Below are 57671 nucleotides of genomic sequence, written 5' to 3'. Positions count from 1 at the left end.
TGAAAGTTGACGGTTGGGACAACGCTGAAGCAGCTAAAGCTGAAATCGTTGCTTCCTTCGAGCGCGCGAAGAAATAATTTCGCCTGCGCTGAAAACCCTGAACACCAGCCTCTGGTTAGTAAGGGTTTTTTTATACCTGTACTTTCCTTCCCTTCATTTTCCCGGTAGCCCACTGGTTTCTTTTTGACCTACCAGATTGGGTAGTCACATTTCATTTATCTTATTTGCGAATGAGATTAGATCTCATTATCATTCGCAGCACGTAAATAAATGTGAATAAAAGTCAATGAACCTCCACACTGTGAAGTCCCTGAAACACTATTCCGGCGTAGCACTCGTCACGGCGCTGTTATTTACCAGCCTGCCCAGTACGGCAGAGACGCTGCCTGAAAAAGATTTTCTGACCCACGATGTCGGTAACGGCGTATATGAACTGGCGGTTGATAGTCAGCAGAACACGCTTTTTGCCGCCTCGTCTCCGTCATTTGATAAAGACAAAACCAGCGGACTTATCTACAAGCTCGATCTGGAAAAGCTCACCACCACCGAAGTCATCGAAACCAGCCGCCGTGCCTTTGCAACGGCGATGGATGAAGAAAATCAGGTGCTGTATGTCGGTAATACGCTGGAAGGTTCAGTCACCTTAATCGATACCCGCAGCGGTAAAGAGTTGGCGATACTGCAACTGAGCGAAACCAGCAACCCGAAAGACATTGTCCATACCCGTGAAATGGTGCTCGATACACAGCATCACCGCCTGTATGTTTCCGGCGTGGCTGAAAAAGGCATTGTATGGGTCGTGGATACGCAAAAACGTGAAAAAATTGCCACTCTTGAAAACATGGGTCAGTACCCGACCGGTATGGCCGTTGATGCTGATAAAGATCGCTTGTATGTCGTGAATGGCCGAAATGAACTGATTACGCTGGATACTACCAGCCTTAAAATTATTAACCGTTTTACCATTGAATCTGACAAAAAACATTTCTTCCTGAATATCGCGCTTGATAGCAAAAATAATCGAGCGTTCCTCACCGATCCGGATTTAGCGGATGTCCTGGTCGTCGACATTAATACCGGTAAGGTCATTGCACCGATCAAGGTCATTAATTCACTGGCCGTAATTTATAATGAAAAACGCCAGGAAGTGTATATCACCCACCGCAATGCAAAACGTATCAGCATCGTGGACAGCAAGACCTATCAGGTGAAACAAAGTATCGAAACCCAGGCCTTACCTAACAGCCTGGCGCTTTCTGCAGATGCTAACACCTTGTATGTCAGTGTAAAGCAGTCGGAAAAGATGATTGGCATAAAACCCGACTATGTGCTGAAAGTCGATCTGTCTAAATTCTAACAATCAATATTATTTTTCACCTTGCCGCTATTCTAAGCAGCAAGGTGATGCCTTATTTTTTCTTTTCAGGTGTCTTATATTATGAAAACGCGTCAACTTATTACGCTGACGGGGATCGTTGCATTCTCAGGCGGCGTTATCTTTCCCTCACAGGCCGAGGAATTAAGCGAGGCCTCCCGCAATACCGAAGATGAAATGGTGATCACCGCATCAGGTTTCTCACAGCAGAAACGAGAAGCCCCTGCCACCATTTCGGTAATCGACCGTAAAACACTGGATATTCAGCCGGACCGTAACATCGGTGAAGCCATTAAAAATCTTCCTGGTGTCTCAGTCACGAACAGCAGCGGCATGAACGCGGGCAGCATTATGATCCGCGGTATGGACCCGTCTTACACGGCCTTCATGGTTAACAGCGTCAAACAGAATACCGGTGAGTCGCGCCCCTACGGCCATGATATTGGTACCGAAGCCAACTTCTTACCGCCTATGGAAGCCATTGAGCGTATCGAGGTTATTCGCGGGCCGATGTCATCGCTGTACGGTTCAGACGCTATCGGTGGCGTCGTCAACGTCATCACCAAAAAGCCTTACGGCGCGAAAGACTGGACGACGGCGATTGCGGCGAATACCTGGCTTCAGGAACACCAGTATCTTGGCAATACCAGTCAGATGAACCTGTTTACTATGGGTCCCCTTGTCCCTGATGTGCTGGGTTTAAGCGTGGCGGCGGACTGGCTCGACCGCCGCGATGACGATCGCAATAATTATTTTGGCAAACATAACCGAAAATCCATTGATATGACGCTGGGCCTGGCTGCCAGCGAAAATAACCTGTTTGATCTCAACGTGGTCACCGGTGAGCAGGAGAAAAATCGCACGCAGAAACGCGGTGCGCCGTGGTCATGGCTGTTCGATCGCAACGCTGCCACCCTGACCCATACCGGCTGGTATGCAGACGACACGATCGCGACGACCAACTACATCAACTACGAAAAGGGCCGTTCGAAGTACGTTTATGACAGCCAGTCGCCGCAGTATGTGCAGATGGAAAACTACGTCGCCAACTCGCAAACTACCTTCACGCTCGACAACCATAAACTGACCGTCGGGGCGAATTTTACCCGCGAAGAGTTAAATGACCGCTTTGATGTGGCTAACAAAACGCTGCCCGGTTCAGAGCCGGTAACCAAAATCAGCCGCAACGGCTGGGCGCTGTTTGCTGAAGATGGCTGGAGTATTGACGATTTCATCCTGACCACCTCGGCGCGTATGGATCAGGACGATAACTTTGGTACGCATATTACGCCAAAAATGTACGGCAACTGGGCCTTCAGCGATGCATGGGCGCTGAAAGGCGGTGTCTCCGCCGGGTATAAAAAACCGGAGCTGCGGGCAACATCCAGCGACTTCGTCACCCCTTACGGTTCCACCGTTCCCTATCCCTTCCTGACGGTGGGCAATGACAATCTCAAACCGGAGAAAAGCGTTAACTCTGAATTAGGTCTGTACTGGACGGGCGATGTCCTGTCGCTGGATAGCACCGTTTTCTATACGCAATTCAAAGACAAGATTGCGGAACAAACCATTTGTGAAACCACGGCGACCAACCAGTGCTCGGTGAATGGTTACAACGCCGACTCCGTCAGTAAATACTTTAACGTCAGCGAAGCCGATGTGTACGGCGTTGAGCTGAATGCTGACTGGCAGATAAGTGCTGACCTCAAAGCCAACGCCAACTACACCTGGAACCACAGCGAGCAGAAAAGTGGCGTCAACAAAGGTTACGCGCTGAACGATTATCCACGTCATATGGCGAATCTGTCGCTGACCTGGGCGGCGACACAGAGTCTTGACGTGTGGAGTACGGTGAACTATCGCAGCAGCAACCGCAACAGCGGCAATAACTATAAGTACGATGACTACACAATGGTTGATGTGGGCGTACGTTATCAGCTCAACAAGCACACGCAGCTGATGGCTGGGGTCTACAACGTGTTGGATGAAGATCCGAAACTGACTACCGCGTGGAATGAATCCGCTCAGGTAGAAGGCCGTCGCTATAATCTCGGCGCGCGCGTAGAGTTTTAAGCCTTAAATAAACAACGCCACCCGAAGGCGGCGTTGTTTATTCTCGTAGTCGATATATCAGTACTGGTCTCGGTCTAACCAGTTACCGCTTTCAATCAGCGTTAATCCCTCGACTGAACGTTGGTACACGTACATCCATGCACTTCCGTACGGCGTCTGAATTAACTGGCGTGCATATTCGCCACCTCGCGTACGCAGAGCGTCAAGCTCTGCCAGCGTGGCGTTGTCAATACGATAAACTTCCCCGTGTACCGTCCCGTTCCCCGGAACTGCGCCTGGATAGTGGCCCAGGCTATACAACTGGTAGTTGTCGATACTGAAATTTCCCAGCAACAGGGCATTGGTCATCCAGTGGCTGTTGCCTTGTTTGGTTCGTAAACTGCCGTAGACAAATATTCGCATTGCTAAAACTCGAACTGATAGAGCAAATCAAGTGCCTGATCTACGCCAGACACGGCTTCCAGATATAGCTTAGGCATCAGACGATAACGTAGCGTGAGTGTCGCTAAAGAGTCAAATATACCCACACCATATTTCACCTGCAGACCTGGCAGTACATATCCGCTGACAACCACCTGAGAGGAGTCACCCACCCCTTGCGTGTCCAGTGCCAGATTGCTTACGCCAAATGTCTCCCCGATTTTACCCACAACCTGACCACTTTGTGCAACCCCCAGGCCAATAAGCATTGATGTCATCGCCGCACTATCGCTCTGCTCGCTGTCCAGCCCTTGCCCACGTAACAGATAAGAGAGGGCCATTTGCTGTGACATTGCCGGATCGGAGAAGATTTCCGCTTTCGGTTCATCTGCCGTACCCGTCACGCGAACACCGGCGATAACGTCATCTTCAGTCGCATCCGGGTTACGAATCGCCTCGATATTAAGCAACGGCTGGTCCGGAGGACCAGAGAATAACAGCTCACCTTTGCGAACTATCAGGTCCTGACCATAAGCATGGAAGCGGCCGCTCGGAATATTAATTTGTCCGTTCAGTCCCAGCCCCTGCTTATCCTGCGCCACTTTGAGATCGCCCGTCAGACGCGCTTTCAGACCAAAGGCATCGATGCGAACGTTGTTGCCAACGTGGATGTTCAGGTTGCTGTTGATCGGAATACCGGCGCTCTGCGGCTTCTCTGGCTGCAGGTTATCGTTGAGCATCACCATGTCGCTGGAGACCCCTACCGCGCTTTCCGGCAGGTCATGCACCACAATACGCGCCCACGGCACATCCACGTTACCATCAAGGGTAAACAGGCTCGGCGTGGCTTCGAAGACCACATCCGGCGAGACGTCCAGACGAACCATCGGCGGCACGGTAATACGCACGCGGCTGCCTTTGGCAGCAACACGCGCCCGCCAGTTATCTATCTGGCTCCAGTCGGCATCGCCGCTGAGGTTAATCTGCCCCTGCTGCGTACGCACCACGCCCGCCAACGTCGAACGCGTTCCGTTGAAGTTCACAGCCAGCTGGCTGGGCTGCATATCAAACGGCATAAAGTTGCCGTCAACGTCCAGGCCGCTAAGCTGCAGCTGTCCAAGCAGCTGCGGGCTTTGCACGTCACCGCCGAGGCGCAGGTTGGCGTTGAGCATCCCTGCGGCTTTTTCGCCACGCGAGAAGATGGGATTCACCATCGCCAGATTGAAATTACGGATGTTGACGTTGCCACCCAGATTACGTCGTCCTTGTGGATCGCTTATCTGCACCTGGCCGTCAAACTGGCCGTTATTGGTCAGGCGAATCAGCCAGCCCAGCTCGGCACGGTTGTTGTGCAGATCAGCGGTCAGGTTCAGCGTCTCAAACGCGACCGGTAACGCGGCATCGTTTACGCTCTGGGTGACCTTCACGTTACGCCCACTTAGCGTCACTTGTCCCTGCGGCAGCCCCTCTTTAGTGGTGTCCCAGCTCACGTCAGCCTTACCGGTGAACACACCGCTGGCCTGCGTGGTATCCGGCATAAACGGTTTCAACATCGCCAGGTCGAAGCGGTTCAGGTTCACCACCGCGCGACCTTCCGCCCCGGCATCGATCGTCTGCGGTACGCACAGTTCCGCATTTGGGTTATTCCAGCAGTGGGGCCCAATACTGATTTTCTGCTCCTGGTTACGGTAATCCAGCGCAATCGCACGGTTAAGCGACCACGGACCGACCGGCGTCTGGAAGCGGGTATTGCTCAACGTCCCTTTCCAACGCTGTTCTTTGCGATCGAAGCTGCCGGCCAGATCCAGTTGCCCGGAAACCGGCTCCCCCTGAATGCGTAGCTGTAATTCATGCTGCTTTTCACTGCCTTTCGCGTTCAGAGTGACCAGCCCGATATTGACGTCAGGTTGCACAATCCGCTCTACGCGCACATTGAGGCTACCGGCGATTTGCTCAGCGGATCTCACGTCGCCCTCGACGCGCACCTGAGCCACGGAAAGCTCCTGCCAGCGCAGACCACGGGCTGTGATATCCGCCAGCAGTTGCGGTGCCTCGACCGTACCGCGAACTTTAATCAGTCCTTTTGCCGTACCACCTAACCCCGGCAGTGCGTTATCCAGATTCGGGGCATCAATCGTCGCATCCAGATTGAGATCTTTAACCCCCAGCTCCCCTTTTACCTCAGCGCTGTTGCGCCCCAGTTCCAGGTGCAGGCCCGGAATGGTCCACTGCAGGTAGCTATTCCCCTTCAGTGAGCCGTTCACATTAACCTTATTCTGTTTCACATTCCCGGTCAGCTTCAGTTCCGGAACATCCATTTGCCAGCTTCCGCCATACAGACTGCCGCGCGTTTTCACCAGACCATTCAGTTTTGACGGCCAGTCCGGGATCTCTTTTGCCGTATTGATGCCATCCAGCGTCAGCTCTCCGCGCCAGCTAATGGCCTGCTGCCAGTCCACCAGTGCCTTCAGCTCTGTTTTTCCTTCCAGCGCCGCAATACTGAGTTTGTCGAGATTGATCTGTTGTTCGTTACCTTTGGCATCCAGCGCAATGGTGGCCGGAGGGATATCCTGCCCTTTCACGGCGGTGCGCATCGATAACGTGTAGTCGGTCATTTTGCCGGTCAGCTTGAGCTTGATATCATCGGCCTGGAACTGCTTATCGCCGGTAAACGGCCAGTAAATCTGCTTGCTGACCACTTCCAGATTGAGCGGTAATCCCGCTTCCGCCAGACGCGTTTGCGCACGCAGATCCATATCCACCGGACCAGACAGATTCACACCGACTTCCAGCTGCTCACGCAGCGCGCCACCGACCTTCAGCTTCACCTTTTCGCCTTTTAACGGCTCGATGTTCAGCGTACTGTTCAGCGTAATATCAACCGGCCAGTTGTTGGTCAACTGCGCCGTACCGCTGGCGTTCACCTGGCCCTGGCTGGAGTCGATATCCAGCGCATCGAGCCTCATATTGCCGTCAATGCTGCTCACCTTCAGCAGCATGCTATGCACTGTCAGGTCAGTATCCCCGGTCACTCGCAGCTGTTCACCGCGGAATTCTTCAATATTGAGATTCAGCGGCAGATGGACATCGGTCATTTCCGGCAAAACAGGCTTTGAGAACAGGTCTTTCAGCGTTTCGCCCAGCGGTTTCTCATCCGGCTGCGGGTTCTGGATCTTCGGTTCCACCACCTCTTCCTGCGCCACGTCCGCCACTTTAGGCAGCGCGATCAGCAGGCCCTGTAATGACGTAGGCTTCAGGGTCAGCGTTTTTTCCTGCCAGTTGAGGCCGGAGGTGAAATCCAGGACGGACACCGTGGTGTCATCGATTTTGATATTGATGTTATTAAGCGCCACGCGAGAAAGCGTGATCGGATAAGGTGTGGAGAGGTTCAGCGGGCCACTGTCTTCTTCCTCAACCGGCGCGGCAGGCGGCATCTTTTTACTGTCGATAGCCACGTTGATGTCTTTCAGCGACAGATCGTTGACGCACAGGCTGCTGTTCCACAGACAGTTGAGTCCCACGGCCAGATGCACTTCACCGGCATTCACCGCCACACCAGGCTGGTCGTAGCGGATATTTTTTAGCGACAGATCCCGCCAGCCACCAGTGACCTGACCAATCTCCAGCCCAGGCACCCAGCGAGTAGCTGCTTTGAAGATCACATGCAGGCCCGAGGTTGTCCCTACCAGGAACGCCACAGTGCCTAATAACAGCAGGATAAAAACCAGTACGCCGAGGCTTATCTTCTTCCATAAACTCATAATTCAGGCCCCAGACCGATGTAAAACTGTAAACCATGCTCATCTTTGTCACCGACAGGGACGGCAAAATCGAGCTTGATAGGCCCCACCGGAGACTGCCAGCGTACACCGACCCCGGCACCGGTTTTGAAATCGCTTCTGCGGATATCGCTGACCGCTTCGCCGCTATCGACAAACATCGCGCCCCACCATTTCCCGGTCACGTTATACTGATATTCCAGAGAGCCCGTCGCCAGCTTCGAGGCCCCTTTCAGCTTACCGTCACTGCCTTCAGGCGAAATAGATTTGTATTTGTAGCCGCGGATACTGCGGTCGCCCCCGGCGAAGAAACGCAGATCCGGCGGTACTTTGTCGAAGTCACCGGTTTCAATCCAGCCGAGATTACCGCGCATCACAAAACGGTGCTTGTCGTACAGTGTACGGATCCAGACGTTCTGCGCCTGGAAGACGGAGAAATCAACATCTGAACCCCAGGCAGTATTCGAATAGTCAATGGAATAGCGCTGGGAATCCCCCCAGACAGGCATCAGGCCGCCGCGCGAGCGCGTCCGGCTAATCATCACACCCGGATAGAGCAACATCGTCGTGTTGGTGACGTCACCCTGGGTAAAGTGGTCGAGGCTCCAGCGCAGGTTGATTGCACGCTGCCAGCCACTCGACAGATCCCAGTAGCGGGAGACCGCGAGCGTGGTGGAATCCTGCTCGGTGTCGTTTAAATCGGTACGCTTAAAGCCCCCCTGCACCAGGTAATACTGCTCCAACGGGTTCTTTAACAGCGGCATTTTATAGCTGAAATCAAGGACCTGCTCTGGCGCAGAAATACTGGCACTGGTGGTCAGGCTATGGCCCCAGGAGTTCATCCACGGCTTTTTCCACGAGGTTTTCAACCGCGGCCCGACGTCAGTTGAATAACCGACCCCGGTTTCGATGGTATTTTCGGTGCGCGGCGAGACCACGCCTTTTAGCGGCAGTACTTTGGTTTCACGGGCTTTATCAAATTCGGGCGCCACCACCACGGAATTAAACCATCCGGTCGCCGAAAGACGACGGTTTAGCTCTGCCAGATCTTTCGACTCGTACTCTTTGCCCTCTTTGAACGGCACCAGGTTTTGCAGGTATTCATCGCGAATTTGCGAGCCTTCAAAGGTGACATGGCCAAAGCGGTAGCGCTCTCCGCTGTTGTAATCAATATCCCAGAATGCCTGGCGGCGATCGAGTGCAATTCCGAGCTGACTTTTATTAAATTCGCTGTCGAAATAGCCTTTACGTAACGCCACACTGGTGAGCGACTTTTTGAAGCTGTCATAATCGCCTTGATTCAGCACAGTGCCAATTGCCGGACGCGTTTTCAGCAAATCCAGGTAATCTTTATCCGTACGCGCGCCACCGCGCAGAATCACTTCAGTGCCGCCAATCAGTACCGGTTCACCGGGCGTCACTTTAGCAATCAGCACCTGACGTCCTTTCGCCGGTGGTGGACGTAACTCAAAATCAATGGTTGGCTCAAAGTAGCCCAGCGCTTTTAGCCCTTCGCGGATAGCATCATCAACGCGCGCACGAAAACGCCGGTCAGGTGTGACTTCGTCACTCTGAATCGTGGACAGCTGCGCACGGACGTTTTTCTCCAGCGGTCCTGATAATCCTTCGACCTGTAAGCGAACATTCGCAGCCGCGGCGGAGCCACTTAAGCACAGTAATCCCACCCAACATAACTGACGGATATGTGGCACATTTTCTCCTGAATATCCTTTTTTCCCACCCCTGGAAAAAAATACTATGCCGTTCCTCGGCTTAACAAAAAATCAACAATAAGAGTTGAAAAACAGACGACAACCCAAATATTTCTTATGTTTAACTCTAGACGCATTCACGCTATTTATTGTGGGCAAAGACGCGTCTCGTTACAACCTTAACCCAAATGACTGATTTCGGGAGAACGGCCATGAGTTTATTTGATAGAAAGCATCTTGTTACTCAAGCAGATGCGCTACCTGGACGCAATACCCCGATGCCGGTAGCAACGTTGCATGCGGTTAATCAGCATTCGATGACCAACGTGCCCGACGGCATGGAGATAGCCCTCTTCGCCATGGGATGTTTCTGGGGCGTGGAGCGCTTATTCTGGTCACTACCAGGGGTTTACAGCACAGCAGCCGGATACACCGGTGGCTATACCCCAAACCCAACCTATCGGGAAGTTTGTTCTGGTGATACGGGCCATGCCGAAGCGGTACGCATCGTCTATGACCCGCATGTTATCAGCTACGAACAACTGCTGCAGGTGTTCTGGGAAAATCATGACCCGGCGCAGGGGATGCGTCAGGGTAATGACCAGGGCACTCAGTACCGTTCCGCGATTTATCCATTAACCCCGGAGCAAAGCACAGCCGCGCAGGCCAGCCTTGAACGCTTTCAGGCAGCAATGACAGCCGCGGGCGATGACCGCGAGATTACGACGGAAATCAGTACGGCGACCCCGTTCTACTACGCCGAAGACGATCACCAGCAGTATCTGCATAAAAACCCTTACGGATACTGTGGTATTGGCGGCATAGGCGTTTGCCTGCCACCGCAGAATTAATCAGCAACTGCCCGATAGCGCTTATCGGGCACCTCCACGCTCTTAACGTGACCTCTGGCGGCTTTACAGTACCTTACGCTATACTAGCGTCTGAATTTACCGGCTCAACTCCACGAGCAGGTTTTCAATGAATTTTCCATTGGATTTATACTTTATGGATTTCGAGTTGCAGGACAAAACGCCATAGGTGTTTTGAACAGCGCTAGCGCTGGCCCCAACGCACCTGTAGCTTGAAAGACGACGAGTACCAACTTCTCCCTTCCGAGGATCTGGCGTAACGCTGGATAAGATATGTTAAACAGTATTTTAGTCATTCTCTGCCTGATCGCCGTGAGTGCGTTTTTCTCGATATCCGAGATCTCGCTCGCCGCATCACGCAAAATAAAACTTAAGTTGCTTGCCGATGAAGGCAGCGTAAATGCACAGCGTGTTTTGAAGATGCAGGAAAACCCCGGCATGTTCTTTACCGTTGTGCAAATTGGTCTTAATGCGGTTGCTATTCTTGGCGGTATCGTCGGTGACGCAGCGTTTTCACCAGCATTTAACGGTCTGTTCTCGAAATACTTTGCCCCAGAGCTGTCCGAACAATTGAGCTTTATTCTGTCGTTCTCTCTGGTCACTGGCCTGTTCATCCTGTTCGCGGATTTAACCCCGAAACGCATCGGTATGATTGCGCCAGAAGCTGTGGCTTTGCGTATCATCAACCCGATGCGCTTCTGCCTGCTCGTGTTCCGCCCACTGGTATGGTTCTTTAATGGTCTGGCAAATAACATTTTCCGTCTGTTTAAGATCCCAATGGTGCGTAAAGACGACATCACCTCTGACGATATTTACGCTGTGGTCGAAGCGGGGGCTCTGGCGGGTGTCCTGCGTAAGCAGGAACATGAGCTGATCGAAAACGTATTTGAACTGGAATCCCGTACCGTGCCGTCTTCAATGACCTCGCGCGAAAATGTTATCTGGTTTGATCTGCACGAAGACGAACAGAGCCTGAAGAACAAGGTGGCGGAACATCCGCATTCCAAGTTTCTGGTCTGTAATGAAGATATCGACCACATCATTGGCTATGTGGATTCCAAAGACTTGCTTAATCGCGTACTGGCAAACCAAAGCATGGCGCTGAACAGCGGCGTGCAGATCCGCAATACGCTGATTGTTCCGGATACGCTGACGCTCTCAGAAGCGCTGGAGAGCTTCAAAACCGCAGGTGAAGACTTTGCCGTCATCATGAACGAGTATGCACTGGTGGTGGGGATTATTACGCTTAATGACGTAATGACGACGCTGATGGGTGACTTAGTCGGCCAGGGGCTGGAAGAACAGATCGTCGCGCGTGATGAGAATTCATGGCTGATTGACGGCGGAACGCCGATTGATGACGTGATGCGTGTGCTGGATATCGACGAGTTCCCGCAGTCCGGTAACTATGAAACCATCGGAGGTTTCATGATGTTTATGCTGCGTAAAATCCCGAAACGCACCGATTCAGTGAAGTTCTCAGGCTACAAATTTGAAGTGGTGGATATCGATAACTACAAGATCGATCAGCTGCTGGTAACACGTCTGGACAGTAAACCGAGCGTCCTGGTACCGAAACTGCCGGATGCAAAAGAAGAGACCAGGGCGTAATCCCGCCAGAAACATCAACGGCTCCCATCAGGAGCCGTTTTTTTAACTACTGCATAGCACTTTGGTTAAGCCATCTCTGTCTGCAGACGCAAAACCTGACGGTTAACTTCGGACATAACAGAAAAATGCAGTTTGTCCTTCACTTTTGGGATAAGAATCTTACCCTTATCAAACTCAAAAGCGCCTACATCCTTGATATATAACCGTCCACGAAACAGGATCTTCACGTACTTCGCCACCTGCAGCGGGTTGTATCGTTGGAAAATTTTCATTGTATCTCCTGCTGAGCGTTACGCCTTTGCGGTACCACAATCGGTCCGACAATCCTCAGGCGCAAATTTTAATGCCTTATGACTATAGACTATCTCTACGTTGTTTCCAGCGCGTATAAGTTTATTTACCTTCAGGTTACAATTATTCAGAATTATCTTTTCAACGCTTCGCTGTCTTCAGTATAAGCCTTCATTTTTCGCAGGATTTGTGCGCCCGTCCGCAAACTGGCATCGCGCTTGCGGGAAAAAGCATCATTCGCACATATGATTAAATTCCAGACCCAAGTGGTCGGATCACCTGCAAAATAAAGAAAGAAGGAAAACCCATGACCTTACAAAAACTGCTGGCCCTGTCGTGCCTGCTGCTGCCGATGATTGCCTCCGCGCATAAGTTTGAAACCAACCAGCGTGTACCGCCGGTGGGTATTGCCGATCGCGGCGAACTGATTCTCGATAATGATAAGTTTAGCTACAAAAACTGGAATAGCGCGCAACTGCCAGGGAAAGTCCGCATTGTGCAACACATCGCCGGACGTACCTCCGCCAAAGAGAAAAATGCGACACTGATTGAAGCCATCAAAGCGGCAAATCTGCCGCATGATAAATACCAGACCACCACCATCGTCAACACGGATGACGCCATTCCTGGCACCGGCATGTTTGTGCGCAGCAGTTTAGAGAGCAATAAGAAACTCTACCCATGGTCACAATTTATTGTCGACAGTGACGGCATCGCGCGCAAAACCTGGCAACTGGATGAAGAGAGTTCAGCCATCGCTGTACTCGACAAGGACGGTCGCGTTCAGTGGGCCAAAGACGGGGCGTTAACACAGGAAGAGGTGCAGCAGGTTATCGCCCTGCTGCACACATTGATCAGTAAATAGAGACGCGGAAGCCGGGGTTAAGAAACGATTCACGCGGGGTGTAATCCAGAGGTTTTCCCTGCCAGTCGTGAACGTGAGCCCCGGCAGCGGCGGCAACCGCGTGGCCTGCTGCGGTGTCCCACACGTTGGTGGGTCCAAAACGCGGATACAGTTGCGCCTGCCCTTCGGCAACCAGACAAAACTTCAGCGACGAGCCAATCGACGTGGTCTGATGTTCGCCCAACTGTTGCAGATACTCTTTTAGCTCATTGTCCGCGTGTGAACGGCTAATCACCACCAGCGGTGGACGAGCATCACGAACCTGGATTTGCTTGCGAACACCGCACTCTTCTTTCCACGCTTTGCCATGTTCCGCGCTGTACATCACTTTCATCACTGGGGCATACACCACGCCCAGCACCGGCTTTCCCTTCTCGATAAGCGCAATGTTAACGGTAAATTCACCGTTACGCTTAATGAACTCTTTGGTCCCATCCAGCGGATCGACCAACCAGTAGCGCTGCCAGTGTTGACGAACATCCCAGCCCGGAGGTGCCTCTTCAGACAGAACCGGAATATCCGGCGTGAGTGCCAGTAATCCTTCGAGGATCACCGCGTGCGCGGCAATATCCGCCGCAGTGACCGGAGAATCATCCTGCTTGCTGGTAATCTCCATCGGTTTGAGTCCATCGTAGACCTGCATAATGGCATCGCCCGCATTCCGTGCAAGCTGGCATACATGTTCTAGCATTCTCCACCTCGTTTCTGTCAGTGGTGTTAACTCGTTGTTTTACTTATACCCGATCGTCAAGGGATCCGCCAACTGTGATAGCGTCTGCGGTTTTAAACGCTATATTCATGTCATGATTCACAGTTCTGTAAGCAAGAAGATTTATATACATTTTCTTTTGTGGCTTAGATCTTAAAAGGATGCCCCTGATGATTAAGTTTAGTGCAACGCTTCTCGCCACGCTGATTGCAGCCAGCGTGAATGCCGCGACCGTCGATCTGCGCATAATGGAAACCACTGATTTGCATAGCAATATGATGGATTTCGATTATTACAAAGATACGGCGACTGAAAAATTCGGCCTGGTGAGGACGGCGAGTCTGATTAATGCAGCACGCAACGAAGTCAAAAACAGCGTGCTGGTCGATAACGGCGATCTGATTCAGGGCAGCCCGCTTGGGGATTACATGGCGGCCAAAGGGCTGAAAGCGGGTGAAACACATCCGGTATATAAAGCGCTCAACACGCTGGACTACGCAGTCGGCAACCTTGGTAATCATGAATTTAACTACGGCCTCGACTATCTGCATAAGGCACTCGCTGGCGCGAAATTCCCCTACGTAAACGCCAATATCATCGACGTTAAGACCCAAAAGCCGCTGTTTACCCCTTATCTGATTAAAGACACCGACGTCGTCGACAAAGAGGGGAATAAGCAGACGCTGAAAATTGGCTACATCGGCTTTGTGCCGCCGCAAATCATGACCTGGGATAAAGCCAACCTCAGCGGTAAAGTGACCGTGAACGACATCACCGAAACCGCACGTAAATATATTCCGGAGATGCGGGAAAAAGGGGCGGATGTAGTAGTAGTGATTGCTCACTCCGGCCTTTCTGCCGACCCGTATCAGACCATGGCGGAAAACTCCGTTTATTACCTCAGCGAAGTCCCGGGCGTGGACGCCATTATGTTTGGCCATGCTCATGCCGTCTTCCCGGGGAAAGATTTTGCCAACATCAAAGGGGCAGATATCGCGAAAGGCACGCTCAATGGCATACCTGCAGTCATGCCGGGCATGTGGGGCGATCATCTGGGCGTGGTCGACCTGGTGCTGAATAACGACAGCGGTAAATGGCAGGTCACCCAGGCGAAAGCCGAGGCACGCCCGATTTACGACGCCGCAGCGAAAAAATCCCTGGCCGCTGAAGACACGAAAATCGTTAAGATCCTGAAGGACGATCACGACGCCACGCGCGAGTTCGTCAGCAAACCCATCGGTAAATCCGCCGACAACATGTACAGCTATCTGGCACTGGTGCAGGACGATCCCACCGTGCAGGTCGTGAACAACGCGCAGAAAGCGTATGTGGAGCACTTTATCCAGGGTGACCCGGACCTGGCAAAACTGCCGGTGCTCTCCGCCGCCGCGCCATTTAAGGTCGGCGGGCGTAAGAACGATCCGGCAAGTTTTGTGGAAGTCGAAAAAGGCCAGCTGACCTTCCGTAATGCCGCTGATTTGTATCTCTATCCCAACACCCTGGTGGTGGTAAAAGCCAGCGGTAAAGAGGTTAAAGAGTGGCTGGAATGTTCTGCCGGCCAGTTTAATCAGATAGATATTCACAGCAGCAAGCCGCAGTCGCTGATTAACTGGGATGGGTTCCGTACCTATAACTTTGACGTCATTGACGGCGTGGATTACCAGATTGATGTTTCGCAGCCCGCCCGCTATGACGGCGAATGCCAGACGATAAACCCGCAAGCGGAACGTATTAAAAACCTGACCTTTAACGGAAAACCGATCGACCCGAATGCCACTTTCCTGGTCGCAACCAATAACTATCGCGCCTACGGCGGCAAGTTCGCCGGTACCGGCGACAGCCATATCGCCTTTGCGTCGCCGGATGAAAACCGCGCGGTGCTGGCGGCATGGATAAGCGTTCAAACGAAGAGCGCCGGTGAAATTCACCCGGCGGCTGATAACAACTGGCGTCTGGCACCGATTCACAGCGATAAGAAACTGGATATTCGATTTGAAACGTCACCGTCCGATAAGGCCGCGGCGTTTATCAAAGACAAAGGACAGTATCCGCTGAAGAAAGTCGCCACCGACGATATCGGCTTTGCGATTTATCAGTTGGATTTGAGTAAGTAACGTTAATGCCGGATGACGCAGTCCACAGCGCCATCCGGCAATACTTTACGCCGCCCGTTCGTCCCGTTGCGCCAGCACCTGCGGCAAATTCATTTCAATCCAGTCTGCCAGCGCAGCAACTTTATCGCTCACCTGCTCGCCCAACGGAGTCAGACTATACTCCACATGCGGCGGTACGACCGGATACGACACCCGGTTGATAAACCCATCCTGCTCCAGCGCCTGCAGTGACTGCGCCAGCATCTTTTCGCTGACGCCGCCCATTTTGCGACGTAAATCGCTGAACCGGTGCGTACCGTCACGTAGCGCCACCAGAATCAATACGCCCCAGCGACTGGTGACGTGTTTTAACACCTCGCGGGAGGGACACTGCTCGGCAAACAAATTGCCGTCGCGCAATTGTTGAGAAAGGGTCTGCGTGATCATCTTCATACTTACCTTTTTGTACGTACTTACTAAAAGTAAGTTTAGGTGCTAGTTTTACTAAACACAAGACAAATACCAAGGAGTTTCCCATGATTGCGATTACTGGTGCCACTGGCCAACTGGGCCAACACGTTATTGAAAGCCTGTTGAAAACCGTACCTGCCAGCCAGATAGTGGCGATTGTACGTAACCCAGCCAAAGCGACTGCGCTCAGCCAGCAGGGTATTACAGTCCGTCAGGCGGATTACACCGACGAAGCCGCCTTTACGACCGCTTTGCAGGGTATCGATAAGCTGCTGCTGATCTCGTCGAGCGAAGTCGGGCAACGTACTCCGCAGCATCGCAACGTAATTAACGCGGCGAAAGCTGCCCACGTGAAATTTATCGCCTATACCAGCCTGCTTCACGCCAATACCTCCCCGCTGGGGCTGGCTGATGAGCATGTGGCAACCGAGAAGATGCTGGCAGACTCCGGCATTGCCTACGCGTTGTTACGTAACGGCTGGTACACCGAAAACTATCTGGCGAGTGCGCCAGCCGCACTGGAGCATGGCGTGTTTATTGGGGCAGCAGGAGAAGGCAAAATCGCCTCGGCGACCCGCGCCGACTATGCTGCTGCCGCCGCGCGCGTTATCAGCGAAGATGGTCACGCCGGTAAAATCTACGAGCTGGCAGGCGATGAGGGCTGGACGCTGAGCCAACTGGCCGCTGAGCTGGCCAAACAGAGTGGTAAAAAGGTGGTGTATCAGAACCTGAGTGAAGCCGATTTTGCCGCCGCGCTAAAAGGTTTTGGTCTGCCTGGCGGACTGGCGGACATGCTGGCCGACTCTGACGTCGGCGCCTCCAAAGGCGGACTCTTTGACGACAGCCATACGCTGAGCAAACTGATTGGTCGCCCAACCACATCATTGGCGGACAGCGTCAAAGGTATCGTGTAAGTGTTAAAAATCGGTTAATTGTGGTGGCATCCTCACGCATCCTCTCTGATAATGACAAGATGATGCGTGGGGAGAGATAACGTGCAAGGTGTACCTGAGCAGTTTTTTGATGAGAAAGACAGCGCCCGCTTTCGCCATCTGGCGCAGGTGCCGGGCGTTGAACTGTATCATGCGCACATCTCCCGTTATGCGTTTGAGCCTCACACCCATGAAGCTTTCGGCATTGGCGCGATTGAAGCCGGTGCCGAGCGTTTTCGCTATCGTGGCACGCAATACGTAGCGCCTGCCCACTCCGTTGTCACCATGAACCCCGATGAACTGCACACCGGTGAAGCCGAAACCGCCGACGGCTGGCGCTACCGGATGATCTACCTTGAGCCCGATCTTCTGGAAGAGATCACCGGGGTTCGTCACTGGTGGTTCCATGACGTTACCCGTCACGATCCGCTGCGTTCGCGTAAGATCTGTTCATTGATCCACGGTCTGTGGAACACCGAAGATCCGCTGGCGCAAAAAGGATTGCTGCTCGATCTGATCGATACGTTCCAGCCGCTTGCCTGTCATGCCCCGGTATCGCCGGAAGGGGCGCATCGTTTTGAACGCGTGCGCGAGTATCTGCATGATAATTATATGCACCCGGTCACGCTCGACGAACTGGCTCGCGTGGCATCACTCAGTCCCTGGCATTTCCAGCGCCAGTTCAAATCTCATTTTCACGTCACGCCGCATCAGATGCTGATGGCTGTCCGCCTGTGGCGGGCCAAAAGTTTTCTCACGCGCGGTATGCCCGCCGCCGACGTTGCTGCGGCAACTGGCCTGACCGACCAGTCACATCTCACTCGGGCGTTTACTCATCGCTACGGTATTACGCCCGTACGCTATCAGAAGCAGGTTTATTCGCGCTAATGCGCAATCTCATACAATACAGTGATGTTTTCCCTGCCTACACTCAGCGCTATGTTTAATGATGTGGATGTCAACAATGATTAGCGGTGTGTTGTATGCCCTGCTGGCCGGGCTGATGTGGGGATTAATTTTTGTCGGGCCGTTGATCGTACCGGAATACCCGGCGGTATTGCAGTCGATGGGGCGTTATCTGGCGTTGGGGCTGATCGCACTACCGTTGGCCTGGCTGGGTCGCGGACGTCTACGCCAGCTGGCGCGCAAGGACTGGGTAACCGCTCTGGCGTTAACCATGATGGGCAACCTGATTTATTATGTTTGTCTGGCCAGTGCCATTCAGCGTACCGGCGCCCCCGTTTCAACCATGATCATCGGCACATTACCGGTCGTGATCCCGGTCTTCGCGAACCTGCTTTATAGCCAACGTGACGGCAAATTATCGTGGTGGCGCCTGGCTCCTGCGCTGGTACTGATCGGCATGGGCCTGCTGTGTGTGAATATCTCTGAGCTGAGTCAGGGGTTGCCTGATTTTAGCGGCTGGCGATATGGTTCAGGCATCGCTCTGGCGCTGATTTCCGTGGTGTGCTGGGCCTGGTATGCGCTACGCAATGCCCACTGGCTGCGGGAAAACCCGGATAAGCACCCAATGATGTGGGCGACGGCTCAGGCACTGGTGACGCTTCCGGTTTCGCTGCTGGGGTACATCGCGGCCTGTCTGTGGCTGCGTGGGCAAACACCAGAATTCTCGCTGCCCTTTGGCCCACGACCGGACGTGTTTATCGGCCTGATGATCGCCATTGCCGTATTGTGCTCGTGGGTCGGTGCACTGTGCTGGAACGTCGCCAGTCAGAAGTTGCCGACGGTGATCCTCGGACCGCTGATTGTCTTTGAAACACTGGCAGGCCTGTTGTACACCTTTATTCTGCGTCAGGAGATGCCGCCGTTGCTGACCCTGAGCGGCATCGCACTGTTGGTTGCCGGTGTGGTGGTCGCGGTCAGAGCCAAACCGGAAAAACCGAGCGTCGTCGTGGTTTCACCATCATGATGTGCCGGTGGCGCTACGCTAACCCGGCCTGCCTTGTAGGCCGGATAAGGCGTTTACGCCGCCTTCCGGCGCGACACTTTAAACACCGCCACAGTCTGATTCAGGCGTGCGGCCTGCTCTTCGAGCGCGGCAGCTGCAGAGGCAGACTCTTCCACCAGCGAGGCGTTTTGCTGTGTCACACGATCCATTTCGGCAACGGCCTGCCCGACTTGATCAATACCCCGACTCTGCTCATCGGACGCCGACGCAATTTCGCCCATAATATCGGTAACCTGGGTGACGGCACTGACAATTTCCGCCATCGTCTCACCCGCTTCATGCACCAGTGCCGTACCGGCATTGACCCGGTTCCCTGAGTCATCAATCAGTGCCTTAATCTCTTTCGCCGCCTGAGCGCTACGCTGCGCCAGCGTGCGCACTTCACCTGCCACCACGGCAAAACCGCGCCCCTGTTCACCCGCACGCGCTGCTTCTACCGCCGCATTCAATGCCAGAATATTCGTCTGGAAAGCAATACCGTCAATAACCGTGGTAATTTGCGCAATTTTGCTGGAACTGGTGGCGATTTCATCCATCGTACGCACCACACCGTCGACCACTGCTCCGCCTTTCTGCGCCGTCTGCGAGGCATTTTTTGCCAGGCTGGTCGCCTGTCGCGCATTGTCCGCATTCTGTTTTACGGTGGCCGTGAGCTGTTCCATACTGGCAGCAGTTTCTTCCAGAGAGGCAGCCTGCTGTTCGGTACGAGAAGAGAGATCGTTACTGCCTGCGGCAATTTCACCCGCACCAGTATAGATAGTATCCGCACCGTCACGTACCACGCTAACCGTGTTCGCCAGCGCCTGCTGCATATCACGGACGTTCTGGGCCAGTAGCGCCATTTCGTTACTGCCATCGGCGGTAATATTGTGGGTCAGATCACCTGAAGCGATATGGCGAATATGCCCCATCACCTCGTGGAGTGGTTTCAGCAGGACACGCTGCATGGCAATCCAACTGACGATAATGACGGTTAACACAATCAACAGTACGGCGGATAACAACCAGATAATTTTCTGGTAATCATTTTCGTTATCCCGTACTCCCTCATTCGCCAGCGCGGCTTGCGCGGCACGCCACTCCTGATAAACCTCTTGCATGGCCGTCTGCTTTTGCTCGGCATTCTGTTTGAACATCTCTTCCAGCTTGCCTTCAGCCAGCAGCGCATTCATTTTGGCAAGGGTTGTCGAATAAATGCCGTACTGTTCTTCCAGTCGGTCTGCCAGACTTTCATCCAGACCCGGCGTTTCCGGCAGCGCGTAGTATTTATCGTAATGCTCTTTTGCGTCTGCCAACAGGCGGTTCGCCGTGATCACCAGTTCTTTTAACTGGCCCCCGTTAACTTCGCTTGCCATCGTGCCCTGCAAACGTAACATGCCCCGGTTGAGCGTGACGCGAGCCTGGTTCAGGCTAATCCATGCATCGGTAAACTCCGCCACGTTCTGGCTGGAAAGTTGAGAAACGTTAAAATTTTCCTTATCGTTTTTAAGCGCGCCAATAAAAACGCCTGCGGAAATGAGCTGCATCGCGCCCAGGGCGAGTAACACGGTGATAAGTAAGGTTATCACTTTGATTCGTTTGAACATCTGTTGCCTTTTAGTTATGCAGGTATTGTCTGAGGTCTAACTATCGGCAGCCGCGCCCGCTTATTTAACCTTCTGACGCGGCTTTTTTCGCCGCTTTACGCCTTTTCAATAAGATTCAGCATGTTAACGAGATAAGAAATTTTCGTGACAACTATCACAAATTCCCCCACCTCGAAAGGGGTATATCCTTTGCCATAAGTTGCATTTAAAATACATCTTATATTATTGAGAATGAGGTAACGGCTATGTCTTATCGCGATCAACCTTTAGGTGAACTGGCGCTCTCTATTCCTCGCGCGTCGGCACTGTTTCGTAAGTACGATATGGATTACTGCTGCGGCGGTAAGCAAACGCTGGCACGCGCTGCCGCACGTAAAGAGCTGGATGTGGAAGCTATCGAAGCGCAGCTCGCTCAGTTGGCTGAGCAGCCGCTGGAAAAAGACTGGCGCACTGTGGCACTGGCTGAAATCATTGACCATATCGTTGTGCGTTATCATGACCGCCACCGTGAACAGCTGCCGGAGCTGATCCTGCAGGCCACCAAAGTTGAACGTGTTCATGCCGACAAGCCGAGCGTACCGCGCGGTCTGGCGAAAAACCTGACCATGCTGCACGACGAACTGTCCAGCCACATGATGAAAGAAGAACAGATTCTGTTCCCGATGATTAAACAGGGAATGGGGAGTCAGGCGATGGGACCAATCAGCGTGATGGAAAGCGAACATGACGACGCCGGTGAACTGGTAGAAGTGATCAAGCACATCACCAACAACGTAACGCCGCCACCAGAAGCCTGCACCACCTGGAAAGCCATGTATAACGGCATCAACGAGATGATCGACGATCTGATGGAACACATCAGCCTGGAAAACAATGTGTTGTTCCCACGAGCCCTCGCCGGGGAATAAGAAAAGGCGCCCGAGAGCGCCTTGATTGAATACGAGAGCCGCATCGCGGCTCTTTTTTTATTAGCGTACGCCAGCCATACGTTTCTTACCGATAAACAACCAGCCCAGACCCAGAGCGATAAACCACAGCGGCGTAACGATCAGCGCCTGACGGGTATCCTCTTCCAGCGTCAGCAGCACCAGTACGAAGACGAAGAACGCCATACATACCCAGCACATCAGCTTGCCTAACGGCATCTTGTAGATTGATTTCTCATGCAGGTGTGGACGCTGTTTGCGATACACCAGATAAGAGCAAAGAATGATGGTCCAGACAAACATAAACAGGATTGCCGACACGGTGGTGATCATAGTGAACGCACCGATTACGCTCGGGTTCACATAGAGCATGACCACGCCGCCCAACAGGCAGATACAGGAGAAGGTCAAGCCTTTCGCCGGCACCGCACGTTTAGACAGCTTAGCAAACGCTTTTGGCGCAACACCTTCCTGAGCCAGACCAAACAGCATACGGCTGGTAGAGAACACGCCGCTGTTTGCGGAAGAGGCCGCTGATGTCAGCACCACAAAGTTAATCAGGCTCGCCGCCGCTGGCAGACCTACCAGCACAAACAGTTCAACGAATGGGCTCCTGGTGGGAACCACCGAGCTCCACGGCGTCACGGACATAATCACGATCAACGCGAAAACGTAGAACATGATGATACGGATTGGAATCGAGTTAATCGCGCGCGGCAGAGACTTTTCCGGATCTTTAGTTTCTGCAGCCGTCGTACCCACCAGTTCAATACCGACAAATGCGAAGACCGCTATCTGGAAGCCCGCAAAGAAGCCACTCAGACCTTTCGGGAACCAGCCACCGTCATTCCACAGATGTGTGAACGAGGCCTGAACGCCGGTTGGCGACTGGAAGTGCGTCAGTACCATCACCAGACCGACGACAATCAGGCCGACAATGGCGACGATTTTGATCATCGCAAACCAAAACTCCATCTCACCAAACATTTTCACCGTGGCGAGGTTAAGAGCCAGCAACAGAATGATCACCGCCAGCGATGCCACCCAGTCTGACAGTCCGGGGAACCAGAATTGTGCATACGCTGTAATGGCAACGACATCTGCCATCCCGGTAACCACCCAGCAGAACCAATAGGTCCAGCCGGTAAAATACCCGGCCCATGGCCCGAGCAGGTCGGAAGCGAAATCACTAAAGGATTTGTATTCGAGATTCGAGAGCAGCAATTCTCCCATTGCCCGCATCACGAAGAACAGCATAAAACCGATGATCATATAGACAAAAATGATCGACGGCCCGGCGAGGCTGATGGTTTTCCCGGACCCCATAAACAGGCCGGTACCGATAGCGCCACCAATGGCAATAAGTTGAATATGACGGTTTGTGAGATTGCGCCGTAGCGACTGTTCAGACGAAGCCTCTTCAACGGCTTCGACTTTTACCTGATCTACCATGTTTTTTCTTCCTGTACCTGTCTGTGTTGTTCAGGCTCTACGGCCTTTAGTGTGTCTATGATACGACGATCCTGTTGGCAGGACTCATCGATATTAGGTAAGAATCGGCGGGATGAATACTAAGATTTAGATATAATGTTAATTTTATGTTTAAAGTGAGTGTCATATCACTCTGATAGCGAGAATCAGTTCACAAAAATACACGCAATATCATCATTTGCAAGATAAAATATCAACATTGGCATAACAATAGATTTTTCACGCTATTTTGTTGCTCCCCCCTGCGTTGGGGGGAACAGAAGTCACTGCTTACAGGATTTCAAGCAGCTCAACTTCAAATACCAGCGTGCTGAACGGAGGAATGGACGCGCCAGCGCCACGCTCACCGTAAGCCAGTTCCTGAGGAATAGTCAGTTCCCATTTGGAACCTACCGGCATCAGGGTCAGTGCTTCAATCCAGCCAGGGATCACGCCGTTAACCGGGAATTCCGCCGGTTCACCACGCGCAACAGAGCTGTCAAACACGGTACCGTCGATCAGTTTACCGGTATAATGCACGCGCACGTGGTCGGTACGTGCCGGGATAGCACCTTCACCCTGCGTCAACACACGGAACTGCAGACCGGATTCAGTGCTGTTCACACCGTCTTTCTCACGGTTTTCTTCCAGATATTTGACGCCATCAGCCGCCATAGCCTGAAAACGCTCGCGACGTACTGCATCAGCACGTTCGTGAATTTCACGCAGCGCACGGTGCACAACATCAACAGGCACTGCCGGGTGTTTACCTTCCAGCGCATCAGCGATACCCGCTACCAGCGCTTCAGGCAACAGCCCTTCCAGACCGGATTCGCTCAGCTGCTGTCCTACCTGCAAACCAATGCCGTAGCTTGCTTGCGCTTCGATAGTGTCAAAAGTCGGGGTAGCCATCATATTTCCTTTCATCGGATGTAAAGTAGCGGGCAGCATATCAGCCATGCCGCATCCGGTAAAACTTTGTCTCTGGAACAGATGACAAATCGCGAGGAAAAAGAAACAATGCTATTGCCCGCACCAATGTCACGAAAGCGGGTACCTGAACAAGTATCATAGAGTTAGCGATCTATACTCTATGACAGAGGAACGAGACGCGGAGCAGGAGGAAAGCCATGCCCGGGCGCTTTGAATTAAAACCAACCCTGGCGAAAATCTGGCATGCACCGGACAATTTTCGCATTATGGACCCGCTACCGCCTATGCATCGCCGTGGCATTATTGCTGCTGCCATCGTGCTGGTGATAGGTTTCCTGCTTCCTTCCAGTGACACCAACGATACCCCGGTGGTCACGCGTAATGCACAGCTGGATTTGCAGTCGCAGTCCCAGCCGCCAACTGAAGCGCAGCTTCAGGCGCAGTTGATCGCACCACAAAATGATCCCGGCCAGGTGGCTCCCGTTGCACCGGAACCCATCCAGGAAGGCGATCCCGAAACACAGGCACAAAGCCAGCAATCACAGCCTCAGACGCAGCCCTTTCAGCAGAATAGTGGTATTGAGCAGCAGTGGCGTACCTACCGCGTGGATTCCGGAAAAACGCTGGCCCAGGTCTTCCGGGACCATAATCTTCCACCGACCGATGTGTACGCAATGGCACAGGTAGAAGGCGCAGGAAAACCGCTGAGCAACCTGAAAGACGGTCAGATGATCCAAATCAGGCAGAATGCTAACGGGGTGGTGACCGGGTTAACCATTGATAGTGGAAATGGTCAGCAGGTATTGTTTACCCGCCAGCCCAACGGCAGCTTTATTCGCGCACGCTAAGACCGTCTCAGTCAGCAGGCCTGATGTGCGTAGCGCCATCAGGCATCAAGGTGAAGCACTAACGCTTCACCTTATTCACCCACCAAATCCCCGAACAGACCAGCACCAGCGCCACCGCATATTTCCATTCTAGAATGTTCTCACCGAGAAAAATTGACGACAGCACCGCCCCTGAAACCGGGATCAGGAAGTTAAACGGCGCGATCATTCCCACGCGGTTGTACTTGAGCAAAATGCTCCACAAAGCGAAGGCCACCGATGAAAGCAACGTCAGGTAACCCAGAATAGCCACTGAAGCAGAGCCGTGTACGGTCAGTGTCCCGCCAAAAGCATAACCGCCGATAACTAACGCCAGACCACCCATCCCCAGTTGGTAACCTGTCATGACCGTTGGGTCTACCGTCTGAGAAATGCGTTTACCGTATAGCGTGGCCGCAGAGAGAATAAAGGCCGCCATCACGACTGAACCGTCCCCTAACAGGTTGAAACTAAAATCCATTCCACTGTTGAAGTTCACCACCATCACGCCGGTAAAGCCCAGAATACAGCCCAGAGTTTTGTTGTAGCTCAGCTTGTCATTTTGATAGATAAAGTGGGCCAGCAGCACGCTAAAGAACGTACCGGTGGCATTCATGATTGAGCCCTTCACGCCCGTCGTGAACGCCAGACCAATATAAAAGAAAATGTATTGCAGCGAGGTTTGCGTCAACCCAAGTAGCGTAAGCTGGCCAAACTGACGCGGGCTTAACCTGCCAATCGGTTTACGTTGCACCGTCGCCAGCAGCAACAGCAATAATCCCGCAAACAGGAAACGGTATCCGGCAAAGACAATTTTTGACGGAATGTCATCCGTGGCAATCTGGAAAATCTCGTATCCGCTTTTTATCGCCGGATAAGCGCTTCCCCACAACAGGCAACAGAAAGCTGCGCCCAGGTAGACAACATTTTTACGCGCGAACAGAGGTTGGTGCGTTGGTTCCATTCCATCACCACTTTGAAATAATGTTTTATTTTTATGATTATCCCGAAAAGGACAAAGAATAGCCAGAGCGAAAAACAGGAGGGTAGAAAAGCAAAACGCCGACACAAGGCCGGCGCTTTTTACGAAATTGTCAGAATAAAAACTTATTCTGCAACTACGTTTACAGTCAGCTTAGCAAACACTTCGCTGTGAACCTGGAAGCTCACTTCGTGCTCACCAGTGGTACGCAGAACGCCGTTCGGCAGACGAACTTCGCTCTTAGCAACGTCAACGCCAGCTGCAGTTACAGCGTCAGCGATGTCGCGAGTACCGATGGAACCGAACAGTTTACCTTCGTCGCCTGCTTTAGACGCGATGGTAACGGTTTCCAGTGCATTGATTTTCTCAGCACGAGCTTCAGCAGCGGCCAGAACGTCAGCCAGTTTGGCTTCCAGTTCAGCGCGACGCGCTTCGAAAAATTCAACGTTTTTCTTGGTAGCAGGAACAGCTTTACCCTGTGGTACCAGGAAGTTACGAGCATAGCCCGCTTTAACGTTAACCTGATCACCCAGGCTACCCAGGTTTGCTACTTTATCAAGCAGAATAACTTGCATTACCTTATCCTCTCAAAGTCGTATTAATGGACCGTGACCGATTACTGATGACGATCAGTGTACGGCAGCAGGGACAGGTAGCGAGCGCGTTTGATAGCGCGAGCCAGCTGACGCTGGTATTTTGCACGGGTACCGGTGATACGGCTTGGGACAATCTTACCGCTTTCGGTGATGTAGTTTTTCAGCGTAGCGATATCTTTATAGTCGATCTCTTGAACGCCTTCCGCGGTGAAACGGCAGAACTTGCGACGACGGAAATAACGTGCCATATGGCTAGTCTCCAGAATCTATCAATTCAATCTGCTCGGCATGCAGAACCATTTTGCTCAGGCCGTTCTTTGCCTTATGGCAAGAGATGAACCCCTGAACGGTCACTGCGCTACCGACCGTTATACTGTGAGTAATGGCCTGGTTTTCGTGTCCGCTAATAATAACGGGCATTTGGCACCACGCCTGCCGGTGAAACCCGGCTTCCTCCTGCACAGAACGATGCTCAAGCACGAACTGGCAATGAGGAATTCCTGATGGACTGACCTTTCGAAGGGGAGCCCTGCACACGGTGCCGGACAGCGCCAGACGGTTGGTCATCAGAAATTACTCTTCAGAATCCCCAGCTTCAGCATCATCTGCGGTTTCGTTAGCGAAATCATCGCGACGTTCACGACGCTCGTCTTTCGCTTTAACCATCGGAGATGCTTCGGTAACAGCGTGTTTAGTACGCATAACCATGCTGCGGATAACGGCATCGTTGAAGCGGAAGGTAGTTTCCAGCTCATCGATCACTTCCTGCGGCGCTTCAACGTTCATCAGAACGTAGTGAGCTTTGTGCAGTTTGTTGATCGGGTAAGCCAGCTGACGGCGGCCCCAGTCTTCCAGACGGTGGATCGTGCCTTCTGCACCAGTGATGGCAGCAGTGTAGCGTTCGATCATACCCGGAACCTGTTCGCTCTGGTCAGGATGGACCATAAAAACGATTTCGTAATGACGCATCGAATTGCTCCTTACGGATTATTCAGCCTCCTGTCTGGGTCAGCCGAGGCCCATGGAGGCAAGGAACGTGTTAAAGGTCGGCTGAAAAATGACGCGTCATAATACTGAGGTCAGCCGCTAAACTCAAGGTGATTGTACGATTATTTACCATGTCGCCATTAATACATATCCAGCAGCATTTTGACGCTGATACAAATGGAGACAACGACAATCATCGGCCGGATAACTTTCTTCCCGCGCGTCAGTACAACCGTCGCGCCAAGACGTGCGCCGAGGGACTGCCCGGCAAACATCACCAGCCCCAGCGACCAGATCATTTTACCGCCGAAAATGAAAAACAAAATCGAAGCGATATTTGACGCCAGGTTAATAAAGTTAGAGTGAATTTGCGCCTTATCGATGCTGTATCCCCACAACAAGATATAGCTGAGCGTATAAAAGGAGCCGGCCCCAGCCCCGAGAAATCCATCATAAAAACCAATGCAACCACCACCGATCAACGAAAAGAGAAACAGGGAGACCTTCTGCTTTCTCTTCGGTTCGCTAAGATTAGGCGCAAAAATAAAGTAGATAGCAACGGCAATAATCAGTACTGGCAGCAGTTTTTTCAGCAGTTCTGGTTCAATGAACTGAATAAGCGTCGTACCTAATGCCGAACCAATAAAAGCAGATAAGAACACATACTTATGTTCCTGTACGTTGATGTGTCCCCGGCGTAAAAAGTAAATCCCAGAGGTAAGCGAACTGCCCAACGCCTGAATCTTATTGGTTGCTAGCGCGTTAGCCGGGGGTAAACCGGAAATCAGTAATGCGCCAATAGAGAGAAACCCGCCGCCACCTGACACCACGTTAATAAAGCCAGCCACCAGCGCGACCATAAACATAATCACAAAGTAGCTGAAATCCATGAATGAAGTATCCATAAGTTTTTGCCTTATAATCATAAAGTTATGTTTATTATAAGGCCCACTATAAACGGCGTACTCCTCTGGTTAAATTGACAATTTGGTAAGAGTTTATGCCTGGTAAACAGGTATTTTTTATCGCAGTGGTAGATATCAACTGACTGTTAATTAAAGGAAAGATGGCAATGCGGTAATTTTTTGAACAACTGCATCAGAAATGGTCGCTATCGACTATGTTGGTTGCGGTTAAAATTACATCAGAAGCTAACGACTCACAGGAGACAAACAACCAAAGACCGCAGTCGAGGAGGTACATATGCGAGCCCGTGTTTTGACCCTTCTGGCTGTGCTTTTGCTTAGCGCAAATGCAATGGCAGCCATCAAAATTGACAATCATCAGGCCAGAAATATGGATGATGTACAGAGCTTAGGCGTAATTTACATAAATCATAACTTCGCCACTGAAAGTGAAGCCACTCAGGCTCTGAACGAAGAGACAGATGCGCAAGGCGCAACTTACTACCACGAGATCCTCATCAGAGAACCCGGTAGTAACGGCAACATACACGCCAGCGCAGACATTTATCGCTAGCACCCGGAAATAACCAAGAAGAACATTGCCACAGTTTAACTTGCCCCCTTCATTGGGGGCTTTTTTTGCATGAAGGCGTTACCCCGAGCGGATCGATCGGTTACACACACCCAGAAGTGTACGTAGCCCGGGGCAACCGTTTCACGTCTGCCCGTAATAAGCATCGGGTCCATGCTTACGCATAAAATGCTTTTTCATCAGATAACCATCAATGGGGTTTAGCGCCGGGTTGATGCCGCGCGCAATCCACGCCATTTTCGCCACTTCTTCCATCACCACCGCATTATGCACCGCATCGTGGGCATCTTTCCCCCAGGCAAACGGTCCGTGCTGATACACCACAATTCCCGGCGTATGCAGCGGCTCGGCGTCGCCCAGCGTTTCGATAATCACTTTGCCGGTGTTCAGTTCGTACTCGCCCTGCACTTCTGCTTCGTTTAACGCCCTGGTACAGGGAATATCGCCAAAGAAGTAGTCCGCATGCGTGGTGCCTAGCGCCGGGATCGCGAGCCCCGCCTGCGCCCATGCGGTGGCATGGGTGGAGTGGGTATGGACAATGCCACCAAGCGACGGGTAACGGCGATAGAGTTCAAGATGCGTCGCGGTGTCTGATGACGGGCGATACTGCCCGTCCACCACCTTGCCAGACATATCGACCACCACCATATCGTCCGCTTTCATGGTTTCATAAGCGACGCCGCTGGGCTTGATCACCACCCGCTCGCTTTCACGGTCGATGGCACTGACATTGCCCCAGGTAAAGGTCACCAGCCCGTAACGCGGCAGATCCATGTTGGCTTCAAACACCTGCTGTTTCAGCTTTTGCATTATGCCGCCTCCACCAGACCTGCGTTGGCCATACGCGCTTTCACCCAATCACGCGCTTTCGCCACTTCCGCCGCCGGGTTTTCCGCCGTTTCGCTCCACATCTCAATCAGATAGGGCCCGCAATAGCCACTCTGTTTGAGCGTTTCGAAGCAACGTTCGAAATCCACCACGCCTTCGCCAAACGGGACGTTTTTGAAGACGCCCGGTTTAGTGTCTTTGACGTGAACCGCGACGATATGCCCCATTCCAGCCTGCAATTCCATCTGCACGTCGTTGTCCCACGCTGACAGATTGCCGATATCCGGGTAGAGCTGGAACCACGGGTTGTTGAGATAGTGGGCATAGCCCAGCGCCTTGCTGATGGAGTTCATCAACGGATAATCCATGATCTCCATCGCCAGCGTCACCTGCGCACGGCTTGCCATCTCGACGCTCTCTTTCAGCCCGTCCCGGAAACGGCGACGCGTTTCGTTGTTCGCTTCCTGATAGTAAACGTCATAGCCCGCCAACTGGATCACGCGAATGCCCACGTCCTGCGCGAACTGGATGGCTTTACGCATAATCTCCAGCCCCTGCGACCGCACGGCGTCGTCTTCACTACCCAGCGGGAAGCGACGATGCGCAGAGAGACACATAGAAGGCACACGCACGCCGGTTTCGACAATCGCATTCACCAACGCCAGACGTTGCTCCCGGCTCCAGTCCAGACGCGACAGGCGATCGTCGGTTTCATCCACCGACATCTCGACAAAATCGAACCCTAGCGTTTTCGCCAGTTGCAGCCTTTCCCGCCAGCACTCCCCGGCGGGGAGCGCTTTTTCATAGATGCCAAGTGGGATCTGTTTGGATAACATATCCGCTCCTTATCCCCACAGTTGGGCAATGGAACGTTTGAACTGACGCGCAGCCTCCACAGGAGAGGCGGCGTCTCGGATACTGCGACCGGCAATAAAGACATGAATCGGAATCCCCTGGAACAGCGGTAGGTCTTCCAGCGCCAGCCCCCCGGTAACAGTGACTTTGAAGCCCATATCGGACAGACGTTTGATCGCCGTAATGTCCGCTTCACCCCACGCCACGCCTGCGGCCTGTGCGTCACGACTGCGGTGATAAACCACCTGCCCAATGCCCGCTTCGCGCCACTCTTGTGCTTGTTCCCACGTCCAATAGCCAGTCAGTTCAATCTGTACGTCGCCGTTAAACTCGTGCGCTACGTCCAGCGCACCTTTAGCGGTGTTGATATCTGCACAGCAAATCACAGTGACCCAGTCAGCGTTGGCTTCGAAGCACATACGAGAGAGGATTTTGCCCGCATCGGCGATTTTGGCGTCTGCCAGCACAATTTTATGCGGGTAGAGTGCTTTCAGATCGCGAACGGCACGTACGCCTTCTGCAACACAAAGGATGGTGCCGACCTCGATGATATCCACCTCTTCGGCAATCAGCCGTGTCGTTTCATACGCAGAAGCCATTGATTGGTTATCCAGCGCAACCTGCAACATAGGTAATGGCATTTTAGTGTTCCTTTAAACAGCCGCCGCAGTGGCGTTATCAATTAAATCCAGCACTTCCTGCGCGGTGCGGCAGGCGCGTAAAAGGTCAAAATTGGCTTCATCATCAAACAGGTTAACAATCTGCATGATGCCGACTTCCTGATGCGTATTAGCGTCAATCGCCGCCATTGTGATCAGGATATCGACCGGGTCATTATCTTCATGGTTGAACACTAACGGTGTTTTCAGCGTGACCAACGCAAAACCGGTTTTTTTAACACCCTCTTCAGGGCGGCCATGCGGCATAGCCAGCCCAGGGGCAATCACAAAATAAGGACCGTGCTGTGCAACCCCATCGAGAATGGCCTGGTAGTAACACGGCTCAACCACATCTGCCGCCACCAGCAGATCGACGCCGATTTTCACCGCCTCCTGCCAGGTCTCCGCTTCAGCCTGCACGCGGATGGATTTATTTTCTGCCAGCGAATCACGTAGTTTCATAGCGAGCCCTTATTTCACGTCCTGTGGAAAGTGTTCTTTAATCACTTCCAGCAGTTTTGGACCAAAATCAGCGGGAGACAGCATGTTGCGCACCCCCACTACATACTTATTGCCAGAAACGGTAATTTCGCCGGCGATATGGGTAGAGGCGATGATGATGTCCGCGCCGCTCAGTTCACTTTTGTACTCACCCACTGCGCAGCTATTCACCGTGTGGTCAATATTTGACTGAGTTAAAAACTGATCCACCTTCATTTTCATGATCATGGAACTGCCCTGTCCGTTGCCACATACAGCCAGAATACGTACGGTCATAATCGGAACTCCTTATTAAGCAGAGTGTTCTGCCAGTTGTTTTTCTGCGTCTTCCTCAGCGCGCAATGAGCGTCCTGCGAAGAACATATAAGCCAGTGCAATCACAATAATGACGGCCATAAAGGCGATGCCGATGGAGAAGAAGCCCTGCATCATCGGCGGTGCCAGAATCGACCAGTCCGCCATCCCCATCCAGGCGCTCATACCGGTGAGTTTCACCGCCCAAACGCAGCCAAATATTTCGATCATGCCCATCACCAGACAAATCTTGAGCGCCGCTCGCCAGCCGCCAAAATGGTTAGCAAATACGCCGATAGTGGCGTTAGAGAAGAACATTGGAATAAAGCCGGGGATAATCAGAATGGAAGAGCCGAGGCCTACCAGAATGCCAACAGCAATCAGTTGGCCGATGGTGCCCCACATAAAACCCCAGACCACAGCGTTTGGGGCAAAGCTGTATATCGCCGCACAGTCAATCGCCAGTACCGCCCCTGGAATCAAACGTTGAGAAATACCGTTGAACGCTTCTGAAAGTTCAGCAACGAACATACGTACACCCTGGGTGATGATAAAAATGGCAACAGCGAACGAGAAACCGGTTTGCAGAATGTAGACCGTCCAGTGCACTTTACCCGCCATCGCCTGCACGGTGTCGATGCCAAAGGAGAGCAGGATGGCGCCAAAGAAGATAGTCATGACAATCGCCGTGGAAACGATATTGTCGTGGAAAATATTCAGCCAGCCCGGCAGTTTGAGATCCTCAACGCTCTCCTCTTTCTTACCCAGATAAGGCGCAATTTTATAAGCAATCCACGAGGCAAACTGCTGCTGGTGACCAATGGAGAAACCGCAACCGTCCGTCACTTCCTGAGTCGGTCTGTACATCATATTGGAGGTAATGCCCCAATAAAGTGAAACCAGAATCGCGGTGCAGATAATGGTCGTCCACATGGAGTAGCCGAAAATAAACAGCGTGACGGCAATCAATCCCGCCTGCTGGAACATGATGTGGCCGGTCAGCATGATGGTGCGAATACCGGTAATCCGTCGCAGCAGCACGTAACAGATGTTCAGCGCGAGTGCTAACAGCACCGCATACCCCACCCAGCTATAGGCATCCCCCATGCGTTCGATGGTCGCCATCATCGAGGCATAGGTATCGGAAATGGCTCCGTTGATACCGTAGACCTCGGACATCTTCGCCACAACCGGCTTAAAGGTGCTGGTCAGGATGCCAGACCCTGCCTGTAACAGCATAAAGCCGATGATCGTTTTGATCGTGCCTTTGATAATGACGCTGACGCTTTTACGCAACAGGATGTAGCCGAGACAGGTCACAATCCCCAGCAGCAGTGGGGCGTTAGTCATAACCTGATTAAAAAAGACGGTAAAGATGTTGTAGAGGATCTCCATAACGATCTCCAGTAGACGAAGTTGCTGAACATTCATTACAGATGCCCAGGATGTTGTGCCTTCACTCTAGTTTTCAAAAGTAATCACAACAAGATTGAATTTGATTAAATGTGATGCAGTACGCAAATAATTCTCTCACTGTAAGAATGGTCTTGTTCGTTATTCAGCAATAAAAAAATAATTCTCTATAAAACAAATAAATACGATTAAATCCTGATGCAAAAATTACTTATAACCCTGTTAATCCTGCCCATCCCTTGCGGTGACATAAAAAATCAGCACATTGCCTTCTTGATAAAATGATGTCAGTATCAATCAAATTAAATCACATTATGATTCAATATGAATAAACATGAGGGTAAATGCGATGAGTAAAGTAAAAAGTATCACGCGTGAATCATGGATCCTGAGCACGTTCCCGGAGTGGGGTAGCTGGCTAAACGAAGAGATCGAACAGGAACAGGTTGCGCCAGGCACCTTTGCTATGTGGTGGCTGGGCTGTACCGGAATTTGGCTGAAATCAGAAGGCGGGACGAACGTCTGTGTCGATTTCTGGTGCGGAACAGGCAAGCAGAGTCACGGTAATCCACTGATGAAAGCGGGCCATCAGATGCAGCGCATGGCAGGTGTGAAGAAACTCCAACCAAACCTGCGCACCACGCCGTTCGTTCTCGATCCTTTCGCCATTCGTCATATCGACGCGGTACTGGCCACTCACGATCATAACGATCACATTGATGTGAACGTCGCAGCAGCCGTCATGCAAAACTGCGCTGACGATGTCCCGTTTATCGGGCCGAAAACCTGTGTGGATTTATGGATTGGCTGGGGCGTGCCGAAAGAGCGTTGCATCGTGGTCAAACCGGGCGATGTGGTGAAAGTGAAAGACATTGAAATTCATGCACTTGACGCGTTTGACCGTACGGCTCTGATCACCCTTCCAGCCGATCAAAAAGCAGCGGGCGTACTGCCGGACGGCATGGACGAACGCGCAGTAAACTACCTGTTCAAAACGCCGGGAGGTACGTTGTACCACAGCGGTGACTCCCACTACTCCAACTACTACGCGAAACACGGCAACGAACATCAGATCGACGTGGCGCTCGGCTCCTACGGTGAGAACCCGCGTGGTATTACGGACAAGATGACCAGTTCCGACATTCTGCGTATGGCGGAAGCACTGAACACCAAAGTGGTGATCCCTTTCCATCATGATATCTGGTCAAACTTCCAGGCCGATCCGCAGGAGATCCGTATTCTGTGGGAGATGAAAAAAGATCGTCTGAAATATGGCTTTAAGCCGTTTATCTGGCAGGTTGGCGGCAAATTCACCTGGCCACTGGATAAAGATAATTTCGAGTACCACTATCCCCGTGGATTTGACGATTGCTTCACGATCGAGCCGGATTTACCGTTTAAATCCTTCCTGTAAGTTAAAAAACGCCGGGGAAACCCGGCGTAAAAAAATAATGGCAAAAAGATGAATATATTAGAACGGACACTTCCCAGTCGCAGGCATTATGGGCTGGCTACATTTATTGGTTTAATTGCCGGGATTGTTTCCGCATTTGTAAAATGGGGAGCCGAAGTCCCTCTTCCTCCACGTAGCCCAACAGACCTATTTACAAGCGCTTGCGGACCAGAATCATTAATGAGAGCTGCAGGACAAATCGACTGCTCTCGAAATTTTCTCAATCCACCCTATATTTTTCTTCGCGACTGGCTGGGTGTAGCGGACCCTAATTCTGCGGTTTATATTTTTGCCGGACATGTATTCAATTGGGTTGGTGTAACGCACATCATCTTTTCAGTTGTGTTCGCCGTAGGATACTGTGTTGTGGCCGAAATATTCCCAAAAATCAAGCTATGGCAGGGGTTACTGGCCGGTGCGTTAGCCCAACTTTTTGTCCACATGATTTCATTCCCTATCATGGGGTTAACACCCTCTCTCTTCACCCTACCCTGGTATGAACACGTATCAGAAATATTTGGTCATTTAGTGTGGTTCTGGTCTATTGAGATTATTCGCCGGGATTTACGTAATAGAATAACGCGGGAACCAGACCCTGAAGTTTCATCAGGCATACTACGATAATACGTCCCCTTAACCAGTTCCCTCTCCCTGTAACTAAGGGTGCAGTATTAGTTTCATGACGCCGGGAATCTTCAGCAACAGGCGAACGATTCCTGACGTTGTGATACCAGAAAGAGCGATGGACGGCGGGTGCTACCACTCACTCAAGTCAGCATTTGCCGTAGAGTTCAGCACATTGAAGATGCTTTTCAGCTTTTACTTTAGTATTTTCAGGCTATTTCAAATATCCTCTTTTAAAATCAATTTGTATCGGAATAGCTCATGACTGAAGCACAAAGACATCAAATATTGCTGGATATGCTGGCGCAATTGGGCTTTGTTACCGTTGAGAACGTGATTGAGCGCCTGGGAATTTCACCGGCCACAGCACGCAGGGATATCAACAAACTCGACGAAAGCGGCAAACTCAAGAAAGTCCGTAACGGTGCAGAAGCCATTACCCAGCAGCGCCCACGCTGGACACCGATGAATCTGCACCAGGCACAGAATCACGATGAAAAAGTTCGCATTGCCAAAGCGGCATCCCAGTTAGTGAATGCAGGTGAAAGCGTGGTGATCAACTGCGGCTCAACCGCATTCCTGCTCGGACGTGAAATGTGCGGCAAACCCGTGCAGATCATCACGAATTATCTGCCGCTGGCAAACTATCTGATCGACCAGGAGCATGAAAGCGTGATCATCATGGGAGGGCAATACAACAAGAGCCAATCCATCACACTTAGCCCACAGGGCAGCGAGAATAGCCTGTATGCCGGACACTGGATGTTTACGAGTGGTAAAGGTCTGACCGTTGATGGACTGTATAAAACCGATATGCTGACGGCAATGGCAGAGCAAAAGATGCTTAACGTGGTCGGCAAACTGGTCGTGCTGGTCGATAGCAGTAAAGTTGGAGAACGCGCGGGAATGTTGTTCAGCCGTGCCGATCAAATCGATATGCTGATTACCGGCAAAAATGCTAACCCTGAGATCCTGGAACAACTTGAAGCTCAGGGCGTGAACATTTTGCGGGTTTAAAGGTGCTGGCGGAAAAACGATACTGTCGCAGCGAGCGCTTCTGGCGTGATGCGGTGTCGGACACCCGCTTCCCACAGGCAGGTTAGATTGTTATCCAGACCTGCCTGAATTAACGCCTGCTGCAAACGGAAAGTTTCCACAGCCGGAACCACATCGTCATCCTGACCATGCCACAACAGCAATGGTCTGTCGGCCATACGTTGCAACTGATGTGTAACATCCCACTCGGCCAGTGGGGCGATAATCTTATCAAATTCCGCCTGCTGTTCTGGCGTCTGAACCGCTACAGGAGGAAAAAGCGTTTGTGCAAGCCGGGTAAAATAACCCGACCCCATCAGGCTAGCTGCACATTTTACGTCAGGATGGCGTGCCATAATGCCCAGAGCCGTCATTGCCCCCATTGAGGCCCCCCCAACGGCAAGACGTTCATCTGATAGCCAATTTTCCGCCACCAGCGCCGCACGTAACGTCGTAAACTCCTGCATATTTTGCTGCAAAATCTGCCAGAAGCGATACATTCTCCCCTGTACATCGCTAGTGAAGCGGGCACCATGATCGGGCGCATCTGGCATCACGACCCGGAATCCGGCCTGTGCCAGAGCAACGGCAAAATAGCTGTAGACCAGACCGGAGGAGGTAAACCCGTGATAGAAGATAATACAAGGAAGTGGACACTCGCGTTTACCCGCAGGAACTGCGTGCAGGACAGGGATACCAGCCAGCTGGCGTGTTTCAATTTCTATCATTTGTCGCCTCTTTTTTTCTGGTATGCCATGGAGAAATACTTAACGCAAGTGAATGTGTTCAGCAATGATTCATAATGTTGAGAACTGGGTTACGCTTTCGCAACATTTTCATTCGAAAATCGCGTGAGAGATAACAATTCGGGAACATTCCCCTAAAGGGAATTTAATAAGGCACTACACTATGGCTATCAGGAAACGAGATAGAGTTATGCGTCGGTTTGCCTCTTTGTTGCTGGTGACGTTTTTAAGCGCCTGTAGCGTGTTACAGGGTACACCACAACCTGCACCGCCCGTAGCCGACCACCCGCAAGAGATCCGCCGCGACCAGAGCAACGGGTTGCAGCGAATAGGGACAGTCAATGCGCTGGTAAGAGGCTCTCCAGATGATGCGCTGGCAGAGATCCGTGCCAAAGCCGTCGCGGCTAAAGCTGATTATTACGTTGTCTTATTAGTTGATGAGACCGTAGTGACAGGCCAATGGTATTCACAGGCTATTTTGTATCGTAAATAACATTGGGTTGAAATTTAGTCAGCTTTACATTGCTTTGCGCCCCTATGCGTTTACCTGTGCACAATAAACCAACAGCAGGGAGCTTGAGGTTTATTATCGCGATGGAATGCCCTGCCATGTGTAGGGGTACGAATAATGGAGCTGACGATGAAACAATCACTTGCCTTATCCTCACTGCTGCTTTCTGCCGGACTGGTAGGTACAACGGCGCAGTCTGCTGAGTTCGCCAGTGCTGACTGCGTAACAGGCCTGAACGAAATTGGCCTGATATCGGTCAGTAACATTGCAGGAAACCCGCAGGACGTAGAACGTGTTGTGGCGTTAAAAGCGGATGAACAAGGTGCCTCATGGTACCGGATTATTCAGATGTATGAAGAACAGCAGCCAGATAACTGGCGCGTACAGGCCATACTTTATGCATAACAGATTGTCGGATGGCATAAACGTATCCTGCCTACATTGAACGCAGGCAGGATACGACGCGACAGCATCGCCATCTGGCATAGTATTACCGTATTCCCCCCGTTGCCCGCAGTAGCAAATCACCCTGCACCTGTGCAGACAACTGTTTTACACCACGCGTATCCAGCATCATCTGACACCAGGCCTGTGCGACTGGCGGAGAGGCATAACGCAGTATCTGCGCGCCACACCCGAGCAGAAAAAGCTGCTGCGTAATCTCCCTCGCCAACGCCTCACTGGGCTTACGTAGGTGTTGCTGCAACTGACGTACCATCCGATCGTAATGACGATCTTGCCCTTTTACTTCAGCAAAAGCCTCACTGAGCATATCGTACATGCCGGGTTGTTTCGTCAGCACCCGCAATACATCAAGACACATAATGTTGCCGGAACCCTCCCAGATACTGTTCACCGGCATTTCACGGTACAAACGGGGCAACTCACTATCTTCGCAATATCCCACCCCGCCCAGTACTTCCATCGCCTCGGCAACAAACGGCATGCCATTTTTGCAGATGGCAAATTTCGCTGCGGGTGTGAATAATCTGGCCCACAGGGCTTCTTTCGTATCGGTGCGGCGATCCCAGGCTCGCGCCAGCCGAAACAGTAACGCGGTCTGCCCTTCCAACTGCAACGCCATTCGGCTTAGTACCTGACGCATCATCGGTTGTTCGATCAAAGGTTTACCAAATACCTGCCGCTGATGTGCATGATAAATCGCCACGGAAAAAGCACGTCGCATCATGCTGTGGCTACCAAGCGCGCAGTCGAAACGCGTCATACCGCCCATTTTCAGGATGTGGCGAATACCTTCCCCTTCCTCGCCCAGTAGCCAGCCGATAGCATCCTGAAACTCGACCTCACAACTGGCATTAGAACGATTACCGAGCTTATCTTTCAGGCGTTCAAGGCGGATGGCGTTGCGCCGACCATCAGGCAAGAATCGCGGCATAAAAAAGCAGGACAATCCCCCCCTTGTCTGCGCCAGCACCAAATGCGCATCGCTTTGCGGCACGGAGAAAAACCATTTATGTCCCACCAGGCGATATGAGCCATCAGCAAGACGTTCAGCCTGAGTGGTATTGCTCAGCACATCTGAGCCACCTTGCTTCTCCGTCATTCCCATACCAATCAACAAACCACGCTTTTGCCCCCCCGGCAGTAAATGCGAGTCATAACGGTCGCTTAGCAGTGGCGTAAACCAATCATGAAATTGTGAAGGTAGCATCTGCAATAACAGCGGCGTGGCGGCAAAGGTCATGGTTATCGGGCACAAGGTGCCCGCCTCCACCTGCGCATGCAGCATAAAACGTGCAGCCCGGGCAACAAACGTACCCTGTCTGGCCTCCTCTTCCCAGGCCAGGTTATGCACACGGTTGGCGCACAGTCCCTGCATCAGCAAATGCCAGGCGGGATGGAAACGCACATCGTCCAGTCGCTGTCCCTGCAAGTCGTAGCGCAATAATTCAGGGGGAAAGGTATTGGCCAGGCGACCCAACTCAAGCGATTCCGCGGTCCCTAATTGCTGGCCAATACTGGCGAGAAGATCGCTGTCCCAGCCCGCGCCTTCGCGAGCAACGGCTTCACACAGTGCGCCATCGGACAGGTATAAGTTGCTGTTATTGAGCGGTACAGGTTGGTTAAAAACGGTATGCGTTTGCCAGTGCATTGTGTCTCCCTCCGTCAATGGCCGTCGCCATAAGTATGGCCAGTGAGAGAAGAGAGTGCCTGGGATAACGGTCACAAAAAAGCCATCCCGAAGGATGGCTTAAGAGAAGAGGGAATCAATTACCCGCGCTGACGAACAGCTTCGAACAGGCAAATTCCCGTCGCGACAGAGACGTTAAGCGATGAAACGCTCCCGGCCATTGGGATGCTGATCAGTTCATCACAATGTTCACGGGTCAGGCGACGCATACCTTCGCCCTCTGCGCCCATTACCAGCGCCAGACGCCCGGTCATTTTGCTTTGATACAGCGTATGGTCAGCTTCGCCTGCGGTGCCAACGATCCAGATGTTCTCTTCCTGCAACATACGCATGGTGCGCGCCAGGTTGGTCACGCGGATCAGCGGTACGCTTTCTGCCGCGCCACAGGCAACTTTTTTCGCCGTCGCATTCAATTGTGCAGAACGATCTTTCGGCACGATAACCGCATGCACACCGGCAGCATCTGCACTACGCAGGCATGCGCCCAGGTTATGCGGATCGGTGACGCCATCGAGGATCAAAAAGAACGGCTGGTCGAGTTCCGCAATCAGATCCGGAAGATCGTTTTCCTGATACTGACGACCCGGCTTTACTCGCGCAATAATCCCCTGATGAACCGCACCCTCACTTTTCTCATCCAGGAACTGGCGGTTAGCTAACTGGATGACAACACCCTGTGCTTCCAGCGCATGGATCAGCGGCAGCAGACGTTTATCTTCACGACCTTTGAGAATAAAGACATCCTGAAAGCGCTCAGGCGCACGCTCCAACAGAGCCTGCACCGCATGGATGCCGTAAATCATTTCACTCATGAATGTACTCGTTAATAGTTTAGGTGTACGCCGGGCGGCACGCTGGCCACCCGGCTTACGGTTTATGGCTTATTCCGTGACTTTCTTTTTCGCCGCGCGTTTGGCTTTGGTGGCGGCAGCGATTTTAAGCGTTTTCGCCGATGGCTTTTTCGCTTTTTTGTCGCTTTTTTTCTCAGCCGCTTTTTTATCCGCCTGAGGTTTGGCTCTGCCTTTTTTCTCACCGCGGAAAGCACTGTCCGGCTCGAAATTCACCTTTTTTCCCATCTGACGACGTTTACCGGTATTCTTACCTGCATCGCCTTTTTTGGCTTTTTCGCGCGCGGTTTTACCCTCATTGCGCGGAGCACGTTCGCTGGAAATCAGACTAAAGTCGATTTTGCGCTCGTCCATATTGACCGCTTCCACACGGACTTCCACACGATCGCCAAGGCGATACATCTGACCGCTGGATTCGCCTGTCAGGCGTTGCCCTACCTGGTCAAAACGATAGTAGTCGTTATCCAGCGAGGAGACATGCACCAGACCGTCGATAAACAGCTCATCAAGACGAACAAAGAAACCAAAACCCGTCACGCTGGCAATAACGCCCTTAAAGACATTACCGACCTGATCCAGCATAAAGTCACACTTCAGCCAGTCGGAGACATCGCGCGTGGCTTCGTCAGCACGGCGCTCTGCCATAGAACAGTGCTGGCCCAGTTGCAGCATCTCTTCCATCGAATAATGGTAACCACCCGTCTCCGTGGTGTTACCTTTATGGCCCTGCTCCTGCGCCAACAAATATTTGATTGCACGGTGCAACGAGAGGTCCGGATAACGACGAATCGGTGAGGTAAAGTGCGCATAAGATTGCAGCGCCAGACCAAAGTGACCACGGTTTTCCGGATCGTAAATGGCCTGTTTCATGGAGCGCAGCAACATGGTTTGCAGCATTTCTGCGTCAGGTCGGTCAGCAATCGACTCCAGCAACTCGGCATAATCACGCGGCTCTGGTTTGTTACCACCCGGCAGCTCCAGTCCCAGCTCGGCCAGTACCGAGCGGAAAGAGTTAATCGCTTCGGTCGTTGGCTTATCGTGAATACGGAACAGTGCAGGTTCTTTGGCTTTCTCAACGAATCGCGCCGCTGAGATATTCGCCATGATCATGCACTCTTCAATCAGCTTGTGCGCGTCATTACGCTGCGTCTGTTCAATACGCTCGATACGGCGTTCAGCATTGAAGATAAACTTCGCTTCTTCACTTTCAAACGAGATACCACCGCGCTCTTCACGCGCTTTATCCAGCACTTTGTAGAGGTTATGCAGCTCTTCAATATGTTTCACCAACGGCGCGTACTGCTCACGCAGTTCCTGATCGCCCTGCAGCATATGCCAGACTTTGGTGTAGGTCAGACGAGCATGGGAGCTCATTACCGCTTCGTAGAATTTAAAGCCGGTTAAGCGACCTTTTGACGAAATGGTCATTTCGCACACCATACACAGCCTGTCCACCTGCGGGTTGAGCGAACACAATCCGTTGGAAAGCACTTCCGGCAGCATCGGTACGACCTGCGACGGGAAGTACACGGATGTACCGCGACTACGGGCTTCCTGGTCCAGCGGGGTCGGTGGGCGAACATAATAACTTACGTCAGCAATCGCCACCCACAAACGCCAGCCGCCGCCACGCTTTTTCTCGCAATAGACGGCATCATCGAAATCACGCGCATCTTCACCATCGATAGTAACCAGCGGCAAATCGCGCAAATCAACACGCCCGACTTTCGCTTCTTCCGGTACTTCTTCTTTCAGACCGGCGACCTGTTTCTCTACTGCCTGCGGCCAAATATAGGGAATTTCATGAGTACGCAGGGCCATGTCAACGGCCATGCTGGTGCCCATATTATCGCCCAGCACTTCGACAATTTTACCCACCGCTTTGGTACGGCGAGTCGGGCGCTGGGTGAGTTCAACCACCACCACAAAGCCCATGCGAGCCCCCATCACCTCTTCAGGCGGGATCAGGATGTCGAAGCTGAGACGACTGTCGTCAGGAACCACAAAGCCTACGCCCGCATCGGTGAAGTAACGTCCGACAATCTGGCTGGTTTTTGGTACCAGTACGCGCACGATACGTGCTTCGCGGCGGCCTTTACGATCCGCACCCAGCGGTTGTGCCAGTACCTGATCGCCATGGATGCAGGTTTTCATCTGCTCGCTGGACAGGTACAAATCATCTTTGCGTCCTTCGACGCGCAAGAAACCGTAGCCATCACGATGGCCAATAACGGTGCCTTTTAGCAGGTCAAGACGCTCCGGCAGCGCGTAGCACTGACGACGGGTAAAGACCAGTTGCCCGTCACGCTCCATCGCGCGCAGGCGGCGACGCAGCGCTTCCAGCTGCTCTTCACCTTCAATATTGAGTTCAGCGGCCAGCTCATCGCGGTTGGCCGGTTTTTCACGTTTAGTTAAATGTTCGAGGATAAATTCCCGGCTCGGGATAGGGTTCGCGTATTTTTCAGCTTCGCGCTCCTGGAAAGGATCTTGTGACATCGAGGTTCCTCCATTGTCAGCTCTGATGAAGATTTTCGTCACTCCACCAGCAATAATTTATAAAGCGGTTGATTCTCTTCAACCAAATCAGCAAGTGTGTAGTTGTCCAGTTCCGTGAGAAAACTTTGCACTGCCTTAGAAAGCGCCTGCTTGAGTCGGCAGGCAGGGGTAATGTGGCAAAACTCGCTGCTACAGTTAACCAGCGATAAGGGTTCCAGCTCGCGAACCACATCACCAATTCCAATAGCTTTAGCCGGTTTGCCCAGGCGGATGCCGCCATTTTTTCCACGAATAGCAGTAACGAAGCCCGCCCGGCTAAGTTGATTGATTATTTTGACCATATGATTACGGGACACGCCGTAGACTTCTGTCACCTCAGAAATACTGGTCATACGTCCTTCGGGTAGCGACGCCATGTAGATTAGCGCACGTAATCCGTAATCGGTGAAACTTGTTAACTGCACATCAACCTCAGGAAAAGGGATAAAACGGATAAGCCTGGTAGTATTAATTATATTGATGATAAACCAGCCACCAGCCAGGTCGCTAATTTATTTCAGTTCGGGAAGGAAAAAAGCGAGGAATTCACTCTTTGTTAAGCCGGATGGCGGTGAAAAGTGCCTGATCCGGCCTACAAAATAACACATGCAGGCCTGATATGCGCAGCGCCAGCGGCACTGCGCCAAACATGATTATGCGTCGAACGGGTCGCGCAGGATCATGGTTTCAGTACGGTCCGGGCCAGTTGAGATAATATCAATCGGCACACCGGTCAGTTCTTCAATACGCTTGATGTAGTTCAGCGCTGCCTGCGGCAGACCACTACGTTCCTTCACACCAAAGGTGGATTCAGACCAGCCAGGCATGGTTTCGTAAATCGGCTCAATACCTTTCCAGTCGTCTGCTGCCAGCGGAGTAGTCGTGACTTCACGGCCATCCGGCATACGGTAAGCAACACAGATTTTAACCTCTTTCAAACCGTCCAGTACGTCCAGTTTGGTCAGGCAGAAGCCAGACAGGGAGTTAATCTGTACCGCACGGCGCACAGCGACGGAGTCCAGCCAGCCGGTACGACGACGACGACCCGTCGTTGCGCCATACTCGTTACCTTGTTTGCACAGGAATTCGCCGACGTCATCAAACAATTCAGTCGGGAACGGACCCGCACCTACACGCGTGGAATAAGCTTTGATGATACCCAGAACGTAGTCCACATAACGCGGGCCCAGGCCGGAGCCGGTCGCCACGCCACCCGCAGTGGTGTTGGAAGACGTTACGTACGGATAGGTACCGTGGTCGATATCCAGCAGAGTACCCTGCGCACCTTCAAACATGACGAAATCGCCACGCTTACGCGCCTGGTCCAGCAGATCGGAAACATCAACAACCATAGACGTCAGGATGTCGGCAATCGCCATCACATCATCCAGCACTTTCTGGTAGTCAACGGCTTCAACTTTGTAGAAATTCACCAACTGGAAGTTGTGATATTCCATCACTTCTTTCAGTTTTTCAGCGAAAGTTGCTTTATCAAACAGATCGCCAACGCGCAGACCGCGACGAGCCACTTTATCTTCATAAGCCGGGCCGATACCACGACCGGTGGTACCGATCGCTTTCTCACCGCGCGCTTTCTCACGAGCGTTATCCAACGCAACATGATAATCAAGGATCAGCGGACACGCTTCAGACAGCAGCAGGCGCTCACGAACCGGGATACCACGATCTTCCAGCCCTTTCATCTCTTTCATCAGCGCGGACGGAGACAGTACAACACCGTTACCGATGATGCTGGTTACATTCTCGCGAAGAATACCTGATGGAATAAGATGGAGGACGGTTTTTTCACCGTTGATTACGAGAGTATGGCCTGCGTTGTGACCACCCTGGTAGCGCACAACATATTTAGCCCGTTCAGTCAGAAGATCGACGATCTTCCCTTTACCTTCGTCACCCCATTGGGTGCCCAGTACGACGACGTTGTTACCCATTTTTCAAAATCACCGTTTGCTTAAAAATGGATTCTACCACCGCTTTTTCAGATATACAGCACTTTTTGCATCCAAAAATCCGCAAATTAGTCTACTTATTGATCAGCCAATCGTTTTCCTCAACATGTAGTAGACGACAATGCCCGCGACCACAAGACCTCCACCAAAACGACGCAAAATATTTTCAGGAAGTTGTGCCATCGCCGAGATCATTTTCTTCCAGGCGCGGGGATACAGCATAGGACCCAGGCCTTCCAGCACCAAAACCAGCGCGAGCGCCAGCAAAATTGTTGAGTTCATCCGTCGTCCTTATATAAAAAGAAAACCACCGCATCCCTGAGGATGCCGGTGGTTTTGCTGGTCTAAAACCGCTGGAGCTATTTTAGCGTGTTGCGCTATTCGGCGTCTTCATGTAACGGAAGAAATCGCTGTCCGGGCTCATGACCATTACATCCTGGTTTCCTTCGAAGCTCTTCTCGTAAGCGCGCAGGCTACGGATGAAGGCGTAGAAGTCAGGATCCTGACTGAACGCATCGGCAAACAATTTAGCGGCCTCTGCATCGCCTTCACCACGCATAATGCGGCCCTGACGCTCAGCTTCTGCCAGCGTTTTAGTGACTTCATAGTCCGCTGTTGCACGCAGTTTTTCCGCTTCTTCCTGACCCTGTGAACGATGGCGACGTGCTACCGCTTCACGCTCAGCGCGCATACGGTTGTAAATAGCCTCGGACACTTCAGCTGGCAGGTTGATTTGCTTGATGCGCACATCGACCACTTCGATACCCAGTGCCGCCATACTGTTCGGGTTGATGACCGGGACTTTACCGTTCGTTTCAGCCTGCACACGTTCAGCCGCTTCGGCAATCGCGCTATCCGCCGCCGGAGTCGCGACTTCATCTTCTGTGCCAGCAGAACCGGAGTTCAGCGCGTCACGGACTTCCAGGGTCAAACGACCACGGGAATCGGTAACGATATCTTTCACGTCCAGGCGACCGATTTCAGAACGCAGACGGTCAGAGAACTTACGTTTCAACAACACTTCTGCCTGAGAAACATCACCACCGCCCGTTGCCAGGTAGTAGCGGCTAAAGTCACTGATGCGCCACTTAATGTAGGAGTCAACGATCAGGTCTTTCTTCTCTTTGGTAACAAAGCGATCGGCCTGGTTGTCCATGGTCTGAATACGCGCATCCAGCATCTTCACGGATTCAATAAACGGAATCTTGAAGTGCAGGCCTGGTGCAACCACCAGCGGCTTGTTGTCATCGTCACGCAGAACTTTACCAAAGCGTAGGGTAATCCCGCGCTCGCCTTCTTTGACCACAAAGACAGACATGAACAGAACTACCAGGACGATGATGATAATCGCAATAACTGACTTACGCATCGTTATTCCCCCTGACGCTGGTAGTCGTTACGCTGCGCATTCGCGCGGCGTTGGTCCATAATATCGCCCTGACTGGTGGACGAGGTGTTGCTTGCTCCAGTGCTGGAAGACGTTGCCGGTGGCAGACGCAGCAGATTTGAACTGCTGTCAGTCTTAGCTGCTGGCGCAGTACCGCCTTTCAGCATCTGATCCAACGGCAGAACCATCAGATTACTGCCCTTATCGTTAACCAGTACTTTACGGGTATGGCTCAGCACTTTTTCCATGGTTTCGATATACAGACGCTCGCGAGTAATCTGCGGTGCGGCTTTATATTCCGGCAGAATTTTTGCGAAGCGAGCCACTTCACCCTGTGCTTCCAGGATGGTCTGGGTCTTATACGCACGCGCTTCTTCCAGAATACGCTGCGCTTGACCGTTTGCACGTGGCTGAACTTCGTTGGTATACGCTTCTGCTTCACGGATGTACTGCTGCTCGTTTTCACGCGCTGCGATAGCATCATCAAACGCCGCTTTTACTTCTTCCGGCGGGCGTGCAGCCTGGAAGTTGACGTCCAGCAGGGTGATACCCATATTGTACGGACGAATGGTTTCTTCCAGTTCACGCTGGGTATCGCTACGAATAACGGTACGCCCTTCAGTCAGGATACGATCCATGGTGTATTTACCGATGACTCCACGCAGGGCGCTGTCAGTTGCCTGACGCAGACTGTCATCCGCGCTGGTTACGCTAAACAGGTAACGCTGTGGATCGGTCACACGGTACTGCACGTTCATTTCAACGCGCACGACGTTTTCGTCTGATGTCAGCATCACGCCGGATGCTGCAAGTTCACGCACAGCTTCAACGTTGACCGGAGTCACTTCGTCGATAAAGGTCGGTTTCCAGTTCAGACCCGGCTCAACCAGATGGCTGAATTTACCAAAGCGTGTCACTACACCACGTTCCGCTTCTTTAATGGTGTAGAAACCACTAGCCGCCCAGATAATGACGATAGCTGCCGCTGCGATAGTAAAGACTCGGCCCCCCAGTTGCGGACGCGGGCCTTGTGATGAGCTACCACAGCCAGAACCCGTACCTTTACCGCCACCCAAACCACCGAGTTTTTTACTCAGTTTGCGGAAGATATCATCCAGATCGGGAGGTCCCTGATCGCGACCACCTTTGTTTCCATTTCCCTCAGGGTTGCCGCCAGGTTTGCTGCTTCCCCAGGGGTCGCGGTCTTGTCCGTTATTACCGGGCTGATTCCACGCCATTTTTGTGCTCCATATTTGTTATGCGATGCTATACCTGCGTCTTTTGCGCAGCAGATGCGTTGGCTACGTCTTTCACCCCCAGTCACATAGTTGACTATGCTCCTGGAGATTTCAGGACTTGCCGCCTTCCTGCCGCATAAAATCCACGAGGAATAGAGGCGAAAAAATCTTCAGGCCATATCCGTCAGGTCAGACAACATAGTCTTCCAGTGCCGGTTCTTGTTTACAGAGGCGACGCCAGTCTACGATCGGCATACGTACTTGCAGACCTACGCTACCGTCTTCCTCCATCCACTCTTTCTCTATTGCCTGAAGTTGGTAAAACCGGCTTCTCAGTCGTCCTTCCTGCGGCGGCAGACGCAACGTATGTTGCGCAACCTCACCGGAAAGTCGCTCTGTCAAAGCCTGAAAAAGCTGTGGTATGCCAATTCCCGTTTGCGCTGAGACCCACACGCGAATGGGTTTATTCTCTTCATCTCTGTCGATACGCGGTTCAAAATCATCCAGCATATCGATCTTATTCATTACCAGCAGCGTCGGGATTTCATTTGCATCGATCTCTTCAAGAACCGTGTCGACGGCCTCAATGTTTTCCTGCACACGAAAATCTGCCGCATCAATAACGTGCAACAGCAAGGTCGCCTGACGAGTCTCCTGCAAAGTGGCCTTAAACGCCGCCACCAGGTCGTGTGGCAAATGACGGATAAACCCTACGGTATCCGCCAGCACGGTTTCACCGACATCCGCAACGTCTATTCGACGAAGCGTCGGATCCAGGGTCGCGAACAGTTGATCCGCTGCGTAGACCCGGGCTTCGGTTATCTGGTTGAACAGGGTGGATTTTCCGGCGTTGGTATATCCCACCAGTGATACGGTTGGGACATCCGCTTTCTTGCGCGACTGCCGCCCCTGCTCACGTTGCTTTTCAACTTTTTCCAGGCGCGACTGTATTTGCAAAATGCGATTACGCAGCAAACGACGGTCGGTTTCGAGCTGGGTTTCACCCGGACCACGCAAACCAATCCCGCCTTTTTGCCTTTCAAGGTGAGTCCAGCCACGGACCAGGCGTGTAGCCATATGGCGCAACTGCGCCAGCTCAACCTGCAACTTCCCCTCATGGGTCCGCGCACGCTGGGCAAAAATATCTAAAATAAGACCAGTCCTGTCGATAACAAGACACTGGCATAACTGTTCCAGGTTACGTTCCTGGGCAGGGCTTAGAGCATGATCAAAAATCACCACCGCAGCGCCAGTCGCTTTTACGGCTTCAGCAATTTCGATTGCCTTACCTTCACCAACAAAATACTTCGGGTGCGGTGCTTTACGGCTCCCGGTAATCACCTGCATTGCTTCGACACCGGCGGAAGAAACCAGAGATTCAAACTCCTGGAGGTCTTCCATATCTTTGTCTTGCGAAAAATAGATGTGTACCAGTACCGCCTGCTCACCGGCATCATAACGGTCAAACAAGCGTCAACCCCTTAATATATATCAACGGGGAACGCAGGATCTCTGGCTCCCCGTGTGTAAAACAGCCTAAAACCTTATTCGGTTTCTTCGCTGTCCTGTTGCGCTGATGAACCCTGCGCGTTGCTACCGTGATGGTAGTTGCTGCCAGTGCCGCCGGTGGCATTATTACTGTGATGAGAAACCGGGCGAGACGGGACAACAGTAGAAATCGCGTGCTTATAAACCATCTGGCTGACCGTGTTTTTCAACAGGATCACGAACTGATCAAAAGACTCGATTTGACCTTGCAGCTTAATACCATTCACCAAATAAATAGAAACTGGAACACGTTCCCGACGCAGTGCGTTCAGGAACGGATCTTGTAAAGATTGCCCCTTAGCCATTCTCTCTTTTCCTTATATGCTTATTTGTACTTTGAACCTTTCGATTCTGAAAAATTGCGCACGATACGTTTCAATTGTACACATTCAGTTCGCGATAGCACCAACAACCTGTAATACTTCGTTTCGCGCCTGGTCAGGCTTTTCACTGTCAAGCCAGTGCACCCCTTCCCAACCACGCAACCAGGTTATCTGCCGCTTCGCTAACTGCCTCGTGGCGCAAACACCTCTATAAACCATTTCATCGTATGAAATTTCGCCTTCAATGTATGACCACATCTGGCGATACCCTACACAACGAATGGAAGGCAAATCCGTATGCAAATCTCCTCGGGCAAAAAGCGCCCGGACTTCTGCTTCAAAACCTGAAGCTAACATCTGATGAAAACGCTGCTCAATTCGCTGATGGAGCAATTCACGGCTCGCCGGAGCGATCGCAAACTGGTGCACCTCATACGGCAAAGCATCTCCTGACGTTTGCGTCAGCTCCGTTAAAGTTTTACCCGAAATGAAAAAAACTTCCAGTGCCCGGGAAAGTCTTTGCGGATCATTTGGATGAATCCGCGCCGCAGCTACCGGGTCAATCTCCTGAAGCTGTCGGTGTAACGCGTCCCATCCACGCTCTGCCGCCTGCTGCTCGATTCTGGCCCTGACCTCCGGGTCCGCCGACGGTAACGGTGACAACCCTTCAAGCAACGCTTTGAAATATAACATTGTGCCACCCACTAACAGCGGGATACGCCCCGCTGCGGTGATATCGGCCATCTCGGCTAACGCATCGCGACGAAAATCCGCTGCAGAATACGCTTGCGCCGGATCACGAATATCCAGCAATCGGTGTGGTGCGGCCTTCAATTCATCAGCATCAGGTTTCGCGGTGCCGATATCCATCCCCTTGTAAATAAGGGCGGAATCAACGCTTATCAACTCTACGGGCAAAACTTTACGCAATTCAATTGCTAATGCCGTTTTACCGGAGGCCGTCGGCCCCATTAAAAAAATTGCCTTTGGCAGGCTCGCCTTACAGGTATCACTCATGTTTCAGGGCGTTCATTACCGAATGTAAATCAACAGGTTGTAACAGACCACCCGGCGGCGCCTTCACGAGTTGTGGGCATAGCCGCTCAACATCCGCCAACAGCGTAATCGCCTGGGCCATGCTCCACTGCGGATGCTCGCTCATCAGGTTACGTGCAATCCACTGCGCAATATTGCCCGGTTCGAATACGGTTTGCTGCGCCAGGTAGCCTATCAGTTCAGGAATCAAGATTTGTAAATTTTGTTGGCGTAAGGGTAAAGGCACCGCTCGGATGGTCACATGCTGCGCATCCAGCTGAAATTCAATCCCCAAATCAGCCAGCTGGCTTTGTCCTTTTTGCAACGCTGCTTTTTCATCAGCGCTGACTTTTAGACGCAACGGGATCAGCAGTGGCTGAGCGCAAACAGGGCCCTGCCCAGGCGTAAGCTGCGCCTGACGCAACCACCGTTCCGCAACAGGTAACGCCAGCAGCCGAATCTGGCCATCGCTTTCCAGTAATGCACAATCTGTCCCTACGATAGTCAGCACCCGTCCAAACCCCTGACTGTTGCCAGTAAGGGGTACCGCCGCTGTTTCAGCGACAGGTGGTTTGTGCATCGGGGCCGGTGTCTGCAGCAGGCGCTGATATATTTCGCCCTGCTGCTTTTGATATCCAGGCTGGGCATGTGGCCAACTGGCGCTTGCCTGCCCCTGGCGACCACTTCCACTACTGGAAGAGGCAGAATAACGGGGAGTAGCAGGTTCACGCGCTGTCGCAGGTTCGGCAAAATGGTTACGCCCTGCCGCCACGCGATTTTCCGGGATGTGTCTCGGGGCGGGTTCTTCATCATCAGCCAACGGCAGCGAGGTTTCCAACTGCTGTTGCAGGACGCTTAACACCCCTTGATAAATAAAATCATGCACCAGACGAGACTGGTGAAAACGTACCTCATGTTTGGCTGGATGCACGTTTACATCTACCTGATGCGGGTCGATTTCCAGATACAGTACAAATGCGGGTTGCTGATCGGCGCCCAGCTTATCTTCACAAGCCTGGCGAATGGCATGGTTGATCAGTCTATCGCGCATCATCCGGCCATTCACATAGCAGTACTGGATTTCTGCCAGCGCCGCTGTCGTGTGGTTCGGATCGGCCACCCAGCCGCGCAGCGTCAAATCGCCATGCTGCCATTCAATCGCCAGAGCATGCTCCAGAAACGGCGTCCCGCAAATAGCACCCAGTCGACGCTCTTTTTGTCCATCCGCCGCTACGGCACGATACTGGCGCACCATTTTGCCGTTATGCGACAGATTAATCGTCACATCGAAACGCGCCAACGCAATGCGGCGGATAATTTCGTCGATGTGGCTAAATTCCGTTTTCTCCGTGCGCATAAACTTGCGTCGTGCTGGCGTGTTATAAAACAGATCCAGTACTTCCAGCGTGGTCCCCACCGGATGCGCAGCGGGTTTAACCGTCACATCCATGTCACGCCCTTCAGCATAGGCCTGCCAGGCTTCGGGTTGTTCTTGCGTACGCGATGTCAGGGTTAAACGGGAAACCGAGCTGATACTCGCCAGTGCCTCTCCACGAAATCCAAGGCTGACGATAGCTTCGAGATCATCAAGCGAAGCAATTTTACTGGTGGCATGACGCGCCAGCGCCAGCGCCAGCTCGTCTTTTTTAATCCCACAGCCGTTGTCACGAATACGGATAAGCTTCGCCCCGCCGCGTTCGATATCAATATCGATGCGCGTAGCACCCGCATCGATGCTGTTTTCTACCAGCTCTTTAACCACCGACGCAGGTCGTTCCACCACCTCGCCTGCGGCAATCTGGTTCGCCAGCTGTGGCGGTAGAACCTGAATCGGCATGGCTAATCCTTAGTTTGTTAACGTGCTGCCAGGCGATACGGCGCTGGCAGTTTGCGCCGGTGCGCCCTGTGGGCCGGTTTGCATCGGATGCGTCTGGAAATAGTTACGCAGTCCTTTGTAAATCGCCTCGGCCAGTTGCTGCTGGTAATCATCGCTTGCCAACAGCCGTTCTTCGCTGTTGTTGCTGATAAAGCCGGTTTCAACCAGGACTGACGGGATATCCGGCGAGCGCAATACGCCAAGGCTGGCGTGTTCCGGGCGGCGTTTGTGCATCGAACCTATTCGCTCTAACTGACCGATCATGCTGGTCGCCACATCATACCCGACACGCTGCGAATGACCGAACTGCAGGTCCAGTACGGCCTGACTGAGATATGGATCGGACTGGCTGTTAGCCAGCACATCACCCGCGCCGCCCAGCAATTCCGACTGTTTCTCGTGTTGCTCCAGCCAACCGGCCATTTCACTGTTGGCACGACGGTTTGACAACACCCATACTGAAGCGCCAGTCGCATCGCGGTTTGGTGCGGCATCCGCATGAATAGAGACCAGGAAGTTGGCATTTTGTTTACGCGCAACATCGGAACGGCCCATCACCGAGATAAAGTAATCGCCGTCACGGGTGAGTACCCCCTTAAACATCGGATCATCATTCAGCAAGCTGCGCAGTTTGCGCGCCACAGCAATAGTGACGTTTTTCTCGCGTGTACCACCAGGGCCGATCGCCCCAGGGTCCTGTCCGCCGTGTCCGGCATCGATAGCAATAACAACTTTATCGCCATTGCTGACGCGAGCCTGAGCTGCCGGTCTCGTGGCCGTATTGCTGCTGGTCACAGCGGTGGTGCGATCATTTTCTGCTTTAAACGGATTACGTGCTGGCTCTACGGGACGTGGAGCAACGGCCGGTGCCTCGACACGCTTGACCACCACAGGTGGCGGTGGCGGCGGCGCATCAGCTTTAATCGTAAACACAACGGTGTAATTGCCACCGTTTTGTCGTTTTACGGCTTCAGCTTTTCCGTTTTCGGTTAAATCGACGACCAGCCGCAGAGACTGGGCATCGTTTGGCGTACCAGAACGGATCGCCTTCACCAGATTATTGCCGCTGAACAGCAGTGGTAATCCCTGAATCACACCTGTTTGTTTAATATCCAGCGTGACCGTTCGTTTCCCCTCCTGCGACACAGCGTATTCCGGCTCACCGATAAAGCTCAGCGTAATCCGCGCCTGTTGATCGCCATTGGAAACCTGAAGATCGGAGAGGCTGGCGGCCCCTGCCTGCGCGCACAGCAGGACCAGGGTTGCCATCAGCCAGTTTCTGATGCGATAAATCATCCCGCCACCCTTAAGGTTAATCGGCTAAACGCGCCAGCAATAAATCACCCGATGAGGAGACAGCACTTACGCGCGCCTCACGACCTTGCGCCTGATATTCAATGTGTATTTCGACGTCCGGGTCTGGCAGTACACCTTTACCTTGTTGCGGCCATTCCACCAGGCAGATGGCATCATTGGCAAAATAATCACGGATCCCCATAAATTCCAGCTCCTCCGGGTCCGCAAGGCGATACAGGTCGAAGTGATAAACCATTAAATTATTGAGCGCATAGGGTTCGACCAGCGTGTAGGTCGGGCTTTTTACATTACCTTTGTGCCCTAACGCCTGCAGGAATCCCCGACTGAAGGTTGTTTTACCCGCCCCAAGGTCGCCATATAAATAAATAACCGTCGCGCCGTCACAGGCTTTGGCTACTCGCAGTCCCAGGTCTAAAGTTGCCTGCTCATCAGGTAGTGGAATTACTCGATTCATCATGATAAACGTCAATCACATCAGGGTTAACAATACGCTGTAGCGTGGTAAAGAGATCTGTCGCCAACATGCCGCGCATACCAAAACGCGCTGCCAGTACATCCGCCGCCGCACCGTGCGCAACACATCCCGCACACGCTGCATCATACGGGGTAAGCTTCTGTCCGAGCAATGCGCCAATAATACCGGAAAGCACATCCCCCATCCCGCCGCTGGCCATTCCGGCATTGCCGGCATCAATAATACCCAATGCAGCCTGTTCAGAGGCGACTACCGTCCCCGCGCCTTTCAGCACCACCACACCTCCGTACCGTTTTACCAGACGTTGTGCGCAAAGTAAGCGATCGTCTTCAATTTCTGCAATGGAACAACCCAGCAACCGTGCTGCCTCACCCGGATGCGGCGTGATCACGCGATTGTGACGTTTATCGGGATTGATTGCCAGCAGGTTAAGCGCATCGGCATCCCAGAGCATCGGTTTGCGAAAATTCTCGACCTTTTGCAATGCTTTTTTGCCCCACTCCTGCTGTCCAAGACCAGGACCAATCACCACGACATCTGCCCAGGCCAAACCCTCTTCCAGCGTCTTCGGCGTTAGCGTATCGACCATGAGTTCCGGTCGGGCAGTCAAAATGGGGGCGATATTTTCACTGCGCGTCAGCACGTTGACCAACCCAGCCCCCGCACGCAGCGCCGCTTCACCGGCCATACGAATGGCGCCCGCCGTGCCGTGGTCACCGCCAATAATGACCAACCGACCATGGGAACCTTTGTGTGAGGTAGGTCGACGTGGTGTTAACCAGTGCGCAAGCTGCGAGGCGTCATAACGCTGAATCGGCGCATCTTGCCCGGCAAGCCAGGCGTCCAACCCAAGCGCGTTAAAGTGCAGATGTCCGGTAACATCGCGCGCTTTGCCAGTTAACAGCCCTGGTTTCAACGCAATAAAGGTGACGGTATGCGCTGCATTTATCGCCGCCCCCGGTGTCGCTCCTGTTTGTGCCAGCAGGCCAGAAGGAATATCTACGGCGACGATGGGGGCAGGATGGGCATTGGCATGCTCAATCAGCGTCCGGAGAGGTTCGCGCGGTGCCTGTTTTAAACCGGTCCCCAACAGCGCGTCGATAATGACATCCACACGACCAGGCCAGACGATATCTGTTGAATGGATCACGCCCCCCGCATTAAGCCAGGCATCACGCGCCTGCTGTGCTTCCTCGGGCAGCGTTTTATCGCTCTCCTGCGCCAGCAATGTGACATCAATACCCAGCGCTTTGGCGAGTCTTGCCACCACATACCCATCACCGCCATTGTTACCGTGGCCGCACAGCACCAGCCAATGTTGAGCGTGCGGATATGCGTTCCGGGTAGCCTGAAACACTGCCTCTCCCGCGCGCAGCATCAGTTCATAAAGCGTCAGCCCTAAGTTGTCTGCCGCCTCTCGTTCCATCCGTTTGATGTCATCGGCGTGCCAGATGGAGTGTGGTATACTTGCGAGGTTTTTCTTCATTGTATGGTCCGTCATGTCAGAGCCCCTCGATCTCAATCAGTTAGCGCAAAATATTAAGCAGTGGGGGCTGGAACTTGGCTTTCAGCAGGTCGGTATTGCCGATACCGACCTCAGCGAAGCCGAACCCAAACTGCAGGACTGGCTGGATAAACACTATCACGGCGAGATGGACTGGATGGCCCGTCACGGCATGATGCGCGCCCGACCTCATGAATTATTGCCCGGTACATTACGCGTTATCAGCGTACGAATGAACTATCTTCCTGCCAACGCAGCCTTTGCCAGTACGTTGAAAAATACCTCTCTGGGCTACGTCAGCCGGTACGCACTTGGACGTGACTACCATAAGTTGCTACGTAACCGCTTAAAAAAGCTCGGCGAGATGATTCAACAGCACTGCGCTTCGCTGAATTTTAGACCTTTTGTCGATTCTGCGCCCATTCTTGAGCGTCCACTGGCGGAAAAAGCCGGGCTTGGCTGGACGGGTAAGCACTCACTTATCCTTAACCGTGAGGCTGGCTCATTCTTCTTTCTCGGTGAGCTACTGATCGATTTGCCCCTCCCGGTTGATAAGCCAGTCGAAGAAGGATGCGGGAAATGCGTGGCCTGTATGACCATTTGTCCTACCGGTGCTATCGTTGAACCGTATACTGTCGATGCCCGCCGCTGCATTTCTTATCTGACTATCGAGCTGGAAGGTGCTATCCCGGAAGAGTTTCGCCCGCTACTGGGGAACCGCATCTATGGCTGCGATGACTGCCAGCTCATCTGCCCCTGGAACCGCTATTCGCAACTGACTACCGAAGATGACTTCAACCCGCGCAAGCAGCTTCATGCACCAGAGTTAATTGAGTTGTTTGGCTGGAACGAGGCGTGGTTTTTGAAAGTGACGGAAGGTTCTGCCATTCGTCGTATTGGCCATCTGCGCTGGTTGCGGAATATCGCCGTTGCGCTGGGAAATGCCCCCTGGGATGAAGCCGTAATCAATGCGCTGGAAACCCGCAGAGGTGAGCACCCACTTCTCGACGAGCACATATCATGGGCGGTTGCCCGGCAAATTGAGAAGCGAAATGCCTGCGTAGTGGAAGTGCAGTTACCGAAGAAACAACGTCTGGTCAGGGTCGTTGAAAAAGGATTGCCGCGCGATGCTTAAGTCATCCACAGCTTGTGTATAAAAATAAAAACACATTGATATTCAAGAAGGAAAAAATCGTCAAGTGATCGTATTAACAATTTGAAATGATAATTAACTCAATAATTTCAATTGGTTATGAAGATATTATTCACCCAGCGAAGTTATTTGCATTCAAGGAATGATGCGTCGACCTGTGGATAAGTCTGTTTACAGAAGTATGTCAATGGCGAAATAAAACGTCCCCAACGCGATACTACGTTGTGGATATTTTTATTGAGATAAGAATTTGGAGCGGGAAACGAGACTCGAACTCGCGACCCCGACCTTGGCAAGGTCGTGCTCTACCAACTGAGCTATTCCCGCTTAATCTTCGTCT

At 52.4% G+C, this 57671-nt stretch carries 56 protein-coding genes and 1 tRNA gene (1 of these 57 running past the window's edge); 19 read left to right on the top strand and 38 right to left on the bottom strand.

Annotated elements, in window-relative coordinates; genetic code table 11:
- The 3 genes from ppa to ACLJXE_RS23160 all read left to right on the top strand — a co-directional run.
- A protein-coding gene (gene ppa / locus ACLJXE_RS23170) for an inorganic diphosphatase (protein WP_005134479.1) crosses the window boundary here: on the top strand, window positions 1–77 show its final stretch. Its footprint begins 451 nt before the window's first position; only the last 77 of its 528 coding nucleotides appear in the window; the start codon falls outside the window, past its left edge; it ends in the stop codon at window positions 75–77.
- Between the two features lie 209 nt (window positions 78–286).
- Window positions 287–1357 (top strand): YncE family protein, encoded by a 1071-nt coding sequence (locus ACLJXE_RS23165; protein WP_410752156.1) that lies wholly within the window; start codon window positions 287–289, stop codon window positions 1355–1357.
- 81 nt (window positions 1358–1438) lie between these two features.
- Window positions 1439–3448, top strand: coding sequence for a TonB-dependent receptor domain-containing protein (locus tag ACLJXE_RS23160; RefSeq protein ID WP_410752155.1), 2010 nt, complete (start codon window positions 1439–1441; stop codon window positions 3446–3448).
- Window positions 3449–3505: 57 nt separating this feature from the next.
- Here ACLJXE_RS23160 and ACLJXE_RS23155 read toward each other — a convergent pair whose 3' ends face one another.
- The 3 genes from ACLJXE_RS23155 to tamA are packed head-to-tail and all read right to left on the bottom strand — an operon-like array spanning window position 3506 to window position 9359.
- Window positions 3506–3850, bottom strand: a complete 345-nt coding sequence (locus ACLJXE_RS23155; protein WP_048212859.1) for a gamma-glutamylcyclotransferase — start codon at window positions 3848–3850, stop codon at window positions 3506–3508.
- 2 nt (window positions 3851–3852) lie between these two features.
- Window positions 3853–7629, bottom strand: a complete 3777-nt coding sequence (gene tamB / locus ACLJXE_RS23150) for an autotransporter assembly complex protein TamB (RefSeq protein ID WP_410752154.1) — start codon at window positions 7627–7629, stop codon at window positions 3853–3855.
- On the bottom strand, window positions 7626–9359 hold the full coding sequence (gene tamA / locus ACLJXE_RS23145) for an autotransporter assembly complex protein TamA (RefSeq protein ID WP_286630567.1): 1734 nt from the start codon (window positions 9357–9359) through the stop codon (window positions 7626–7628). The genes tamB and tamA overlap by 4 nt, the downstream gene beginning before the upstream one ends.
- A 212-nt stretch (window positions 9360–9571) precedes the next feature.
- On the opposite strand from tamA, the gene msrA reads away from it, so the two are divergent.
- Together msrA and ACLJXE_RS23135 are read left to right on the top strand one after the other, a co-directional pair.
- The gene (msrA, locus tag ACLJXE_RS23140; RefSeq protein WP_410752153.1) at window positions 9572–10210 is read left to right on the top strand and encodes a peptide-methionine (S)-S-oxide reductase MsrA; all 639 of its coding nucleotides are present in this window, start codon (window positions 9572–9574) and stop codon (window positions 10208–10210) included.
- Window positions 10211–10501: 291 nt separating this feature from the next.
- Window positions 10502–11839: a hemolysin family protein gene (locus tag ACLJXE_RS23135; protein WP_410752152.1), complete on the top strand. Its 1338-nt coding sequence runs from the start codon at window positions 10502–10504 to the stop codon at window positions 11837–11839.
- Between the two features lie 65 nt (window positions 11840–11904).
- On the opposite strand, the gene ACLJXE_RS23130 is transcribed toward ACLJXE_RS23135, so the two are convergent.
- Window positions 11905–12111, bottom strand: a complete 207-nt coding sequence (locus ACLJXE_RS23130; protein WP_003025710.1) for a DUF1107 domain-containing protein — start codon at window positions 12109–12111, stop codon at window positions 11905–11907.
- Window positions 12112–12437: 326 nt separating this feature from the next.
- On the opposite strand from ACLJXE_RS23130, the gene ACLJXE_RS23125 reads away from it, so the two are divergent.
- Window positions 12438–12995 carry a YtfJ family protein gene (locus ACLJXE_RS23125; protein ID WP_410752151.1) on the top strand — a complete coding sequence of 186 codons (558 nt, stop codon included), beginning with the start codon at window positions 12438–12440 and terminating at the stop codon, window positions 12993–12995.
- Here the strand turns inward: ACLJXE_RS23125 and cysQ are convergent.
- Window positions 12985–13725 (bottom strand): 3'(2'),5'-bisphosphate nucleotidase CysQ, encoded by a 741-nt coding sequence (gene cysQ, locus ACLJXE_RS23120; RefSeq protein WP_286630564.1) that lies wholly within the window; start codon window positions 13723–13725, stop codon window positions 12985–12987. The two genes, ACLJXE_RS23125 and cysQ, sit on opposite strands and share 11 nt — an antisense overlap.
- Window positions 13726–13913: 188 nt before the next feature.
- On the opposite strand from cysQ, the gene ACLJXE_RS23115 reads away from it, so the two are divergent.
- Window positions 13914–15857 carry a bifunctional 2',3'-cyclic-nucleotide 2'-phosphodiesterase/3'-nucleotidase gene (locus ACLJXE_RS23115; protein ID WP_410752150.1) on the top strand — a complete coding sequence of 648 codons (1944 nt, stop codon included), beginning with the start codon at window positions 13914–13916 and terminating at the stop codon, window positions 15855–15857.
- 45 nt (window positions 15858–15902) lie between these two features.
- Here ACLJXE_RS23115 and ACLJXE_RS23110 read toward each other — a convergent pair whose 3' ends face one another.
- Complete coding sequence (locus tag ACLJXE_RS23110; protein WP_286630825.1) at window positions 15903–16283, bottom strand: winged helix-turn-helix transcriptional regulator; 381 nt, start codon at window positions 16281–16283, stop codon at window positions 15903–15905.
- 89 nt (window positions 16284–16372) lie between these two features.
- On the opposite strand from ACLJXE_RS23110, the gene ACLJXE_RS23105 reads away from it, so the two are divergent.
- The 3 genes from ACLJXE_RS23105 (at window position 16373) to ACLJXE_RS23095 (ending at window position 19169) form a co-directional block, all read left to right on the top strand.
- Entirely contained in the window at window positions 16373–17221 is an 849-nt protein-coding gene (locus ACLJXE_RS23105; protein ID WP_410752149.1) for an SDR family oxidoreductase, read from the top strand.
- Window positions 17222–17302: 81 nt separating this feature from the next.
- Window positions 17303–18127 (top strand): AraC family ligand binding domain-containing protein, encoded by an 825-nt coding sequence (locus ACLJXE_RS23100; protein WP_410752148.1) that lies wholly within the window; start codon window positions 17303–17305, stop codon window positions 18125–18127.
- Between the two features lie 76 nt (window positions 18128–18203).
- Entirely contained in the window at window positions 18204–19169 is a 966-nt protein-coding gene (locus tag ACLJXE_RS23095) for a DMT family transporter (protein WP_410752165.1), read from the top strand.
- Between the two features lie 53 nt (window positions 19170–19222).
- Here the strand turns inward: ACLJXE_RS23095 and ACLJXE_RS23090 are convergent, their stop codons facing one another.
- Complete coding sequence (locus tag ACLJXE_RS23090) at window positions 19223–20794, bottom strand: methyl-accepting chemotaxis protein (RefSeq protein WP_410752147.1); 1572 nt, start codon at window positions 20792–20794, stop codon at window positions 19223–19225.
- Window positions 20795–21039: 245 nt separating this feature from the next.
- Between ACLJXE_RS23090 and ytfE the strand changes: the two genes are divergently transcribed.
- Window positions 21040–21702, top strand: a complete 663-nt coding sequence (gene ytfE / locus ACLJXE_RS23085; RefSeq protein WP_410752146.1) for an iron-sulfur cluster repair protein YtfE — start codon at window positions 21040–21042, stop codon at window positions 21700–21702.
- A gap of 60 nt (window positions 21703–21762) precedes the next feature.
- On the opposite strand, the gene cycA is transcribed toward ytfE, so the two are convergent.
- Both cycA and fklB read right to left on the bottom strand, forming a co-directional pair.
- Window positions 21763–23172: a D-serine/D-alanine/glycine transporter gene (cycA, locus tag ACLJXE_RS23080; protein ID WP_410752145.1), complete on the bottom strand. Its 1410-nt coding sequence runs from the start codon at window positions 23170–23172 to the stop codon at window positions 21763–21765.
- A gap of 309 nt (window positions 23173–23481) precedes the next feature.
- Window positions 23482–24102: an FKBP-type peptidyl-prolyl cis-trans isomerase gene (fklB, locus tag ACLJXE_RS23075; RefSeq protein ID WP_286630823.1), complete on the bottom strand. Its 621-nt coding sequence runs from the start codon at window positions 24100–24102 to the stop codon at window positions 23482–23484.
- A 218-nt stretch (window positions 24103–24320) separates the two neighbouring features.
- Here fklB and ACLJXE_RS23070 point away from each other — a divergent pair, with 218 nt between their 5' ends.
- Window positions 24321–24971 (top strand): LysM-like peptidoglycan-binding domain-containing protein, encoded by a 651-nt coding sequence (locus ACLJXE_RS23070; RefSeq protein ID WP_410752144.1) that lies wholly within the window; start codon window positions 24321–24323, stop codon window positions 24969–24971.
- Window positions 24972–25029: 58 nt separating this feature from the next.
- Here the strand turns inward: ACLJXE_RS23070 and ACLJXE_RS23065 are convergent, their stop codons facing one another.
- The 6 genes from ACLJXE_RS23065 to ACLJXE_RS23040 form a co-directional block, all read right to left on the bottom strand.
- Window positions 25030–25953, bottom strand: coding sequence for a DMT family transporter (locus ACLJXE_RS23065; RefSeq protein WP_410752143.1), 924 nt, complete (start codon window positions 25951–25953; stop codon window positions 25030–25032).
- 143 nt (window positions 25954–26096) lie between these two features.
- Window positions 26097–26546 carry a 50S ribosomal protein L9 gene (rplI, locus tag ACLJXE_RS23060; protein WP_137383988.1) on the bottom strand — a complete coding sequence of 150 codons (450 nt, stop codon included), beginning with the start codon at window positions 26544–26546 and terminating at the stop codon, window positions 26097–26099.
- A 41-nt stretch (window positions 26547–26587) separates the two neighbouring features.
- Window positions 26588–26815, bottom strand: coding sequence for a 30S ribosomal protein S18 (gene rpsR / locus ACLJXE_RS23055; RefSeq protein WP_000135199.1), 228 nt, complete (start codon window positions 26813–26815; stop codon window positions 26588–26590).
- Window positions 26816–26819: 4 nt separating this feature from the next.
- A complete protein-coding gene (priB, locus tag ACLJXE_RS23050; protein ID WP_003025674.1) occupies window positions 26820–27134 on the bottom strand; it encodes a primosomal replication protein N in 315 nt (104 codons plus the stop codon).
- Between the two features lie 6 nt (window positions 27135–27140).
- A complete protein-coding gene (gene rpsF / locus ACLJXE_RS23045) occupies window positions 27141–27536 on the bottom strand; it encodes a 30S ribosomal protein S6 (protein ID WP_003025672.1) in 396 nt (131 codons plus the stop codon).
- A gap of 158 nt (window positions 27537–27694) precedes the next feature.
- Window positions 27695–28459 carry a TSUP family transporter gene (locus tag ACLJXE_RS23040; protein WP_410752142.1) on the bottom strand — a complete coding sequence of 255 codons (765 nt, stop codon included), beginning with the start codon at window positions 28457–28459 and terminating at the stop codon, window positions 27695–27697.
- Window positions 28460–28757: 298 nt separating this feature from the next.
- Between ACLJXE_RS23040 and yjfY the strand changes: the two genes are divergently transcribed.
- Window positions 28758–29033, top strand: a complete 276-nt coding sequence (gene yjfY, locus ACLJXE_RS23035) for a DUF1471 family protein YjfY (protein ID WP_202039800.1) — start codon at window positions 28758–28760, stop codon at window positions 29031–29033.
- A 141-nt stretch (window positions 29034–29174) separates the two neighbouring features.
- Here yjfY and ACLJXE_RS23030 read toward each other — a convergent pair whose 3' ends face one another.
- From ACLJXE_RS23030 to ulaA, 6 genes are read right to left on the bottom strand one after another with little or no spacing between them, the layout of a single operon-like run.
- The gene (locus tag ACLJXE_RS23030; protein WP_410752141.1) at window positions 29175–29861 is read right to left on the bottom strand and encodes an L-ribulose-5-phosphate 4-epimerase; all 687 of its coding nucleotides are present in this window, start codon (window positions 29859–29861) and stop codon (window positions 29175–29177) included.
- On the bottom strand, window positions 29861–30715 hold the full coding sequence (gene ulaE / locus ACLJXE_RS23025) for an L-ribulose-5-phosphate 3-epimerase UlaE (RefSeq protein WP_410752140.1): 855 nt from the start codon (window positions 30713–30715) through the stop codon (window positions 29861–29863). Before ulaE ends, ACLJXE_RS23030 begins: the two co-directional genes overlap by 1 nt.
- Window positions 30716–30724: 9 nt before the next feature.
- Entirely contained in the window at window positions 30725–31375 is a 651-nt protein-coding gene (ulaD, locus tag ACLJXE_RS23020; protein ID WP_286630553.1) for a 3-keto-L-gulonate-6-phosphate decarboxylase UlaD, read from the bottom strand.
- A 12-nt stretch (window positions 31376–31387) separates the two neighbouring features.
- Window positions 31388–31855: a PTS ascorbate transporter subunit IIA gene (gene ulaC, locus ACLJXE_RS23015; protein ID WP_410752139.1), complete on the bottom strand. Its 468-nt coding sequence runs from the start codon at window positions 31853–31855 to the stop codon at window positions 31388–31390.
- 9 nt (window positions 31856–31864) lie between these two features.
- Window positions 31865–32170 carry a PTS ascorbate transporter subunit IIB gene (ulaB, locus tag ACLJXE_RS23010; RefSeq protein ID WP_045439008.1) on the bottom strand — a complete coding sequence of 102 codons (306 nt, stop codon included), beginning with the start codon at window positions 32168–32170 and terminating at the stop codon, window positions 31865–31867.
- 15 nt (window positions 32171–32185) lie between these two features.
- A complete protein-coding gene (ulaA, locus tag ACLJXE_RS23005) occupies window positions 32186–33583 on the bottom strand; it encodes a PTS ascorbate transporter subunit IIC (RefSeq protein ID WP_410752164.1) in 1398 nt (465 codons plus the stop codon).
- 367 nt (window positions 33584–33950) lie between these two features.
- Here ulaA and ulaG point away from each other — a divergent pair, with 367 nt between their 5' ends.
- The 3 genes from ulaG (at window position 33951) to ulaR (ending at window position 36695) form a co-directional block, all read left to right on the top strand.
- The gene (ulaG, locus tag ACLJXE_RS23000) at window positions 33951–35015 is read left to right on the top strand and encodes an L-ascorbate 6-phosphate lactonase (protein ID WP_410752138.1); all 1065 of its coding nucleotides are present in this window, start codon (window positions 33951–33953) and stop codon (window positions 35013–35015) included.
- A 48-nt stretch (window positions 35016–35063) separates the two neighbouring features.
- Window positions 35064–35678 carry a YagU family protein gene (locus ACLJXE_RS22995; protein WP_410752137.1) on the top strand — a complete coding sequence of 205 codons (615 nt, stop codon included), beginning with the start codon at window positions 35064–35066 and terminating at the stop codon, window positions 35676–35678.
- Window positions 35679–35939: 261 nt separating this feature from the next.
- Entirely contained in the window at window positions 35940–36695 is a 756-nt protein-coding gene (gene ulaR / locus ACLJXE_RS22990) for an HTH-type transcriptional regulator UlaR (protein WP_410752136.1), read from the top strand.
- Here ulaR and yjfP read toward each other — a convergent pair.
- Window positions 36692–37441, bottom strand: coding sequence for an esterase (yjfP, locus tag ACLJXE_RS22985; protein ID WP_410752135.1), 750 nt, complete (start codon window positions 37439–37441; stop codon window positions 36692–36694). The two genes, ulaR and yjfP, sit on opposite strands and share 4 nt — an antisense overlap.
- Window positions 37442–37622: 181 nt before the next feature.
- On the opposite strand from yjfP, the gene bsmA reads away from it, so the two are divergent.
- Both bsmA and yjfN read left to right on the top strand, forming a co-directional pair.
- A complete protein-coding gene (bsmA, locus tag ACLJXE_RS22980; RefSeq protein WP_271440281.1) occupies window positions 37623–37952 on the top strand; it encodes a biofilm peroxide resistance protein BsmA in 330 nt (109 codons plus the stop codon).
- Window positions 37953–38099: 147 nt separating this feature from the next.
- Window positions 38100–38375 carry a DUF1471 family protease activator YjfN gene (gene yjfN / locus ACLJXE_RS22975; RefSeq protein WP_005134428.1) on the top strand — a complete coding sequence of 92 codons (276 nt, stop codon included), beginning with the start codon at window positions 38100–38102 and terminating at the stop codon, window positions 38373–38375.
- A gap of 85 nt (window positions 38376–38460) precedes the next feature.
- Here yjfN and ACLJXE_RS22970 read toward each other — a convergent pair whose 3' ends face one another.
- From ACLJXE_RS22970 to nnr, 15 genes are all read right to left on the bottom strand, one after another.
- A complete protein-coding gene (locus tag ACLJXE_RS22970) occupies window positions 38461–40083 on the bottom strand; it encodes an isovaleryl-CoA dehydrogenase (protein ID WP_410752134.1) in 1623 nt (540 codons plus the stop codon).
- 119 nt (window positions 40084–40202) lie between these two features.
- Window positions 40203–40934 carry a 23S rRNA (guanosine(2251)-2'-O)-methyltransferase RlmB gene (rlmB, locus tag ACLJXE_RS22965; protein WP_271449154.1) on the bottom strand — a complete coding sequence of 244 codons (732 nt, stop codon included), beginning with the start codon at window positions 40932–40934 and terminating at the stop codon, window positions 40203–40205.
- Between the two features lie 69 nt (window positions 40935–41003).
- A complete protein-coding gene (gene rnr / locus ACLJXE_RS22960; protein ID WP_410752133.1) occupies window positions 41004–43466 on the bottom strand; it encodes a ribonuclease R in 2463 nt (820 codons plus the stop codon).
- Between the two features lie 38 nt (window positions 43467–43504).
- Window positions 43505–43930 (bottom strand): nitric oxide-sensing transcriptional repressor NsrR, encoded by a 426-nt coding sequence (nsrR, locus tag ACLJXE_RS22955; RefSeq protein ID WP_005134424.1) that lies wholly within the window; start codon window positions 43928–43930, stop codon window positions 43505–43507.
- 228 nt (window positions 43931–44158) lie between these two features.
- On the bottom strand, window positions 44159–45457 hold the full coding sequence (gene purA / locus ACLJXE_RS22950) for an adenylosuccinate synthase (protein ID WP_005134423.1): 1299 nt from the start codon (window positions 45455–45457) through the stop codon (window positions 44159–44161).
- A 102-nt stretch (window positions 45458–45559) separates the two neighbouring features.
- Window positions 45560–45757, bottom strand: coding sequence for a DUF2065 domain-containing protein (locus tag ACLJXE_RS22945; protein ID WP_286630546.1), 198 nt, complete (start codon window positions 45755–45757; stop codon window positions 45560–45562).
- Window positions 45758–45839: 82 nt separating this feature from the next.
- A complete protein-coding gene (gene hflC, locus ACLJXE_RS22940; protein ID WP_286630545.1) occupies window positions 45840–46844 on the bottom strand; it encodes a protease modulator HflC in 1005 nt (334 codons plus the stop codon).
- Window positions 46845–46846: 2 nt separating this feature from the next.
- Window positions 46847–48100, bottom strand: coding sequence for an FtsH protease activity modulator HflK (hflK, locus tag ACLJXE_RS22935; RefSeq protein ID WP_410752132.1), 1254 nt, complete (start codon window positions 48098–48100; stop codon window positions 46847–46849).
- Window positions 48101–48289: 189 nt separating this feature from the next.
- Window positions 48290–49570, bottom strand: a complete 1281-nt coding sequence (gene hflX, locus ACLJXE_RS22930) for a ribosome rescue GTPase HflX (protein ID WP_032937767.1) — start codon at window positions 49568–49570, stop codon at window positions 48290–48292.
- A gap of 74 nt (window positions 49571–49644) precedes the next feature.
- On the bottom strand, window positions 49645–49953 hold the full coding sequence (gene hfq / locus ACLJXE_RS22925) for an RNA chaperone Hfq (protein WP_003025584.1): 309 nt from the start codon (window positions 49951–49953) through the stop codon (window positions 49645–49647).
- 84 nt (window positions 49954–50037) lie between these two features.
- The gene (miaA, locus tag ACLJXE_RS22920) at window positions 50038–50988 is read right to left on the bottom strand and encodes a tRNA (adenosine(37)-N6)-dimethylallyltransferase MiaA (protein ID WP_410752131.1); all 951 of its coding nucleotides are present in this window, start codon (window positions 50986–50988) and stop codon (window positions 50038–50040) included.
- Window positions 50981–52843: a DNA mismatch repair endonuclease MutL gene (gene mutL, locus ACLJXE_RS22915; RefSeq protein ID WP_410752130.1), complete on the bottom strand. Its 1863-nt coding sequence runs from the start codon at window positions 52841–52843 to the stop codon at window positions 50981–50983. The genes miaA and mutL overlap by 8 nt, the downstream gene beginning before the upstream one ends.
- Before the next feature lie 9 nt (window positions 52844–52852).
- On the bottom strand, window positions 52853–54178 hold the full coding sequence (gene amiB, locus ACLJXE_RS22910; RefSeq protein WP_410752129.1) for an N-acetylmuramoyl-L-alanine amidase AmiB: 1326 nt from the start codon (window positions 54176–54178) through the stop codon (window positions 52853–52855).
- A 16-nt stretch (window positions 54179–54194) separates the two neighbouring features.
- Window positions 54195–54656 carry a tRNA (adenosine(37)-N6)-threonylcarbamoyltransferase complex ATPase subunit type 1 TsaE gene (gene tsaE / locus ACLJXE_RS22905; protein WP_410752128.1) on the bottom strand — a complete coding sequence of 154 codons (462 nt, stop codon included), beginning with the start codon at window positions 54654–54656 and terminating at the stop codon, window positions 54195–54197.
- A complete protein-coding gene (gene nnr / locus ACLJXE_RS22900; protein WP_410752127.1) occupies window positions 54628–56175 on the bottom strand; it encodes a bifunctional ADP-dependent NAD(P)H-hydrate dehydratase/NAD(P)H-hydrate epimerase in 1548 nt (515 codons plus the stop codon). Before nnr ends, tsaE begins: the two co-directional genes overlap by 29 nt.
- Here nnr and queG point away from each other — a divergent pair.
- Window positions 56174–57313 (top strand): tRNA epoxyqueuosine(34) reductase QueG, encoded by a 1140-nt coding sequence (gene queG, locus ACLJXE_RS22895; RefSeq protein WP_410752126.1) that lies wholly within the window; start codon window positions 56174–56176, stop codon window positions 57311–57313. The two genes, nnr and queG, sit on opposite strands and share 2 nt — an antisense overlap.
- A 269-nt stretch (window positions 57314–57582) precedes the next feature.
- Here queG and ACLJXE_RS22890 read toward each other — a convergent pair.
- Window positions 57583–57658 (bottom strand) — tRNA-Gly (locus ACLJXE_RS22890).
- Window positions 57659–57671 lie beyond the last annotated feature (13 nt).

Origin of the sequence: Citrobacter sp. U14242, from assembly GCF_046555775.1 — a bacterium.
Lineage (GTDB): Bacteria > Pseudomonadota > Gammaproteobacteria > Enterobacterales > Enterobacteriaceae > Citrobacter.
The sequence above is the reverse complement of the archived record's forward strand: the minus strand, read 5'-3'. Positions and strand labels throughout refer to the sequence as shown.

Coding starts and splice junctions, on each gene's coding strand:
- ACLJXE_RS23165 (WP_410752156.1), top strand. CDS start 287: ATGAACCTCCACACTGTGAAGTCCCTGAAACACTATTCCGGCGTAGCA.
- ACLJXE_RS23160 (WP_410752155.1), top strand. CDS start 1,439: ATGAAAACGCGTCAACTTATTACGCTGACGGGGATCGTTGCATTCTCA.
- ACLJXE_RS23155 (WP_048212859.1), bottom strand. CDS start 3,850: ATGCGAATATTTGTCTACGGCAGTTTACGAACCAAACAAGGCAACAGC.
- tamB (WP_410752154.1), bottom strand. CDS start 7,629: ATGAGTTTATGGAAGAAGATAAGCCTCGGCGTACTGGTTTTTATCCTG.
- msrA (WP_410752153.1), top strand. CDS start 9,572: ATGAGTTTATTTGATAGAAAGCATCTTGTTACTCAAGCAGATGCGCTA.
- ACLJXE_RS23135 (WP_410752152.1), top strand. CDS start 10,502: ATGTTAAACAGTATTTTAGTCATTCTCTGCCTGATCGCCGTGAGTGCG.
- ACLJXE_RS23130 (WP_003025710.1), bottom strand. CDS start 12,111: ATGAAAATTTTCCAACGATACAACCCGCTGCAGGTGGCGAAGTACGTG.
- ACLJXE_RS23125 (WP_410752151.1), top strand. CDS start 12,438: ATGACCTTACAAAAACTGCTGGCCCTGTCGTGCCTGCTGCTGCCGATG.
- cysQ (WP_286630564.1), bottom strand. CDS start 13,725: ATGCTAGAACATGTATGCCAGCTTGCACGGAATGCGGGCGATGCCATT.
- ACLJXE_RS23115 (WP_410752150.1), top strand. CDS start 13,914: ATGATTAAGTTTAGTGCAACGCTTCTCGCCACGCTGATTGCAGCCAGC.
- ACLJXE_RS23110 (WP_286630825.1), bottom strand. CDS start 16,283: ATGATCACGCAGACCCTTTCTCAACAATTGCGCGACGGCAATTTGTTT.
- ACLJXE_RS23105 (WP_410752149.1), top strand. CDS start 16,373: ATGATTGCGATTACTGGTGCCACTGGCCAACTGGGCCAACACGTTATT.
- ACLJXE_RS23095 (WP_410752165.1), top strand. CDS start 18,204: ATGATTAGCGGTGTGTTGTATGCCCTGCTGGCCGGGCTGATGTGGGGA.
- ACLJXE_RS23090 (WP_410752147.1), bottom strand. CDS start 20,794: ATGTTCAAACGAATCAAAGTGATAACCTTACTTATCACCGTGTTACTC.
- ytfE (WP_410752146.1), top strand. CDS start 21,040: ATGTCTTATCGCGATCAACCTTTAGGTGAACTGGCGCTCTCTATTCCT.
- cycA (WP_410752145.1), bottom strand. CDS start 23,172: ATGGTAGATCAGGTAAAAGTCGAAGCCGTTGAAGAGGCTTCGTCTGAA.
- fklB (WP_286630823.1), bottom strand. CDS start 24,102: ATGGCTACCCCGACTTTTGACACTATCGAAGCGCAAGCAAGCTACGGC.
- ACLJXE_RS23070 (WP_410752144.1), top strand. CDS start 24,321: ATGCCCGGGCGCTTTGAATTAAAACCAACCCTGGCGAAAATCTGGCAT.
- ACLJXE_RS23065 (WP_410752143.1), bottom strand. CDS start 25,953: ATGGAACCAACGCACCAACCTCTGTTCGCGCGTAAAAATGTTGTCTAC.
- rplI (WP_137383988.1), bottom strand. CDS start 26,546: ATGCAAGTTATTCTGCTTGATAAAGTAGCAAACCTGGGTAGCCTGGGT.
- rpsR (WP_000135199.1), bottom strand. CDS start 26,815: ATGGCACGTTATTTCCGTCGTCGCAAGTTCTGCCGTTTCACCGCGGAA.
- priB (WP_003025674.1), bottom strand. CDS start 27,134: ATGACCAACCGTCTGGCGCTGTCCGGCACCGTGTGCAGGGCTCCCCTT.
- rpsF (WP_003025672.1), bottom strand. CDS start 27,536: ATGCGTCATTACGAAATCGTTTTTATGGTCCATCCTGACCAGAGCGAA.
- ACLJXE_RS23040 (WP_410752142.1), bottom strand. CDS start 28,459: ATGGATACTTCATTCATGGATTTCAGCTACTTTGTGATTATGTTTATG.
- yjfY (WP_202039800.1), top strand. CDS start 28,758: ATGCGAGCCCGTGTTTTGACCCTTCTGGCTGTGCTTTTGCTTAGCGCA.
- ACLJXE_RS23030 (WP_410752141.1), bottom strand. CDS start 29,861: ATGCAAAAGCTGAAACAGCAGGTGTTTGAAGCCAACATGGATCTGCCG.
- ulaE (WP_410752140.1), bottom strand. CDS start 30,715: ATGTTATCCAAACAGATCCCACTTGGCATCTATGAAAAAGCGCTCCCC.
- ulaD (WP_286630553.1), bottom strand. CDS start 31,375: ATGCCATTACCTATGTTGCAGGTTGCGCTGGATAACCAATCAATGGCT.
- ulaC (WP_410752139.1), bottom strand. CDS start 31,855: ATGAAACTACGTGATTCGCTGGCAGAAAATAAATCCATCCGCGTGCAG.
- ulaB (WP_045439008.1), bottom strand. CDS start 32,170: ATGACCGTACGTATTCTGGCTGTATGTGGCAACGGACAGGGCAGTTCC.
- ulaA (WP_410752164.1), bottom strand. CDS start 33,583: ATGGAGATCCTCTACAACATCTTTACCGTCTTTTTTAATCAGGTTATG.
- ulaG (WP_410752138.1), top strand. CDS start 33,951: ATGAGTAAAGTAAAAAGTATCACGCGTGAATCATGGATCCTGAGCACG.
- ACLJXE_RS22995 (WP_410752137.1), top strand. CDS start 35,064: ATGAATATATTAGAACGGACACTTCCCAGTCGCAGGCATTATGGGCTG.
- ulaR (WP_410752136.1), top strand. CDS start 35,940: ATGACTGAAGCACAAAGACATCAAATATTGCTGGATATGCTGGCGCAA.
- yjfP (WP_410752135.1), bottom strand. CDS start 37,441: ATGATAGAAATTGAAACACGCCAGCTGGCTGGTATCCCTGTCCTGCAC.
- bsmA (WP_271440281.1), top strand. CDS start 37,623: ATGGCTATCAGGAAACGAGATAGAGTTATGCGTCGGTTTGCCTCTTTG.
- yjfN (WP_005134428.1), top strand. CDS start 38,100: ATGAAACAATCACTTGCCTTATCCTCACTGCTGCTTTCTGCCGGACTG.
- ACLJXE_RS22970 (WP_410752134.1), bottom strand. CDS start 40,083: ATGCACTGGCAAACGCATACCGTTTTTAACCAACCTGTACCGCTCAAT.
- rlmB (WP_271449154.1), bottom strand. CDS start 40,934: ATGAGTGAAATGATTTACGGCATCCATGCGGTGCAGGCTCTGTTGGAG.
- rnr (WP_410752133.1), bottom strand. CDS start 43,466: ATGTCACAAGATCCTTTCCAGGAGCGCGAAGCTGAAAAATACGCGAAC.
- purA (WP_005134423.1), bottom strand. CDS start 45,457: ATGGGTAACAACGTCGTCGTACTGGGCACCCAATGGGGTGACGAAGGT.
- ACLJXE_RS22945 (WP_286630546.1), bottom strand. CDS start 45,757: ATGAACTCAACAATTTTGCTGGCGCTCGCGCTGGTTTTGGTGCTGGAA.
- hflC (WP_286630545.1), bottom strand. CDS start 46,844: ATGCGTAAGTCAGTTATTGCGATTATCATCATCGTCCTGGTAGTTCTG.
- hflK (WP_410752132.1), bottom strand. CDS start 48,100: ATGGCGTGGAATCAGCCCGGTAATAACGGACAAGACCGCGACCCCTGG.
- hfq (WP_003025584.1), bottom strand. CDS start 49,953: ATGGCTAAGGGGCAATCTTTACAAGATCCGTTCCTGAACGCACTGCGT.
- miaA (WP_410752131.1), bottom strand. CDS start 50,988: ATGAGTGATACCTGTAAGGCGAGCCTGCCAAAGGCAATTTTTTTAATG.
- mutL (WP_410752130.1), bottom strand. CDS start 52,843: ATGCCGATTCAGGTTCTACCGCCACAGCTGGCGAACCAGATTGCCGCA.
- amiB (WP_410752129.1), bottom strand. CDS start 54,178: ATGATTTATCGCATCAGAAACTGGCTGATGGCAACCCTGGTCCTGCTG.
- tsaE (WP_410752128.1), bottom strand. CDS start 54,656: ATGATGAATCGAGTAATTCCACTACCTGATGAGCAGGCAACTTTAGAC.
- queG (WP_410752126.1), top strand. CDS start 56,174: ATGTCAGAGCCCCTCGATCTCAATCAGTTAGCGCAAAATATTAAGCAG.
- nnr (WP_410752127.1), bottom strand. CDS start 56,175: ATGACGGACCATACAATGAAGAAAAACCTCGCAAGTATACCACACTCC.